42 protein-coding genes, 3 pseudogenes and 2 riboswitches (1 of these 47 cut by a window edge) are annotated in these 57,671 nt (G+C 58.4%); of the genes and pseudogenes, 20 read left to right on the top strand and 25 right to left on the bottom strand.

Annotated features, from left to right (window positions below):
* The 7 genes from AS156_RS12165 to AS156_RS12135 form a co-directional block, all read right to left on the bottom strand.
* Positions 1-327 carry the 5' portion of an ABC transporter ATP-binding protein gene (locus AS156_RS12165; protein WP_136626159.1) on the bottom strand. The gene continues 405 nt to the left of window position 1, outside the view, so 327 of the gene's 732 nt are visible here — the first part of the coding sequence; its start codon is at positions 325-327; its stop codon lies off the left edge, out of view.
* On the bottom strand, positions 324-1,124 hold the full coding sequence (locus AS156_RS12160) for an ABC transporter ATP-binding protein (protein WP_245312738.1): 801 nt from the start codon (positions 1,122-1,124) through the stop codon (positions 324-326). Before AS156_RS12160 ends, AS156_RS12165 begins: the two co-directional genes overlap by 4 nt.
* Positions 1,125-1,149: 25 nt before the next feature.
* A complete protein-coding gene (locus tag AS156_RS12155) occupies positions 1,150-2,385 on the bottom strand; it encodes an ABC transporter substrate-binding protein (protein WP_136626158.1) in 1,236 nt (411 codons plus the stop codon).
* A 48-nt stretch (positions 2,386-2,433) separates the two neighbouring features.
* Positions 2,434-3,750, bottom strand: a complete 1,317-nt coding sequence (locus tag AS156_RS12150; protein ID WP_066503955.1) for a M20 family metallopeptidase — start codon at positions 3,748-3,750, stop codon at positions 2,434-2,436.
* 124 nt (positions 3,751-3,874) lie between these two features.
* On the bottom strand, positions 3,875-5,110 hold the full coding sequence (locus AS156_RS12145) for an ABC transporter substrate-binding protein (RefSeq protein WP_066503954.1): 1,236 nt from the start codon (positions 5,108-5,110) through the stop codon (positions 3,875-3,877).
* 137 nt (positions 5,111-5,247) lie between these two features.
* Positions 5,248-5,910, bottom strand: coding sequence for a cysteine hydrolase family protein (locus tag AS156_RS12140; protein WP_066503952.1), 663 nt, complete (start codon positions 5,908-5,910; stop codon positions 5,248-5,250).
* Complete coding sequence (locus tag AS156_RS12135; protein WP_136626157.1) at positions 5,897-6,694, bottom strand: N-formylglutamate amidohydrolase; 798 nt, start codon at positions 6,692-6,694, stop codon at positions 5,897-5,899. Before AS156_RS12135 ends, AS156_RS12140 begins: the two co-directional genes overlap by 14 nt.
* Before the next feature lie 706 nt (positions 6,695-7,400).
* Between AS156_RS12135 and AS156_RS12130 the strand changes: the two genes are divergently transcribed.
* Positions 7,401-9,083 (top strand): AMP-binding protein, encoded by a 1,683-nt coding sequence (locus AS156_RS12130; RefSeq protein ID WP_066503950.1) that lies wholly within the window; start codon positions 7,401-7,403, stop codon positions 9,081-9,083.
* Positions 9,084-9,293: 210 nt separating this feature from the next.
* Here AS156_RS12130 and AS156_RS12125 read toward each other — a convergent pair whose 3' ends face one another.
* Positions 9,294-10,622, bottom strand: coding sequence for a CapA family protein (locus tag AS156_RS12125; RefSeq protein ID WP_082747461.1), 1,329 nt, complete (start codon positions 10,620-10,622; stop codon positions 9,294-9,296).
* A gap of 899 nt (positions 10,623-11,521) precedes the next feature.
* Between AS156_RS12125 and AS156_RS12120 the strand changes: the two genes are divergently transcribed.
* The 6 genes from AS156_RS12120 (at position 11,522) to AS156_RS12100 (ending at position 15,186) form a co-directional block, all read left to right on the top strand.
* A complete protein-coding gene (locus AS156_RS12120; protein ID WP_347336622.1) occupies positions 11,522-11,782 on the top strand; it encodes a hypothetical protein in 261 nt (86 codons plus the stop codon).
* A 205-nt stretch (positions 11,783-11,987) separates the two neighbouring features.
* Positions 11,988-12,179, top strand: a complete 192-nt coding sequence (locus AS156_RS12115; RefSeq protein WP_066503947.1) for a hypothetical protein — start codon at positions 11,988-11,990, stop codon at positions 12,177-12,179.
* On the top strand, positions 12,176-12,481 hold the full coding sequence (locus AS156_RS41960; protein ID WP_136626156.1) for a hypothetical protein: 306 nt from the start codon (positions 12,176-12,178) through the stop codon (positions 12,479-12,481). The genes AS156_RS12115 and AS156_RS41960 overlap by 4 nt, the downstream gene beginning before the upstream one ends.
* Positions 12,482-12,931, top strand: a complete 450-nt coding sequence (locus AS156_RS12110; protein ID WP_066503946.1) for a hypothetical protein — start codon at positions 12,482-12,484, stop codon at positions 12,929-12,931.
* A 344-nt stretch (positions 12,932-13,275) separates the two neighbouring features.
* The gene (locus AS156_RS12105; protein ID WP_066503945.1) at positions 13,276-14,229 is read left to right on the top strand and encodes a hypothetical protein; all 954 of its coding nucleotides are present in this window, start codon (positions 13,276-13,278) and stop codon (positions 14,227-14,229) included.
* A 60-nt stretch (positions 14,230-14,289) separates the two neighbouring features.
* Positions 14,290-15,186, top strand: a complete 897-nt coding sequence (locus tag AS156_RS12100) for a hypothetical protein (RefSeq protein WP_136626155.1) — start codon at positions 14,290-14,292, stop codon at positions 15,184-15,186.
* 171 nt (positions 15,187-15,357) lie between these two features.
* Here AS156_RS12100 and AS156_RS41955 read toward each other — a convergent pair whose 3' ends face one another.
* From AS156_RS41955 to AS156_RS12090, 3 genes are all read right to left on the bottom strand, one after another.
* Positions 15,358-16,188: a tellurite resistance TerB family protein gene (locus AS156_RS41955; protein WP_136626154.1), complete on the bottom strand. Its 831-nt coding sequence runs from the start codon at positions 16,186-16,188 to the stop codon at positions 15,358-15,360.
* Positions 16,189-16,495: 307 nt separating this feature from the next.
* A complete protein-coding gene (locus AS156_RS12095) occupies positions 16,496-16,906 on the bottom strand; it encodes a hypothetical protein (RefSeq protein WP_201456029.1) in 411 nt (136 codons plus the stop codon).
* 11 nt (positions 16,907-16,917) lie between these two features.
* On the bottom strand, positions 16,918-17,559 hold the full coding sequence (locus AS156_RS12090) for a hypothetical protein (protein ID WP_066503943.1): 642 nt from the start codon (positions 17,557-17,559) through the stop codon (positions 16,918-16,920).
* A gap of 998 nt (positions 17,560-18,557) precedes the next feature.
* On the opposite strand from AS156_RS12090, the gene AS156_RS12085 reads away from it, so the two are divergent.
* The 3 genes from AS156_RS12085 (at position 18,558) to AS156_RS12075 (ending at position 20,351) form a co-directional block, all read left to right on the top strand.
* The gene (locus AS156_RS12085; RefSeq protein ID WP_066503941.1) at positions 18,558-19,220 is read left to right on the top strand and encodes a hypothetical protein; all 663 of its coding nucleotides are present in this window, start codon (positions 18,558-18,560) and stop codon (positions 19,218-19,220) included.
* 16 nt (positions 19,221-19,236) lie between these two features.
* The gene (locus tag AS156_RS12080) at positions 19,237-19,707 is read left to right on the top strand and encodes a hypothetical protein (protein ID WP_136626153.1); all 471 of its coding nucleotides are present in this window, start codon (positions 19,237-19,239) and stop codon (positions 19,705-19,707) included.
* Between the two features lie 62 nt (positions 19,708-19,769).
* A complete protein-coding gene (locus tag AS156_RS12075) occupies positions 19,770-20,351 on the top strand; it encodes a hypothetical protein (RefSeq protein WP_136626152.1) in 582 nt (193 codons plus the stop codon).
* A 1,104-nt stretch (positions 20,352-21,455) separates the two neighbouring features.
* Here the strand turns inward: AS156_RS12075 and AS156_RS12070 are convergent.
* Positions 21,456-21,809 (bottom strand): hypothetical protein, encoded by a 354-nt coding sequence (locus tag AS156_RS12070; RefSeq protein WP_066503938.1) that lies wholly within the window; start codon positions 21,807-21,809, stop codon positions 21,456-21,458.
* Positions 21,810-22,472: 663 nt separating this feature from the next.
* A complete protein-coding gene (locus tag AS156_RS12060; RefSeq protein WP_066503934.1) occupies positions 22,473-23,813 on the bottom strand; it encodes a hypothetical protein in 1,341 nt (446 codons plus the stop codon).
* 731 nt (positions 23,814-24,544) lie between these two features.
* Here AS156_RS12060 and AS156_RS12055 point away from each other — a divergent pair.
* From AS156_RS12055 to AS156_RS12045, 3 genes and pseudogenes are all read left to right on the top strand, one after another.
* Positions 24,545-25,272: pseudogene (locus AS156_RS12055) on the top strand (P-loop NTPase family protein).
* A gap of 61 nt (positions 25,273-25,333) precedes the next feature.
* Positions 25,334-26,005 carry a hypothetical protein gene (locus AS156_RS12050; RefSeq protein WP_066503933.1) on the top strand — a complete coding sequence of 224 codons (672 nt, stop codon included), beginning with the start codon at positions 25,334-25,336 and terminating at the stop codon, positions 26,003-26,005.
* Positions 26,006-26,604: 599 nt separating this feature from the next.
* Positions 26,605-27,045 (top strand): VirK family protein, encoded by a 441-nt coding sequence (locus tag AS156_RS12045; RefSeq protein ID WP_066503929.1) that lies wholly within the window; start codon positions 26,605-26,607, stop codon positions 27,043-27,045.
* Between the two features lie 370 nt (positions 27,046-27,415).
* On the opposite strand, the gene dctA is transcribed toward AS156_RS12045, so the two are convergent.
* From dctA to AS156_RS41950, 4 genes are all read right to left on the bottom strand, one after another.
* Complete coding sequence (dctA, locus tag AS156_RS12040; RefSeq protein ID WP_066504141.1) at positions 27,416-28,729, bottom strand: C4-dicarboxylate transporter DctA; 1,314 nt, start codon at positions 28,727-28,729, stop codon at positions 27,416-27,418.
* 2,920 nt (positions 28,730-31,649) lie between these two features.
* Positions 31,650-32,054, bottom strand: coding sequence for a hypothetical protein (locus AS156_RS44285; protein ID WP_245312736.1), 405 nt, complete (start codon positions 32,052-32,054; stop codon positions 31,650-31,652).
* A complete protein-coding gene (locus tag AS156_RS12025) occupies positions 31,996-33,273 on the bottom strand; it encodes an outer membrane protein (protein WP_245312734.1) in 1,278 nt (425 codons plus the stop codon). Before AS156_RS12025 ends, AS156_RS44285 begins: the two co-directional genes overlap by 59 nt.
* Before the next feature lie 2,643 nt (positions 33,274-35,916).
* Positions 35,917-36,117 (bottom strand): hypothetical protein, encoded by a 201-nt coding sequence (locus AS156_RS41950; RefSeq protein ID WP_136626151.1) that lies wholly within the window; start codon positions 36,115-36,117, stop codon positions 35,917-35,919.
* Between the two features lie 123 nt (positions 36,118-36,240).
* Between AS156_RS41950 and modC the strand changes: the two are divergent.
* A pseudogene (gene modC / locus AS156_RS45970) lies at positions 36,241-37,436 on the top strand (molybdenum ABC transporter ATP-binding protein).
* A 788-nt stretch (positions 37,437-38,224) separates the two neighbouring features.
* On the opposite strand, the gene AS156_RS42815 reads toward modC, so the two are convergent.
* Together AS156_RS42815 and AS156_RS41945 are read right to left on the bottom strand one after the other, a co-directional pair.
* Positions 38,225-38,464, bottom strand: coding sequence for a hypothetical protein (locus tag AS156_RS42815; RefSeq protein WP_160331083.1), 240 nt, complete (start codon positions 38,462-38,464; stop codon positions 38,225-38,227).
* An 86-nt stretch (positions 38,465-38,550) separates the two neighbouring features.
* The gene (locus AS156_RS41945; RefSeq protein WP_136626150.1) at positions 38,551-38,760 is read right to left on the bottom strand and encodes a hypothetical protein; all 210 of its coding nucleotides are present in this window, start codon (positions 38,758-38,760) and stop codon (positions 38,551-38,553) included.
* A 573-nt stretch (positions 38,761-39,333) separates the two neighbouring features.
* On the opposite strand from AS156_RS41945, the gene AS156_RS12000 reads away from it, so the two are divergent.
* The gene (locus AS156_RS12000; protein ID WP_066504139.1) at positions 39,334-40,107 is read left to right on the top strand and encodes a host specificity protein; all 774 of its coding nucleotides are present in this window, start codon (positions 39,334-39,336) and stop codon (positions 40,105-40,107) included.
* 149 nt (positions 40,108-40,256) lie between these two features.
* Here AS156_RS12000 and AS156_RS42810 read toward each other — a convergent pair whose 3' ends face one another.
* From AS156_RS42810 to AS156_RS11990, 3 genes are all read right to left on the bottom strand, one after another.
* On the bottom strand, positions 40,257-40,397 hold the full coding sequence (locus AS156_RS42810; protein WP_160331082.1) for a hypothetical protein: 141 nt from the start codon (positions 40,395-40,397) through the stop codon (positions 40,257-40,259).
* An 882-nt stretch (positions 40,398-41,279) separates the two neighbouring features.
* Entirely contained in the window at positions 41,280-42,425 is a 1,146-nt protein-coding gene (locus AS156_RS11995; protein WP_082747456.1) for a ribonucleotide-diphosphate reductase subunit beta, read from the bottom strand.
* A gap of 22 nt (positions 42,426-42,447) precedes the next feature.
* Positions 42,448-45,324: a ribonucleoside-diphosphate reductase subunit alpha gene (locus AS156_RS11990; protein WP_066503912.1), complete on the bottom strand. Its 2,877-nt coding sequence runs from the start codon at positions 45,322-45,324 to the stop codon at positions 42,448-42,450.
* A 116-nt stretch (positions 45,325-45,440) separates the two neighbouring features.
* Positions 45,441-45,662: riboswitch (cobalamin riboswitch) on the bottom strand.
* Between the two features lie 132 nt (positions 45,663-45,794).
* A riboswitch (cobalamin riboswitch) is annotated at positions 45,795-45,994 on the top strand.
* A 112-nt stretch (positions 45,995-46,106) separates the two neighbouring features.
* On the opposite strand from AS156_RS11990, the gene metE reads away from it, so the two are divergent.
* Together metE and AS156_RS11980 are read left to right on the top strand one after the other, a co-directional pair.
* Positions 46,107-48,458: a 5-methyltetrahydropteroyltriglutamate--homocysteine S-methyltransferase gene (metE, locus tag AS156_RS11985; RefSeq protein WP_066503910.1), complete on the top strand. Its 2,352-nt coding sequence runs from the start codon at positions 46,107-46,109 to the stop codon at positions 48,456-48,458.
* An 18-nt stretch (positions 48,459-48,476) separates the two neighbouring features.
* Positions 48,477-48,680, top strand: a complete 204-nt coding sequence (locus AS156_RS11980) for a hypothetical protein (RefSeq protein ID WP_066503908.1) — start codon at positions 48,477-48,479, stop codon at positions 48,678-48,680.
* Positions 48,681-49,293: 613 nt separating this feature from the next.
* Here AS156_RS11980 and AS156_RS11975 read toward each other — a convergent pair.
* From AS156_RS11975 to AS156_RS11970, 3 genes are read right to left on the bottom strand one after another with little or no spacing between them, the layout of a single operon-like run.
* The gene (locus tag AS156_RS11975; protein WP_347336621.1) at positions 49,294-51,249 is read right to left on the bottom strand and encodes a S8 family peptidase; all 1,956 of its coding nucleotides are present in this window, start codon (positions 51,247-51,249) and stop codon (positions 49,294-49,296) included.
* Positions 51,250-51,276: 27 nt separating this feature from the next.
* On the bottom strand, positions 51,277-51,753 hold the full coding sequence (locus AS156_RS45760; RefSeq protein ID WP_347336620.1) for a hypothetical protein: 477 nt from the start codon (positions 51,751-51,753) through the stop codon (positions 51,277-51,279).
* A gap of 14 nt (positions 51,754-51,767) precedes the next feature.
* Entirely contained in the window at positions 51,768-52,751 is a 984-nt protein-coding gene (locus tag AS156_RS11970) for an AAA family ATPase (RefSeq protein ID WP_066503906.1), read from the bottom strand.
* Positions 52,752-53,296: 545 nt separating this feature from the next.
* Here AS156_RS11970 and AS156_RS11965 point away from each other — a divergent pair.
* The 3 genes and pseudogenes from AS156_RS11965 to AS156_RS45965 all read left to right on the top strand — a co-directional run.
* Positions 53,297-54,817 (top strand): TIGR02677 family protein, encoded by a 1,521-nt coding sequence (locus tag AS156_RS11965; RefSeq protein WP_066503903.1) that lies wholly within the window; start codon positions 53,297-53,299, stop codon positions 54,815-54,817.
* The gene (locus AS156_RS11960; protein WP_066503902.1) at positions 54,814-56,121 is read left to right on the top strand and encodes a TIGR02678 family protein; all 1,308 of its coding nucleotides are present in this window, start codon (positions 54,814-54,816) and stop codon (positions 56,119-56,121) included. The genes AS156_RS11965 and AS156_RS11960 overlap by 4 nt, the downstream gene beginning before the upstream one ends.
* Positions 56,118-57,671: pseudogene (locus tag AS156_RS45965) on the top strand (TIGR02680 family protein); the annotation flags it as partial. The gene AS156_RS11960 and the pseudogene AS156_RS45965, both read left to right, overlap by 4 nt.

Below are 57,671 nucleotides of genomic sequence, written 5' to 3'. Positions count from 1 at the left end.
CGTGAACGCCGCAAGCTCGAGCGTCTCCATGATCTGCATGTCAGGAAAGAGGCGGTTGGCCTGAGGCACGTGAATCAAGCCGCGCGCCACGATCTTCTGGGGCGCGAGCTGATCGATCGGCTCGCCCATGAAGCGGACATCCCCCGCTCGTGGGCGGATCACCCGCGAAATCGTGTTGAGAAGCGTCGTCTTGCCGTGCCCGTTGGGTCCAAAGAGGCCGACGCGCTCCGTCGGTCCGACGTGAAAGCTCATGCCGAGCAGCACATCGGAAGCATCGTAACCGGCACGCAAGCCGGCGATTTCAAGGGCGTTTGTATTGTTGCTCAAAGCCTGGCCTCACGTTTGCCGAGATAAGCTTCCACGACCTCCGGGTTACGCACCACCTCTGCCGGACTTCCTGAGGCGATGATGGCACCGTGATTGAGAATCATCAGACGTTCGGACACATTCAAGAGAAGCGGCAGGACGTGTTCGATAAGCACAACAGTGATGCCGCGTCGGTGCACGGTAAATATGAGATCGGAGAGCCCGGTTACTTCCGGCTTGGTGAGGCCGGCGGCCGGCTCATCGAGGAGAAGCACCTTGGGCCGGCCTGCGATTGCAGAAGCTATCATCAATTGCTTGCGCTCAAAGACGGAAAGGTCTGAGGCGGCTTTCGCCCGGCGTTCAGCCTTGAGTGACACGTCATCGAGCGCATGATCAGCGGCTTCTTTCGCCTCAGTCGATGTCATCCTCCCGCAATAGACGGCGCTTGCATAAACGTTCTCGCGCGCGCTCAGCGTCGCAAACTCCGCATCCTTTTGGAATGTTCGAAGGATACCCGCCCGGCTGATCTGATGCGGGGGCAGCCGATGGATTGGCTTGCCAGCAAGCAGTATTTCACCCTCGCTCGGCGGAAACGGAATCCCGGTGATGACATTGAAGAGCGTGCTCTTGCCGCTACCGTTCGGACCGGCAATGCCGAAGATCTCGCTCTTTCGAACCGAGAACGACACATTATCAAGCGCTAGCAGTGCACCGAAGCGCCGGGTTACCTGGCGCATCTCGAGCAGCGGCATATCGTCATTTGGTTCTACCATCGTCTCATCTTCCGGCTCGCAGTGGAAGAAGCGGCCACGTGCCATTGCCGCGTGGCCGCACGCCGAGGCACTATTGCTGCATCCACGGAGGCATGCGGAACTCTCCGTCCGCATACTGCTTCGGGTAAAACAGAACCCGCTTGCCGTCCCAGATCTGGAAGAACTGGATGGGAATTGAGTCATCACCTTGGTTGGCGAGATGCGTTTTCGCATCAAAGGAGAGCTTGCCACTTACGATCTGCTTGTGGGTGTCGCCAATAGCCTTGCCGATCGCGCTCCGCTTGGTCGGATCTCCTACCTTCGCCAGGGCATCGGCATAGACCATGACCTCCTCGTAGAGCGCTGGCCCGTACGTGCCTGGTTCGTGGCCGTATTTGTCCTGATATTTCTTGATCACCTCGGCAGCCCGCGGATTCGCAGGCGTGTTGAGCGTGCCGCCCAGCAGGTTATAGACGACGCCCGTGGCCTGCTTGCCCGTCAACTTCAAGAATTCGGGGACCGAAGGCGCATACTGGATGAAGACCAGGCTGTCGGTCGGCTGCTCGAGGAACTGGGTCAGGAATTTCCCGGCGTTGCCCGGCTGATAGTCGGTATTGATGATAACGGCTGGATTATCCTGGCGGACCTTGGCCAGGAATGTTCGCCAGTTGTCGATCTCGCCGAACGGCAGAAGATCTGCCGACGTCACGGTCCAGCCCGCACTCTCGAAGCTCTTCTTGAGCCCGTTCATGATGGTCTTCGAATAGGGATTGTCCGAAGAGATCAGGGCCACCTTCGTATTCCGCAGCCTGAGCTTGCCATCTGCAAGTAGGCCCTTAACAACCGGGACCATCGCCGTATTGTACTCATCCAGGGACGGGGCCATTGACCAGACAGTCGGGAACTTGTCCGGATGGGGCGCGATGATGTCCCGCGTCTGAGCCGAATTCGCCCAGATCAGGTACGGCATATCCTGCTCGGCCATGGTCTCGATTTCAAAATTGCTGCCGCTGGCGTAGCCGGTGAGGATGGCGTTCAGGTCATGGTCACCCGCCAAGCGTTCGATCGCGCTGGTCACCGCATCGGCGGACTGGTTCTGGGTGTCACCTACGACCACCTGCAGCTTGTAGCCAGCCACCCCGCCGGCTGCATTGATTTCATCAACGGCGAGCTTGGCGCCGTCGATCATTTCGTTTCCATCCGCAGCCGAGTTTCCGGTCAGCGGCGCGAGGATACCGATCTTGGCAATTCTATCAGCAGAATGGGCAGGCGCTGACGCGGCGAGCGCAACAACAACCAGACAGGTCAAAAGACTAGAAAGCTTCATTGTAGCAGTCCCCTCTTTCACTGCGCTTGTTTACTCATTTGCGAGCAATCATTTGATTCCGCACCAATCGATGATTCCGGCGGCCAAGGTTTTGGTTGTTTCCTCCAACGAGGCGATATCCACATACTCGTCGGCGCCGTGGAAACCATCGCCGGTTGCGCCGCAGATCACGGCATCAACTCCCGCGCCGGCGTAGTGCGCCGCGTCGACGACGGCAATCATTCCAGAGATCTTGGGCTTGCCGCCCAACTGGGTTCGACGCTGCAAAAGCGACTGCACAAGCGGATGATCTGGCGCGGTATCCATAGGCGGGAAATGCAGGCCACCGAGCTCCCATTGCACCTTGATCGGATTCTTCTGCAGCCAAAGATCCTGCTGGCAGAAGTGGTGGACGAACGCTTCGAACTCAGACCGGATCTCTTGCTTGGTCTGGTGGGGCAGGAATTTGTAGTCGAGGTCGATAACCGCCACGTCCGGAATGATAGCGGGATTGGTCATGATGAGCGGCAATCCGTCCGGCCCAAGCCCCGCGCCAGCGCGCATTGCCCCGACATTGATCGTATTCATACCGGGCGGCAGCAGCGGGTGTTGACGCATGCGGCACCTCGAATATTCGAAATTCCTGAGCGCTTCCAGAAAACGGGTTGCAATATCAATCGCATTCACGGCTGGCCGCAGCCGATCAGGTGCATCACGCTGCGGCCAAATCTCGTTGTAGCGCCACGCCGAATGGCCTTGCCGACCGGTGATGGTGATGCGTATCCATTCCAGACCGCCTTCGCAGACCTGGATATCACCCATCGTTAGTTCGGTGATGATCGCCGCCTTGGCGAGATAGCCGCGCTTGACGGCGTCTATCGCACCAAAGCCGCCAGCTTCTTCATCGACCACCGAATGGAGGGCAACACGTCCCTCAAGTTCGATACCTGCCGCCCTGATGCCCCGGATGGCAGCAATGGCGGCTGCGACGCCGCTCTTCATGTCGATGGCACCACGCCCGTAAAGCCTACCATCCTTGATCTCGCCCCCGAAAGGGTCGACCGTCCAGGTGCCGGCCTCGCCGACCGGCACCACATCGATATGGCCGCACAACAACAGGCTACGCTCTTCCAAGCCAGTGAGCTGACCGATGACGTTAGGCCGGTCCGGAAAGACGTCCCACCGGTCGATCGACATACCAAGCGACGTGAGTTCCGATTCAACCAGGTCTTGGACGGCGCTCTCGCGGTTCTGGCCTGGATCATTGACGAACTTCGGATTGACCGATGGTATTCGGACAAGCCTTTGGGTGAGCTCAGTCGTGTAACTCCGCTCGCGATCGATCGCGTTCCAGGCGGCCTTCACTGCAGCGTCTATATTTCCCATTTGGAACCCCTCCCTATGTCCAGCACAGATATCGCTTGGCCCATGGCGGCCAACGCGCGGCCGCCAGTCTCATGGATCAGCGTGTCTGGGCGTGCGACGCGATAACGCCGCACCGCCGCAATGCTTATTGCTTCATCCAGGGCGGCATGCGGAATTCGCCGTCCGCATGCTGCTGCGGAGAAAACAGGACCCGCTTGCCGTCCCAAACCTGGTAGAACTGGATCGGAAAGTCGTCGTCGCTTTGGACGGCAAGATGCGTCTTCGGATCGAACGAAAGCCTACCCTGCGCTGTCAGCTTGTTGATTTCACCGATGGCTTTTCCGATTGCGAGCCGCTTCTTCGGGTCGCCAACCTTCTTCAGTGCGTCGGCGTAGAGCATAACCTCCTCGTAGACCGCCGGTCCGCTTGAGCCCGGCTCGTAGCCGAATTTGGCGTGAAACTTGGTATTGATCTCAGCCGTGCGCGGGCTTTTCGGCAGCGTTCCGCCGATCAGATTGTAGATGACGCCCGTTGCCTTCTCGCCGGTTAATTTGAGGAATTCCGGAATGTGCGGTGCATACTGGATAAACACCAGGCTGTTGGTCGGCTGCTCGAGAAACTGGGTCAAAAACTTTGCTGCGTTGTCAGCCCTCGGGTCGGTATTTATGACGACTGCCGGGTTGTCCTGCCGGACCTTGACGAGGAACGTTCGCCAGTCGCTGATTTCTCCCGTCGGCAGAAGGTCAGCAGATGTGACCGTCCAACCGTCTTCTTCGAAGCTCTTTTTCAATCCATTCATGATTGACTTCGAGTAAGGATTGTCGGTGGAGATTAGAGCCACCTTCTTGTTTTGCAGCTTCAACTTGCCGCTCTTCTCCAGGCTGTGCAGCACCGGAATCATTGCCGTTTTGTAGGCATCATAAGAAGCGTTCAACGACCAGACAGTCGGGAACTTGTCCGGATGGGGTGCAATGATCGCGCGCGTCGAGTCGGTGCTCGCGTAGAGCAGGTACGGCATATCCTGCTCGGCCATCATCTCGATCTCAAAATTGCTATAGTCGGCATAGCCGGTGATGACGGCATTCAGGTCAGGGTCATTCGTCAGCCGCTGGACGGCGCTCGTGACCGACTCCACTGACATGCTCTGCGTGTCGCCAACGACGACCTGAAGCTTGTAGCCGGCCACGCCGCCCGTCGCATTGATTTCGTCAACGGCGAGCTTGGCGCCGTCGACCATTTCGCTGCCGTCGGCGGCGCTGCCTCCAGCGAGCGGCGCAATAACGCCGATCTTGCTGATCTTCCCTTCAGCATGGGCAGAGTTGGTCGCGATGAGGCCAGCAAACGCGAGACTCAGCCAAAGACTAGAAAATTTTACGGTCATCGTTATATTCCCCTCTCCTTGATGGCACGTGCTGAACATCTTTGAACGGGTGCAATCGACGAGTGCGGCCGTCGCGTTTTGGTTCAGGCGGCCGCACCTCAGTCGCGAAGAATTACGATTCACTCGCTCTCGGTCGTTTATCGCGAGTACCTTCCGATCTCGTCGAGCAGCGCATCTGTATCGACCTGGCGACAATACCCCTTGATCGCTCGCAGAGTGTTGTCGTGACGGTCCTGGCTATAGGTGGCGCAGGCATCTGGTACGAGCGTCACGAGGTAGCCGAGATCGCAGGCGTCACGCACCGCAGATTCCACGCACTGGTCGGTAACCAGCCCGGCCAACACCAGCTGCTTAACCCCAAGATTACGCAGCAGGTAATCGACGTGGGTGGACACAAAGACGCTTGAGGACGATTTCGGCAGCACGATTTCGTCGTCGCCGGGCGCGATCTCGTCGATAACCTTCCCGTCCCATGAGCCCTTTGGGACATTGAAGCCCGTGATCTTGTAATCGAGGCTGCGATCGCGACCATCCTTGGTGAGGCTCTCGATCGTCGTGTAGAGTACTTCTATGCCTGCGGCACGAAACGCCTCCTGCAACCGCTGCATGTTGGGGATGGCAAGATTCTTCAAACGATCGAAATAATAGCCGTATTTGCCGGCAATCTCTGCGTCCGACACATCCTTGAACTCGCCGCCATCGCGTCGCACGCAAAAGTTCTGCACGTCGATGAACAACAGCGCCGACTGCTTCGGATTGAGCGGCATCTCGCGTGTCGTGGGAAAATCAATCGTTGACATGCTTTTTCTCTCGCGCATCGATCAGCCCATCGGCGATCAAGCTCGCCCATCGGCGCTGCCCCTCGGGATCACCGATCAAATCGTTACGAATTTCAAGCAATAGGTGCAGCAAGCCGCGCGCCTCCCCGTGCACCGGAATCGTGTAGTCCCCCTGATCGTCGACGACATACGGCTCGTTATGTGCGCAGATCGTCGTTGGATTCCGCTCCTGAAAAGAGCCCAGGAAACGCTCGGCAAAGCTGCGGTCACGGTTGGAGAGCACACCGAGTTGCCAGGGTCGCTCGGGCCCTCCTGCCAGCCGCGGCGTAAAGCTGTGCACGGCGACTAGGACCGCCGGCGAACCCGCCGTCGCGCGACGGTCTAGGAAGAGCGCCACCTCCCGATGGAATGGCTCGTGGATCTCCGCATAGCGCTGACGGCGGTGATACTCCGCGAGCTGCAAATTGCCCGGCACGACTGTTCCGTCACTCACCTCCGGAACGCAATCGGGCGCGCTAAACGGACGATTGCAGTCGATGACAAGCCGGCTATAGCGCTGCAGGAAAAGCGGAGCATCGAGGCGATCCGCAAGGCAACGCGCTACACCTTCGGCGCCGATATCGTAGGCAATATGCCCAAGGATTTCGGCCGCGGGCAGACCAAGGTTCTTGAGCCGCCCTGGGACAGCGATCCCCGCGTGCTCGCAAACCAGCACGAAGTCAGCACGTCCGTTGGCATTGACCAGTTCAACCGGGCGCGGGTCCAACGGTGAGAGCACACTCGGCAAGGTTTCTGCGTACAGCAACACGTCACCCGAAGTTGGTGCATGGCACCCAGCGCCACACTGAATTACCCAAGAGAACGAAATTCATAGATCAAAGTCAAATATTTTCTTTCGTTTGACATATTATTTTCATAAGCCTATTGCCGGAACTCGGCTTTTTCCGACCCGGAATTTCTCAGGCTAGGTTGCGTGACACAGCAAGGGACCACAGAGCGCGCGACGCCAACGAGCTCAACAATCGCGCGCGCAGCTGGTCGAGCTTCCGTGTGGGCGCTTCCGAACTTTCGATCGAATGGAGAAGAATATAGCGAGCGCCTCAGCACAGATCGGCTACTTGGACGCTGCCGGCGTCAGGAAGGCTTCACTGACAGCCAGCCGCTCACAAGGGGCTCGCAAATGCTTATCCCTGCTCCCCCGAGCCCTGCATCAGCGCGCCCCACGAAGCAGCCGCGAGGCGCGGTCAGCGTTGGCACTTCGCTTTTGCGCCTATACCGCCGGTTTCCTGGAATCGGCGAAGCTCTCGCTTCAGATATGACCCGGACGCGCGAAAGGTGCAGCGGATACGCCCCAATGCACCGGTCGGGGAGGACTGCTGATCGTAACAGACGCCATGACATCGGAGCAGACGCTGGAAGCACGACGAGGAGCACAATAGCCGAAGGACGCTTATCGCCCGGAGCTCAGGTCAAGGACGACGCCCTCTCAAACGCAGGACAAAGGATCAGTGATGCTGAAAAAAGGAAAAACGTTCGATGAGGTTCGAAATGAGTTTCGCTGGAATATCCCTGATTACTACAATATCGGTGCGGATATATGCGACAGGTGGGCCGATAAGGAACCCGGTCGATTGGCGATCATCGACGTGGAGCCTGGAAAACCCACTCGCGAATACAGCTTCGGCGACTTGAAGGCAATCTCCAACCGGCTGGCTAACGCCTTGAGCGCGCGCGGCATTGGCCGACGTGCCGGAGAGATGGGCGATCGGGTTGGGGTTATGCTTCCTCAGCGCTTCGAGACAGCAGTGGTGCATGTTGCGCTCGCAAAACTCGCATGCATCTCGATCCCGCTATTTACACTGTTTGGACCCGATGCCCTTCTACATCGCCTGGCAAATTCTGGCGCAAGAGCAATCGTAACCGACGCCTCGGGCGTCGAGCGAATAAAACCTCTTCTTCCGCAACTCCCCGCATTGGAGTTGATCATCTGCGTCGATGGCGCGATTGGACCGGCCAAGAGCTTCGCTGCAGTTTGCGCGGCAGAATCAGAAGTCTTCGAACCTGTGTCGACACGCGCGGATGATCCAGCAATTCTAATTTACACGTCAGGTACCACAGGAAACCCTAAAGGTGCCCTACATGCCCACAGGGTTCTGCTGGGACATCTTCCGGGTGTTGAAATGAGCCACGAGTTTCTTCCTCACGACGGAGATCGTTTCTGGACTCCTGCTGACTGGGCATGGATTGGCGGTCTGCTCGATGTACTCATGCCGGCGCTTCATCATGGCATCCCGGTTGTCGCCTGTCGGTTTACGAAATTCACCGCAGAGGCAGCGTTCGACCTGATCAAGACCTGCCAAATACGCAACGCCTTTTTGCCTCCCACCGCTTTGAAGATGATGAAGCTCCTGCCTAAGACCCAGACGCCCAAGGTGCGCCTTCGCTCGGTGGCAAGCGGCGGCGAACCGCTTGGTGCAGAATTGATCGAATGGGGGCGTGCGACGCTTGGGGTCACGATCAACGAATTTTACGGCCAGACCGAGTGCAACATGGTGGTCTCTTCCTGTGCAGCGCTAGAGCCCCCCTTTCCGGGCAAAATGGGCCGGTCTGTGCCTGGTCACGTTGTTGATGTAATCGATGCTGCGACCGGCATTCGCCAACCCAACGAGACGGAAGGCGCCCTTGCGGTTTTATCTCCCGACCCCGTGATGTTCATCGGCTATTGGCAAAATCCCGAGGGGACCCGCGAGAAGTTCGTAGAAGGGCCGGATGGGAAATGGCTTCTGACGGGTGACCAGGGGGTGCGCGATGCTGAAGGCCGGCTTCACTTTGTGGGGCGCAATGACGATGTCATTGGCTCCGCCGGCTATCGGATTGGCCCTGCAGAAGTCGAGGATTGCCTGCTTGCGCACCAAGCTGTCCGTCTTGCCGGCGTCGTCGCGAAACCGGATCCGCTGCGGGGGGCGGTCGTTGCCGCATATGTCGTGCTCAAGGATGGACATGTTGGATCAGATGCATTGGCTGACGACATTGCAAATTTCGTCAAGTCACGCCTAGCGGCGCACGAATATCCGCGCGTCGTACGCTTCATTGATGAGATTCCCCTAACAACCACGGGCAAGATAATTCGTGGCGCTCTACGCAAGATGGCGCAGGATGAGGCCGCAGCAGAGCAGGTCGCAGCTCATGGATGATTTCGCAGAGGCATTCGTTGAAGTGGTCGGCGACTGTCGCAATTGAGGGAATTATTTTCGCAAACAAGCCCGGAATGAGCGGGTGGGCCTAATCGCGCCTCTCAACGATCCCGTGAGAACCGAAACGGCTGGCTGCTCGTCAGCGCCCTCGCCTTCGTCGAAGCGCCGGTCGTCAGAGTATCGGATGCGAACTGGATTGCAACGAAAAGTCTATCCGAGAGACTTCTTTGTCCAGCTTCCAAGAACCAGATCAACATACTCTTTCATTCGCCTAATACGCTCCGCTGGAGGAGACGATGTACATTCATCTAAGTGGTCTTCCAGCCTTTCAATGCGCATCAGTGTTTCTTTGCCCTGACAAGAAATACTACGAAATACCGGAATGGGCTTAACGCTTTCGATGTAAGTGCGGTGAGCGCCATTCCTGTTGCCCTTCGACAATCGAACGTTCAAGACCATACTTAAGACGAGGTGCGGCGCCGTATACCATCCCCACGTCAAGCTGCCCAAAGAATAGGCGATAACACCAATACGATCTGGATCCCTCTTTGTCCGGTAATATTCAAGCGGCTGAATAACGTGAGGGTGATGACCCAGAATCAGGTCCACTCCTTCCTCAATCAATGAATGAGCGGCCTCGATTTGTCTGTACCGTGGAAAAAACTCAAATTCGTAGCCCCAATGAATTGACGCAACAATGAAATCACAACTTTGCGTCTTGCAATCCTCGATTTGCTTTTTGAGCAATGCCAAATCCGTTGGGACGCACTTGGACAAGAGTCTAGCCGTGTGCACACGAAACGTTTCGTTCTCGGGCAACTGATGAGCATTCAGTCCAAATGTCGCCGATACGAACCCGATCTTAATTTGATTCTTCGCAAGAATGTTTGCTCGCCCGTATTCCTCGGGGCGACAGGGAGCACCAATATCAACGATCCCGGTTTGGGTCATCGCTGTCCGGGTCGCTTCAACCCCCTCTATTCCCAAGTCCAATATATGATTATTGGCGACGTTAAGAACTGTAAAATGCCTGCCCCGATGTTCGGTCAACGCAGCATATTGAGCGAATGAGCAACACATCATCGCCGTGCGTCCGTCACCGATGGCTCTTCTTACAACCTCCTCTTCTGCTACAGGCGATTCATAATTGGCGAATGAAATGTCAGCATCAAAGAGGGCAGAAGCAACATTTTCAAAAAGGACGTCCTTGGAGGCTTCGAGACCATCTGCCTGAATTAAATCACCAGATGCGCTCAGCGTCACCGAACTATCGCTCCTGAACTCATCCGGCAACTTCACAACCGAGTTGTCGTGTAGAAACAAGGCCCCAGATACCTTATTTTCTGATGTTAAGATCGGCCTGGCGCTTTTGTAGAACCAGTACGCCATATCGGCAAATTCCATCTCTGCTAAATCGGTCGCGACATTCTGCAGCGGACGATCCCAGAGACGTAACCATGTGGCGCATCGTACGACTGCGCGCAGTCGGGCAGAGGCACGGAAAACCTCGGCAGGACTTGCGGGAAGATGACGCGGCATAAACAGATGTCTCTCGACTGGGAAGTGGATGGGGCTTTGTGATGACTGGCGGACCAATAGCTGTCGTCGGTGCGCTCAACTATTCGCTTGCGAGGCCACCCTCGACGGAATCCAATCCGATGGTCGCCTCCGGGTCGGGATTTACCCGAATTGTTCTGACGCGCCCGTCAATCGGCGCGCAGGTTGCGGTCCGATAGCGTCGGACCGAGCGATGGATATGCCCCAAAACTGACCAGGACATCGATCGGAAGACGCCAGGTGAGGTTAGATCCGTTGCTTGTGGTTTTCTCTTTGGCTGGCAGCGGACGTTGGCACTCCTTCCTTCTCGGAAAGTATTTCCGCAGATCTAGACAGGATCTTAGTGCGCTCAGACTATATTGAGGGTCGCGCCTCGAAACTACCAACATCGATAGTTGATAGTTGAACGTCCGTGATCTGCTATCGAATCTTCAGGCTGCCGGGCGAGCCATTGCGGCTGCTCTTGGTCCCTCATGCGTGCTCCGCAGGAGGGAATGGCGCGCTTTGGACTTGATGTGTAGCTCGGCACAACGTCGTGCGAATTAGCGCTGACTTGTTGAAGATCCAACGAGAAAGCACGAAAGAGCTCAATTGGTACGCTGCGTACGCAACTTTTCCTTTCGGTGCGGTCTCGATTGAATTACTTGAAGCCAGCGATGCGTAGACGACTACGCATCATCTCCATTCGATGAGTAGGCGCGTCATTCTCTAGCCTAGTCGCAAAATGTATATTCGAGATCCGCCGAGAGATTGGCGGTGCCATGCGGTAGTCTCGCTACCGCTGCCCTAACGGGCGTTTCCTCCCTTGACTTGGCCGCCGGTCCCATAGGATCGGCGGCTCCCTTTCGGTGTTAGATCAACGTTCCCATGATTGAGAAATCATGGATCAATCTGCACTCGACCGACGCGGTGCCCCGGGCAGAGGCACCTTGTGTGATTGGGGGTTGGAACAATTCATGCAGCACAGAGGAGTGCAATTCCGCATGCGAGAAGCGTTGCCGGGCGAATGGCACTACCGCTTTGAGATCGATGACAAGAAGATCAGTGGCAAGACCCAAACGAAATTGCAGCTTCTTGCGGTCCGTCGGGTCAAGGATCGGATTAATCGTGAACTGAAGCGCAACGCGGAAAGTGAAAGTTGATATTTGGAGCGGACTCCTCCGAGCGAAACGCGAAGTCGCTCAACGAAGGATGCCGTGGTTCGAATCCCACCCCTTGCGCCAGTCAAGGCTAAAAAGTCAGTATCTTCAATATTAGGGGCTTTCGGCTCACCAAAAGCGACTAACCAGTATTCCCGGATGGCCAATTGCTATACTTCCAGCTCCGAGTTGATTCGAGAGCAAGGCAATGACACTGCGCGTTTTCAGAGAGGTCGGCGGCTCGCGCGTCTTGGTTACGCCGACCGAACGATTTCCGAAGGAACTCGATCCACGGCTGTGGCGGCTTGATGCCACCGGCTATCCCGACAATGCCGTAGCGGCTCGGGTTCGCCGCGATGGTCCTGTTTACGGTCGGCTCGTCAAGGACAACCGAAAATGACACGTGAACTAAACATCCGACTATTCAGACGTGGTAGATCATCCGACGGTATCGATGGATATTGGCAGGTTGGCTACGACTTTACGCTTTCGGATTTCGGCGGTGTTTTGCCGAATGTGGGTGACATGATTGCACCTTCAATAGAAGGCGCTCGCGAATTCGAGAGGCGCAAGGTCTACACAGTCGAAAGTCGCTTCTTTCGACCGGCCGGCTCTCCACATCAGTTCATCAACGTGGGTCTCGTGGTGAGCGAGCGGGATGCTAGCAGAGAGGAAGAACACCTCACCGTCGGCGGGGGCTAAATGGCTGAAAACGATAGGCTGAGATCAATTCTCGAAAAGCAGGACGCCGCGGACCGCGCGCAGGTGGCCGAATTAGCGCGGCAGGCGATGGCTGATCACCGCGCCAAAGAAAGGAAAGACCGAGTTGTCAACGAATGGCGGCGCTTATATCGCGCCCTGGCACAGACTGTCGCGACGACAAATGCTGCAATGACCGGAGGCAGAAAACTCTATCTCCAACCTTACAATCCGGACGCAGACCGCACCGTCGGCGATGTAATCATAATGTTTGAGGACAAGTATTCAGAGGATGTTCAACGAAAGTGCGTGGTGGGTGTCCAGCTGGACGGAACGGTTTCAGTATCAATCAAGCCACAGAGTAAGGAATATCATTTAGACATTTGGACAGCGTCGATAGATCAGCTTGAGGGTATCGTCTACGACTTCATGGAATTGAACATCGAGACGTAGTGAGACGATTCCACCGAATTGGCTAGCCGTTTGGTGAACGAAAATTTTTGGCAACAGTCACCGCAAGCTATTTCAATCGGTTACACAGCGAACGCGACGGATGATGTTTCCGCCTAACCGGAGTACCACGGGGGCGCCCTTCGGTTGCACGATGGCTATGAATCAATTCAAAATGGCCTGAGGTCGAGGATGCAACCTAGCAGCACCGTGCCTGGCTGCGATGGCGGAGATGCACCAGGCCGAAATGCACAAAATCGGTTGATCAGTCCAAATTCAACCGCGTAGATGGTGTACATTTATTTTTACTAAACATAGAGTTGCGCCCTTCACGGGGGTCGGGTGCGATGTCTGACAACATGCAAGGGGTGCGTAAACTTCCAACGCCGATCGTGGTTGCGGTATTGGGTCTCGCCGTGACTTTCATGTCGCTCGGAACAAGCGCCATTACGTCTTACTTCCAGAGCCAGATAATAACCGCAGCTGGAATTCTTGTACTGGTAACCGGCGCCTCAACTGCTCTCTTCTCTTATCTCCAAGATGCCAGGGTCACACTCCGCGGGCTCAGCGTGCCCGCGCCTGACGATTTGAATGCCGCTATTCGAGCCGAGATTAAGGCAAGTAGCGCCGAAACCTCTCTACTGACCGCTCAGGAGCGCGAAGAGCTTCTACTCGAAACAAGGAAAGCCTTGTCGGAGGAGACCGTTCAGCAGTTATCCGCGGTATGGCGCGAAGAGTTTCAGGCGGAAGACTCTAAAAGTGAGCATTTTTCTTATTTGCGCAATTTCGGCGCCCGCATCAGAAATCGGCTCCAAGAGGAAGTCGATGCGTTGGGGCGCAGGGCAAACATCAACCTAGCCATAGGCTCGGCAGTATCGGCCGTTGGCTTGGCCATACTGACCTGGTTTGTATGGACGGCAACAAGCGAGTTAAGTTCCGGCTCAAGTGCCACCGACGTTGGAGTCCGATTTCTTATTAGACTCACCCTGGCCGCATTTGTGCAATTGTTTGCTTATTTCTTTCTGCGCCTTTACCGCTACAGTCTTTTTGAGATTAAGTATTTTCAGAATGAGATGACAAACGCGCAGTTTCGTCTACTCGCTCTCTTCTCAGTGGCAAAAGACGGGGACACGAAGGCCGTCGAAAAGATCGCCTTTGAATTTGCGAAAACTGAAAGGAATTTCGTTCTAAAAAAGGGTGAAACAACGGTCGCTATACAACGCGAGTCGTTCGAAAAGGACTACGACGCCCATCTTATAAAAGTCGTTGAAGCAGCGGTCGGTAAGAAGGAAGCTAGCTAAACAAGGCGTGGTGGAGGGCGTGCGGCAGCTTGTTAGCCGGTACATGGGAGGTGAGACACAATGCGACTGCCCGGAACGCAGCCGTCGATGCCTCTGGCAGATCTCCAGCGCGCTCCTAGTCAAATCATAGAGACAGCACCCTTGCTACCGGAGACTGGACCAATTCCGCCCGCTTATATGAAATGGGCCGGAGATGCGAACGCGTTGATTGTAGCGACAGGTTACCTATCACTCGCACCCGAAGCTCAGATAGCGATCAACTGTCTCAGCTTTGCCAATCGAGTTACCAAGCGCGAACGGTTGATGATGATCCTGCATAAAGCTCGGTCGCAAGTTGAACTGGAGATGCGACAGGTCGGTGCGCAGAGCGCAGACGCTTCCGGCGATGTCAAATCAATCAATGATTTGATTTCCCTGTACTACATGGAAGACCCGCGGAGATCTTATGTGGACCGGAGGACGTCTTCCCTGGGCTTCCGCCCTAGTCCCGTCGATGAAAATGTGCGGCCACCGATTACGGAAGCCCGAGGGACCGAAGATGCGGGTCAAGAGTTAGTTAGGGAAACAAAGCTCGAAGAACTTGCGGTCAAGGTTGCCCTGCTAGAAGCCGCGATATCGGCTCCAAAGCCGCCGGGCATGATGGGGCACAACCGCGGTCCCAACCTGGAAACTGAACAAGATGACGAGGAGGAAATCAGGCGGCTGATATCGCTGCTCAAGGGTGAACGCGAAAGGATTCTTATTTCCGCTGTACTCAAAGATTTGGCTCAACAAGAAATTCAGCGAGCGGAACAGGGGATAAAGCTGCACAGCGAATTCGCAAAAGGCCTTGCGAAAGGTGCTGGATACGTTGCGGGTAAAGATATTGTCGAACGTCTGGCTGGCTCGGCTTGGTGGCTTTCCGTCTATGAGCGCTTGAGGGATGTGGCGCACGTGTTGCGTGATCTGATCTTTTGAAGAGCCGACCCGCCGGGTGCGCGTCTCAGATTCAAAGCCGTCGGAGAAATAGGTCGGAGGCCCACCGGCCAGACCGTCGGAACGTCCATCCGCCAGTACGTCCACCCTCCGGGCCTGCAATGCGTTCCTGGGTCGCCCCATTATCGAGGGACGACTACTCGAGGCCACCTGCTATGGATATTGCAAAGGCAGCCCCGTCATGGCCTGAGAGAACCCGTCCAGCATTTTTCTTTCCGCTGGATGAATGTGCCCGTCCGCCTCCATCACTCGCACGCATGCGGACAGCGTTTCCACGACCGTCGCCGGATCGCTTTGCGCCATGTGATCGACGGCACGATCGATTAATTCTGGGGTTGGCCGAAGCCGGCGAATGTAGAGACGCAATCGATCGTTTTCTCGCTCTCCGCAATCAAAGCTAACTCGCCTACAACACTTCCCAACGAAATCGAGAATAGCTCCTACTTCATCGGGCACCAACTCGCCATCGGCGAGGCCAACCGCAGTTAAGAGCGCCGCTCCATTCTCTCTGCAGATCGTTCTCAATCGAGACCAACGCATTTGAACTTCGGCCGCGGCGGCAAGTTCTGCTTTCGATGGCGGCCATCGCACCCCGAAGGTGTCCGCAAGAAACTTACTGGTGGGCTCGATCACGACTCCGTCGAAATCAGCGACGGCTTCGATGCGATCCACGCGGAAATAGCGTGTTGCCTTTCGAAGGTAGCATCTCGCGACTAATACCGGTATCCCAGCGTCGGTGTGACGGATCGCCCAAACGCTAACCGATCGAGTGCTTATATTTCCGTCAGCATCTTTGTAATGGAGAACGAACGATTGGCCCTCCGCATGTTCGATCGTGCCTGATGACGGTCGTAAGGCTCCAACTTCATCTTCGGTATCAACATCCGGAGCGGTCAGCACTACCGATGGCGCGACCGGCGGAGGAATGATAGCGCTTATCTTAGCGTGAAAGAATGAGCGAACTTCAGGCACAATAGTAGCCACACCGCACCTCCATTCTTAAAAGCTCTATCTTGCGTTGTGTCTCGCGCAACTGCAAGCGCCGTGCTGCCGTCCCGTCGCAGTCCGCTGGTCAAGCCGGGGCGCCCGCTCGTCCTACGTGAAAGTCCATCCTCGTCATGCTCAACCAGGGGACCAACCCGTAAAATCACGGACTGCGAGTGACGCCCGCCTCACTTTTGGGCCACGAAATTGATCGATCTGCCGATATGGATTGGTCGCACGCGGGCCCGCCCACATCTACAATCTCTATTAAGTCACGGGGAAGGCTTTTTCCTCCACCCCCACCACCCTATTCTCGACGGCTGCCATAGGTATGCGCGATTTGCCTCTCCGTCATTTTATAGTCTTGCGTCTTCGCCTCTGGAATGTTCACCAAGCGTGCGTCAGACGGAAGAATAAGACGAGAGCCGATGTTGAAATGGGGGTACGTGCCCCTGACATCGGGGTGCAACTCGGCTGCGACCTCGACATCAGACTGTGACACGTAGCGTCCGCCCCACTTCTCGATAATGTGCTTGATGGGCAAGGTCTGCCGCATCAGCCCCTTGATCTTGGTCTGCGCATCCAGCCACTCATAGGCAATACGGATACAATCGTCGTGCTCGTGCAACACCTCTCTGTTGCCATAGCGGATTCGCGTTTTGGCTTCCGAAATTTCCTGCGCCGTTAACACTTGTGTCCTCCTTCCATAGGCGCGCACGCCCTCGCATCCTAGATTGTTGGTATCGGCGGCGGCTGGCTTGCTGCTCGGCTCGGAGCGACGTAACCCACCACACTCGACCACCTGACATTCATCAAACCGAATTCAGTATCGACCATGATGAAGTCGTCGCCATGGTGAACATACGATCTCGAAGTCCGGCGCTCGACGTGGTCGTTCACGACATCCGCCTCGGTCTTGCCATGCAATTCGAGAAACTGGCGCTTCTCCTTTCGTCCCATTGCACCGACGAAGACATGCTCCGAGGCCGGCACGTTTCCAACCCAAGCACTTGGTGCTGGTCGGTCGATCCGGTCGATATCGAGAACGCGAAATAGGAGGCCTCGGCGGCTGGTCGCCGTCCACATCTCCTCAGCCTTGGCGAGCAAGCGAAGCCCTGCTTTCTTGTTCGTCTCCGCGACGGCCGACTCGATGAAGCCAAGTGCCGCGCTGGCACCGATAGCCCATGCCGGAGAGCCAATGAAGCCAATACCTGTCGACACGGTACCGAGATTTCGGGCCGCTTCCGCCCGGGTCGCCACGATGTGCCCCAATTCGTCGGCTGGATACAGTTCGATGCCCTGCACCTTCAGCGTTTGTCCCGACGGAAGCAACAAGATGGCCTGATCAGATGCGTTATCGTAAAGAGTCAAAAGTCGCCCCCCGTGGCCATACCCCGGCACCGAGAGTTCCGATGCCGGGGTATGAAGAGTGAATTATCTGTGGGTGCCGTACCGGTTGCCAGTGCTGAAATTCCGATACGAGCCGCCCCTATGAGACGATCCTGATCCGCCGAAGTAGGAACCGCCGTGACTAGAGGTGTGATGACCTCCACCGTAGGAAACCCGGCCGCCGCCGTGTCCGCCACCTCTGGCCTGTGCGAACGCCGTTGAGCAAAGCAGTGCGACTGCGACAATCACCATTTTCTTCAATGCAGTTCTCCTTGAATGCCCCAAAATCGAGACGGGCTCTAGATCCAAGAAGCGCAATTCAATCACAAGGTGAAACTCTTTCGTGCACACACAACTAACGTCTAGTGCGGCGACGTGCCACGCTCTATTGATCTCGCCTGCTGGTTGCGCTCTAGTTTTTAGATTATGCGAGGCGGGGTTGTTATTTTGCTCCTGGGCGTTACCGCCCTCGGAGCCTATTCAATTGGTCGTCACGGTGCGCCGACAGGTGTGCCAACGCCGCCTGTTGCGCAGCAATCCGCCGCCATAGCGAAGCCCCTTGCGTTCACAACTCCACCGGTCGTTGCCGCGCCGACAATCGCCGCGTCGCCGCCATCATCCATCCCAAGTTCCGCACTGGCCAAACGCAATCCACATGACACGGAGCCCGAGCCCAAGCGCAAGGTCGAGGCCACTCTGACCGCCGCCGCCATCGTCGCGATCCTGATCAAGGCGAGCCGGGATCAGTATCACGCGACTGGTAAGCCCTGCGCGTGTCCGGATGACATAATGCGCAACGGTCGATCTTGCGGTGCAAGGAGCGCCTACTCGCGGCCCGGCGGTGCTGCCCCACTCTGCTATCCGCATGACGTGACGAGCGCGATGATCGACGCCTATCGTCAGCGCGTGGCTTCGAGATGATTTGATACGACTTTGACGCTAACGGCACCAATCAAACCTCTTTCTGGACTCCACCGCAAGTGACCGACGAAAAAACAAACAACGATGCGAACGGTGACGCGATGTCCGCGAGCACTTTCCTGGAGAGTCTCTATGGAGACCCACTCAGCGAAGAAACCATGCGCACGGGGCGATATCTTATCGTGACATCGGCGATCTGCATGACGGCCGTGCTCTTCAACGTCCGTCTCCAACCCACGAGCCTCATTCCCTTGGACTTCGGAGGGCGCTCGGATGTGCTGTCGATGCTGCTTGTGCTTGGAGTCTTGCTGCTACTGGTGAACTTTCTCCTACGCGCATCGACCGATCTATTGCGTGATCGTGAGACCGGCGTGCTGGTGACCCGATACATTGAGGGAGAGCGCACAAAGGCCGCTCTCGCCTCGGCGAGGTCAGCCGACGATTATATGGTTCAGCAGGAACGCGAGATGCGCGAGGGCGACTATACTCCGGAACCCGAGCCTTGGTGGGATGCGTATGGCAAGGTAGAAGATGCCGCCAATGCTGCTGTCAGAAAGGCGGAGGGCCGCATCGGGATCAGGCGGCTTTCTCGCGTGCTCAGGCACGTGCGCAAGAGTCTGGAGGTTTGCGTGCCAGTTGGCATCGCGCTTATAACGCTCACTCTTGCACGAACATCCCTCGCGGGATTTGCAAAGGCATTGGTCGGCGCTTTTGCGCCGTAGTCTGGGAAATCCACCAATGGCTTGTTTGTTCAGTTGGCCTGCTCTGGGAGTTCCTCTTGCGGTCCGGCTGGCTGGCTTGATTGGCGGAGGCCTGCTCTATCAAGCCAAGCAAGACGATTGGTCGACACCCGAGCTATCAGCAATGCGAGCCTACCGTGTCTTGCTCATGTCAGACGAGCAAATTCGTCAGTTGCGAGCGGATGCAGTGACCGAAGAGGCCAACCTCAAACACTCCGACAAGGAAATGCGAGATAGAGCTTGGCAGGCAATGGGAGCGCGCCAACAGCGATGCAACGATCTTGTCTATCGAACGCAAAACGCGAATGAATGCAGTCGAGGTATTCCTCTCGGCTTGATGTATGACACTACGGGCCTCACACCATCGGTGGATCAGGTCTTCGAGGAGGCACTCCTCGGGGTGTGCCGCTTCGTAAAGACGAAACAGGACGCCCGAATCAACAAGTGTCTGCCTCCGGCGCCCAACTGAGGGCAACGCGGGACCCTCACGCTAAGGCCGTAACTCGTCGACTGGGACACTCGGAGTATCGAATGAACAGGTTTGCATTGCTGGTCGCGCTATTCTCATCGGGCATCGGCCTCGCTCATGCTGAGGACAAAGCGCCACCTAGCCGAATTGAGAGCATCACAAAGTCCGCTCGCGATTTGATGCCTTCGATGCCAGCGGTGTCGCTGCCATCAATGCCTGATCTATCGCTGCCCGATTTTTCGGAGGCGACGGGAAAGCTGACCGGTGAATTCAGTGCCTTTACGCAACAACTCGGTGAGGCCCTGCCGATTCTCGAACAGATGGGTTACGAGGTCACGACGTTTCGGGTGACGTGGGGTCTGCCGCCAAAAGCTCGGCTGCGCTTGAAGTCGAGCGGAAACGCGGATGTCCAGAAGGTGAATGCCATCGCGGCTAAAGCGACCGGCGGCGGTCTCTTGGTGTCCACTGTAATCAGCAGCGCCGCGATGGCACAGCGCATTCAAAGCACGATGAAGATGGGAACTGCCTACCTTGATATCGACTTCGCCGTGCCGCCCAAAATCAGCATGAAGTTCATTGGCGCAGCTGCCAGCCAAAACGAAGCACCTCGTGACCTAGATGACCTGGAGATCGCCTGCAAATGATCGGGGTTTAACGGTTCCGGGACGCGACGGTGCGCCCGATAGATAGCTTACCAAGCCACCAAGCGGCGGCGACGACCGAGTCGGAAGAAAACCACCATATTTGGAGGCTGCTGGGGCGGTTGATGACCACCCGGCGCACTACGAGCTTGTTGCAAGCGGGGAAGAGCTGTTCGCCTGGTGTAAGGATGGAGAAGAAAAGCCCCAGCACCTTCTGGGGGCCGTGGGGGCCAGGATGCTGGGGCCGTCGTGGCCGTATCCAAGGGTAGCAAATGGATAGGCAGCCTCATTGTGCATCGCCCATTCGATTCGTCAAACCGGCTCGGGATATTTATCTTCCGGCATGCTAATCACCCGAAAGCCGCTCTCGATCCCGTCGGAGGTTGCCCACCAGTTCGCGGCGGACATCCCGGCCTTTCACGCCGAGCATGATGACATCCGAACGGGCCGTCGGCACCAGGCACATGTTCCTGACGCAGCTTCTCGTCCGTGCAGTCGGTCTTCCCCGCAATCGATTCAAGGGAGGCTTGTTCGCCCAGGTGATCGAAAGCCATCTGGATCGCCCGCTAGTGGCTGCCACGTCCGAAATTGGCGGGTAACTGGCGTGCGGCGCCGCCTATCTGGGGGCCCAGAGCACATCCACTCCAAGATGGACAACAATTTGCTGCCTTCCCCAGGGACGAAGGTGGGGTCCGAGCGCAAAGCGCTTAATTCTCGCGCGCTGTCCGCGCCGGCGATCCTCAAGAACCCAACTACGCCGGTCTATGGAAGTGACTTGGCAGAGAGCCACCCCAAAAACGTCCCCAACAAACATGCCCGCGTCGTGGAAGGGCTGGTGGATTGTGGTGAGGGAACAGTACCTGGCGTAATATCGATTGGGAGACCTTCGGCTGCCGCGCACGTCCTATTTCCTGGAAGGAGATGCACGTCTTCGATCGAAGCGCTCTCAAATCCAACCATGTGCGGATCGTGACTAGACGTAGAACGCCCGTCAAAAAACATTCCTTCCCACGCGTTCGAATTGAGCAAGACCGATCTTGCGCAACTCGTCTTCAAAGTACGATCTTTCCGAAGCTGCAGCCCGTTTTAAGCCCGCCCAGAATACGCTCATAAAAATATCGCAGCGAGCGTGCCAAGCGCGCCGAGCGCCAGCCCGATCAGCGAACCGGCCGTTGGCGCGTCCCGAAACAGCAGAAGCGTGAGAAGCGGTTCCACCACTAAAATTGCTCCCACCGATATTGCGACAATTATCCACATATTCTTGAGATGCATGTAACCGAGTGCGTATCCGCATACGAGCAGGATGCCGCCGATCGTTACCAGCAGGAACATCGGCAGGAGCGTTGTCAGATACCCGCCGGCTTTTCCAAACTGCTTTGAGGCGACTAGCTCCGCGAGTATCGAAAGGGCTTCTCCCAGGAATATTGCCCCTACCGCTACAATCTTCGACGTTGAACTCATCGTCTAAGCGTACCGAAAAGGAAGGATGAAAGGCACCTCCCAATATTGGACGTGGTTCTGGGCTGTCTTGATAGGCGGAACGGTGTTGACCTAAACAGCGATCGCATTGTTTTCCCATGCACTTCAATCGGCGATTCGGGGATATTCTAAGTTGCAGTGTTCAATCGAGTGATCGATGCTTGCGAGCGCAATTGCGCGGAGGGGCCAGTGGATTGACCGGAGCATCGCCGCGCTCGAAAGGCTTAGCGAGGCCTTGGGCCATTCCCACACGGGAACCCGAGCCTTTAGGACTGCGACCGTGTCGTACCATTGGTAGCGAAGAAGCCGATCGTTCGACCACCGCATTAGCCACAGGTCGGGCATTCTGCTGATCGAGGATCTGTCTGAGCCTGTCAGGTCGACTCGGACGATTAGCTGGGGCAGAGGGCTGCAACGAGTTCTCCGTGTAAGTGTATCGGTAGGTGACGTGGAAATCTTGCGCGATCATTGGCTGAATATCTCGCAGCCCAAAGGAATCCCTCGCCCGACTGCTGACCCCACCTTTTGGCGCCCAATGGTGGACGTTCCTGGCTGCATGCAGGTTCTTGCAGGGTTCGCAGGCGCCTCCCAAGCCCTTACCTCGAACCAGCATAGCCTCACGACTTGCTTAAGTCCGCGCTATCGTCATTCGAATCCCTGGCTGTGTCGCCCTCTAGCGATGCGATCTATCGCGTGCCGGCATTCCGGCTCTTCCGGCCACGTGCTGAAACTGTCGACCAGGCTCGTCAGGTCCCGGTGATTGAAATCAGAGAGCCGCTCATCCTGGTCGGCGCGGCGAAGAACCTCACCAGCGAACGCCACTGCGGCTCGGCGGCAGGCAGGCTCTTGGGGCCATTTGCTTAATCCTTTGACCAGGTTCGCAAGTTCCTGCTGGGTATAGTCAGGAAGGCGGACGGCGCAGCGAACGACTTCACGCGCGATTACGACTGTGGCTTGGCGGCAGGCAGGGTCATCCGGCCACTTGCTGAAGCCGTTCACCAGCTTCGACAAGTCGTGCGCGCTAAAGCGAACAATTTGATCTCGACGGCTGAGAACCTCACGAGCGGTCGCGATCGCGGCTTTCTGACAAGGGAGTTCTTCCGGCCACTTGCTGACACCATTCAGCAGGCTCGCAAGTTCCATCGGCGCAAAACGAGAGAGTTTGCTGCCGCGGCTCAAGACTGCACCGGCGATGGCGACTATGGCGTGGTGACAGTCTTCCTGCTCCGGCGACTCGCTGAACCCGTTCACGAGGGCCACCAACCCCTGCGTAACAAACTCAGAGAGTCCGATCTCCGCGCAATCGGCGCGGCGACGGACCTCACCGGCGATAGCGACTATCGCCTTGCAAGCGCTCTCCTCGTCGAACCATTTGCTGAAACCGTTCACCAGCGTCGATAGTCCCTGTGGCGAACATTCAGAAAGTCTCGCGCGGCGGTCCCCGCGGCGAACGACTTCATCCGCGATTGCGACCGCGGCCTGACGAAAGGTCGGTTCTTCGGGCCACTTGCTGAAAGCGTTTACCAGCAATGACACATGTTGACTGTTCAGCCGCGGCACTATTGCACTCTTGTCTCGGCAAAATGCGGCGATCCTGATCGTTCCATTGCGACAATCGGCCATCGCTGAGTGCCGAGCGAACGATGATGCCAAGAGCGAAACGGTCTTGCATTGGATCTTTCCGATCAGTTCATCATCGAGACCCGATACCCGAGCCGCTATTGCCTTGCAGGCTTCGATGCCTGGTTGACCTGCGGCCTCCCGGCTCAACACGTTGCATGTCGTGGCGTACCCCCACGATTTTCCGGCGCGAATGTTATCCTCGAAGCCTGCCACAAATCGAAGTTGGAAATCCGCGGCAGCCTTTTGCAGGAACATTGCGCGATCTGCCGCCGTACGCAACTTCTTGTCGTGCCTGACCACTGCGATCGAGAAGTCGCGGATGCGGCTCGCGCACTCAATCTCGACCAGGGCGGCATTAAGCAACGCACAATCCTTTCCAAGGTCCGCCGCCGACGCGTCTCGCGGTCCCGCAGGGCCCTCATCCCTGTCGGCACTAGGCCAACATTGGCGGCCACCACAGCGCGAGAGCAATGGTTGGCCGCTCTTGCCGTTTGCTAACCCCTAATTGCCTGACTCCAGCGCCAGTCCGACACGAGCAAATTCGACTGCAACTCCACTCACCACGCGCCGCGCCATTCTACATCATCACACGTTACATCAAGCAAACGCGCGTAGCCTTGCACCGGCATGATCCTCATCTGTTCGAGATGACTGCGCCCAATTCACTCACTCACAGGATCTCGCTTGATCATCCCGTTAGCTTCGATGCCAGCGCGCCACATCATACGTCGCCACGTTTCCAATTCTACAACCTGACGCTACGTGCGATTCAAGCCATTTTATTATGTTGCAAATTCGAACGACGAGACAGTTATCCGAGCGCAAACATCTCCGCGGTCGAGCCCATGCTAAATTCCTCGATCAGGTGTTGGAAGTTCGTTGGAGCCAACATCAGCGCTACCGCTCTCTTCGCTCTATCGTCGTCATTGCATTCCACTTCCTGGCGGCCGGGCAATGAAAGCTGTCGACCAAACACTCTGATGACGCATCAAAAACTCAACTGTCCCTCGTTCTGCCATTTTCCCACCCAAAGCAGACGCCTGCCGCTGGCGCATGTCGCGCCGGCGCGAAAGCGAGTGCCTCAGGGGAATTCCATGGTGAAGCCAGTTGTGATTGTGGTCGGCGCGGACAAGGGTGGCGTTGGAAAGACGACAGTATCGCGAACGCTCCTCGACTACTTCAGCAACAATGCCGTGCAGACACGCGCTTTTGACACGGAATCACCGCGGGGAACGTTGAAGCGTTTTCACCCTGACATCACCGAGATCGTCGATATGACGACGACCGCGGATCAGATGAAGATTTTTGATACCTTAAACTCCGGACTATCCGTCACCGTGATTGATGCGCGCGCTGGCCTATTGTCTGCAGCGTTGGGTTCTTTGCGCGACATCGGCTTTTTGGATGCCGCGCGGTCCGGTCAAATCACATTTGCCGTGTTCCATATACTTGGCCCTTCCATCGCCTCGCTGGACGAGATCGCCGAAACCGCCGATTTCATGAGCGGCGCGAAATACTTCCTGGTGAAGAACTTCATCAACGACACCCAGTTCTTCCAGTGGGACCAGTCGACCTACAACTCCTATTTCCATCGCATCAAGTATGCGACCGAGCTGACCATACCCAAGCTCGACGCGATGGCCTATGAGCAAGTCGAAGTCGCTTCCGTGCCCTTCGTCGACTTCGTCGCGAACAAGGGGCGGCGCGATGAGCCGGCAAACTACTCCTTCGTGTGCTCGCAAATGTCTGGGGCGAGTATGACCGCATCAACTTGACCGAATTGACCGGCGCGAAGTCGATGACCCGCAGCGGCGAGAAGTAGCCGCGTATGCGGCGAGTGACGGGCTGAGCCAACGTACGAAACTCGATTGATTCTGCCGGCTATGTTAGCGACGCCCATCTACATCATCTGCTCTCCTAGCCCGCAGGTCGGTAAAACCCTGATCGCTCGCCTTGTAAGCGAATTCCTGGTACTGAAGAACGGCACGGCTTTCTCTTTCGATGTCAATCTGAGGGAGCCGTCATTGCTCGATTACCTCCCTCACATCACGGAGACCGCAGATGTGACCGATACGTTCGGCAAGGTCCAACTGATCGACCCGCTTATCGTCCACGATCGGGTGGCCAAGGTGATTGACCTTGGCTGTCATGCGTTCGACGAATTTTTCAAGACGTGCGAAGAGATTCGCTTCATGAATGAGACGGTGCGCCGCTATGTCCTCCCGATCATCCTGTTCGTCGCAGGCACTGATCGTATGTCATGGCGCAGCTATGAGATGCTGCGGCGACAGACGCCGGCCGGGGCGCTGGTCACCGTCCACAATGAATTCTCGCTACGCGGCGCATTGCCTGACATCATGGATGACGGGCGTGTGCTCCGCATCCCCGCGCTGCCAACATTTCTAAAGGCCTACATAAACCGACTGAGTTTCTCCTTCACTGGATATCTGCGGAACGAGAAGGATTGGTCGACCGAGCTGCATCAATGGATTCGAGGAAATTATACCCTGCTTCGGGACTTAGAAATGGGCGCTCAGGTACGGAGACCATACTAGACCCGAGAGCTCAATGTCGTGACACCATTGCCAGCTGAATCTTAATCGGATTGACTGCACCAAATGTCCGGTTATGAGCGCGGTCGTCGGCCATTGGCCAGGATAACCTCCCCGATGCAAGGCCACTGCGTCGGTGATAGGCGATCGCGTGGGTGGTGTGATGACTGCTGAACCTGCCAGGCCTGGAGCATGGGCAGAATGAGCTGATCTCGCTTCGACCGACTAATCCAGTCCATGCATCCTCCCATCAAACGTCAGACTGCTTGGTCTTACTGCGCCGGCGCACAGATCTCGATTTGATTGCGCAGTACGGGGATCAGCGTGGCTGCCTGGCCAATACGCTCGCGAAATGCCGCCTGGTTGCGACCGAGTCGATCGTGTGGGCTAGGTTCTGAGCGAGGGATGCGGAATCGTCGGGTCATTTCGAAGCTCACATACGAGTTTGTGACGTTCGATTAGCCTTCGCAAAGACTAGCTTGCGGTTGCAACGCGTGGTGTTGTCGGAAGGCAAACGCGCCAGATGTCCGGATTCCGCCAAGCACGAGGCTGGGTAAGCTGGCGCTTGCGCTGACTTTGATTCCCATCGAGGAGAATACAATATGCAGTTCCGTGGCAGATGCCTGTCAATCCTGTTGTCCCTGCTGTCGGCTGCAGGCGCGAGCGCGATCGCTAGGGCCGATGAGCCCTCGCCGAAATATGCCGAGGTGCTCAGTGCCCTGCAGGACGGCAAGAATGTGAAAGTCATACTGGACCTGAGCCGGTGCACCACCGCCGACGGCGGCAAACCCGGACCGGCCGTGCAGGGCGGGCTGGCTATCCGTGCCTTCAGGGTGTCCGCCCAGAACGGCATCAGCTTCGCCGATCCGCATCAAACCCTGGACAGCTCGGGACATCCTGTGACCGAATACATTCGCCACAGCCTAGGCCGCGACGGCAGGCTCACCGTGCGGGCTTCCAAGCTGGCTGCCGGATCGGCGGAAGCCGTGAGCCAGGGCGAATTCGTCTGCGAATTGCCCGACGGCGCGAAGTTCGTCTGGTAGTCGCAGAAAGCGCGGCCGTCGGCCGGTGTGCAGCTTCGTGCATCCTGCTGATGGCTGGCGCGCTTCCTGCTCTGGTCCACGGTGACCTTTGCCGGGCAATAACCGATGTATCGTCCGCCACGAGATTGGGCGATGAGCTCCGCCGATGCCATGGAGGCAATATCACGCTATAGGTCGGGGTGCGCTCTCCCCGAGTTCCCCGCACCCGATGCGCGTCTGCCACCACCGCCAGACGAAACGTGAGATTCACGCCGAAATGCCAATCCATCAGCCGGTGGCGATGTCGCCGATGGCGATCGAAGGATCACGACCGGCGCCATGTTCCTTCGCCAACACGGCGCGCAATTGAAACACTGCCACCTACCCCGTCCTATTCGGATGTCCCGACATCGCCGGGTCGGTCTTCCCGGTTGAGTCGCTTGCATAGGCTCGCTTGGTCGAGTTCGCCCTCCCACCAGGACACAAACATAGCGGCAACACCGTTCCCCGTGACATTTGTGAGCGCACGCACCTCACTCATAAATTTATCGATAGAGAAGATAATCGCGATGCCTGGAACCAGCGCGGGACTGACAACCGTCAGGGTCGCTGCGAGCGTGATGAAGCCGGCGCCGGTGACACCGCTTGCGCCTTTCGACGTAAGCATCGCTACAATTATGATTGTGAACTGCTGGCCTAAGGTCAGGTTAATGTCGAGCGCCTGCGCGATGAACAACGTCGCCAACGTCATGTAGATGTTGGTACCGTCGAGATTGAATGAGTATCCGGTCGGCACCACGAGGCCCACCAGCGGCTTCGAACAACCCAGCCGTTCCAGTTTTTTCATCAGCTGCGGGAGCGCGCTTTCCGAAGACGAGGTACCCAGCACGATCAATAGCTCATCCTTGATATACGCAATGAACTTGAAGATGGAAAAGCCGATCATGCGCCCAATCAGGCCGAGCACAAGCACGACGAAGAGCGCGGCCGTGGCATAGAACAGGAGGATCAATCCGACCAGATTGCTGAGCGCAGCTGGTCCGAATTTTCCGATTGTATAGGCCATGGCGCCAAAGGCGCCGATTGGCGCCGCCTTCATCACGATGGCAATGACGCCGAATACTGCGTGTGCGGCATCGTCAATGATCCCACGCAACCGCGCACCCTTCTCGCCCAGGGCCATCAGCGAAAAGCCGAGCAGAATGGCAAACAGCAGCACTTGCAGGATGTCGCCCCGCGCGAGTGCCCCGACCACACTGTCCGGAATGATGTTGAGGACGAAATCGACCCCCTTCTGCGCTTCTGATTTGTTCACCAGGCCGGCCACAGCCACGGCATCGGGCTTGACCGCGAGCCCATGGCCGATCGGGAACAGATTGCCTATGACCAGACCAAGCAACAGGGCGAAAGTGGAAACAACCTCGAAATAGACCAGCGCCTTGATGCCGACCCGGCCGACCTTTCCGGCATCTTGAATGTGCGAAATGCCGGATACGACGGTGCAAAAGATGATCGGCGCGACAAGCATTTTGATCAGCTTGATGAATCCATCGCCGAGCGCCTTGATCCAGTCATTTGTCGCAACAGAAGGCCACAAGTAGCCGACCATGACGCCGATCAGGATTGCGATAAGTACCTGGACGTAGGGGATTTTATACCAGGAACGCGAGGGCGCCGCCGGCGGAGCGGCTGCGATGATTACCATGATGGTCCCTTCCCAAGCGAACAAGGACACGCGCCGCAGCCCCACACACTAGATCTTCTCCTCTCGGCGGGATTACGTGAAGATTGCCTTTTCAGGCTAGCCAATGCTGTTTGTGGCCGTGTGAGACCGAGCGAGCCAAACGTGCCGGGTCGTGTCTTACCCGGCCAACATGCGATTGGCGCCCCGAGCAATGCTTCTACAAAGGCAAGCGAGGCTCGAATGCGGTGCCGGAGGCGCCGGCATAGAGCCAGAACGTAGCTATGGCGGACAGGATTTCGGCGCGCGGCCAGCAGCAGGCTATGGATCAGGACGGGGATGAGATCCGCGTAGTCGCACTTGAACGCTGCTATATCGTCTCCGTCGAAAGTCGCGACCGCGCGAACTGCGGCAGATTCGACACGAAGCGGGCCGGACTTTGCGGCTGTTGATCGACAATGCGCACTGCTCCGGGTCTGTCCGCTGACGGCGATCGGAGAGTGGATGACATTTCGGTCGCGGTCTGGATTGTGGTTATTCGCCGATGCCACGACATGCGAGTAGCGATGACGGAATCCCGAGCACGGCCGCCGAATGCCGGCACGGCTTCGCAGGACAAGAATCCGTCGTATCTTCGTTATCAGCCCACCTTCGACGAATCTCTTCGTCACGTTCAACCTCCCTGACTGGCGACTGCAAGGCTTGCAGTGGTCGCCGCTTATCTTGTTCTTCCCATCCAGCAAATGGCATGCCGCAAAAGAAGCCTGCGAGCTTTGCTTAGACGGGCAAAAGCCGCGCGCTTTGCGACGTTCGCGCGGAACGCTTGCACCTTAGTCGGACTCGCGACATTGATGCCTTCAACTCGACATTGCGGAAACACGACAAAACGTTGACAGGCCGGCGTGCTTTTTGTGCCCGACTCGCCTTCTGGACCACGTCCTCCTATGGACGTCTCACTCGGGGGGCTTGCCTAGCGGCTTGCGCTCGAGCCCGGTCCGAGATTTTCAGTTCAGCGCCCTTCGAATCTGACGCAGCCAGCGACAAAGCATCACCGGCGTCGGCGCGGCCGAATCGAACGGTTTCCAAAGTCTGACGACGAGTTTTCGGCGCCGGGCAGGCCGCTGTCTCAGCTCATCTTTGTTGATCGATCACGTGTGAATGATAGTTCTCGGCCGATCGCAGCCGCCGAGCTCCTCCGAACCGGGAGGGGTACCCGTCAGGACGTCGATCCTAGATCTTGCAGTCAGCTCAAACGTCACGCACCTGAAGGTGCAACGCTCTCGAACGTCCGCGAGCCGCGCCACGTCGTCGGCCGTCAATATCAAGCTCGCATGACGGAACCTCCAAACTCACGGCGCGACGATGTCCCGTCGCTTCGCGAAACTCACGCCTGGAACATGCCGGATAGGTAATCTGGTGTAAGCTGATTCATCAAAACGAGCAGATCTCGCCCAAGTGTCGGTTGTCGAGCAATAACCGCGAATGCCTCGTGCACGACAATTTTCCGTTTTGTGTCGCAATCGATAGAGACCGCATCACGCGTCCATTCAGAGCGATGCTGCTCGCGCCCCCGGACCTGTTCGAGCCTGCATACGGTGATATTCCGCCACTCACAGAACATGACGTCTTCAATCGAACACTCACAAAGTTCGCAAAGCACCGAAGCGTCAAAATAACGGAGCCTTTATCGCTGCACGGGTGTATTGCCTTAGCCCCCAAAAGACTTGCGTTCCGCTACGACCCAGCCTCGGTTTAACGGCCTTTGCCGCTCTGTGGTGTGGACCCGACCTCCTCGTGACGTGCAGGAATTCCCCACCGGGCGCGCCGACAATGCGGATAAAATTCGAGATCTACCGCAAATGACCATCAAACTGGCGGTGGCAGAGTGATATCGATCGAACGCCTTGCGTATACCGCACTATTCGCAATGTCCCGGAGCAAATTGGCCCGCGCCTTGCAAAAGCTTGGAAGCGAAACCAGTTGGCATACCCCGGCGTGATGGAGCGGTGGCTTAGCTGCGTAGCGGCGCGATTGGTCCCTTCAAGGGTTTAGTTGGAAGTTAGTCGGCGTGCGCGATGAGCTCGGTTGATGATAAGCTCAGTGAGATTAGATCGGTACGCAACCACATTTGGCGTTGTCGTAAGTTGCTTCAGACAGAATTACCTGATGCGGATCGGAGGCTCATTGAGAATCGCCTTCTTGAACATCATTCTGCCTTTGAGAAGCTGTTAGCGAAAACATTTCCTTTGACTTTCCGGCTCTGAAATAGGTTCACGGCCGATGCCGCCAACCGTGTGATGAATAAATGCTTTCTGGGCAATCGCATATCGCTACTGGGAGCTGCCTAAGCGCACTTCTTCGCCATTACAGTGCAGTTTCATTAGAGAATACCATGATGGGCTTAGTTGCCGGTTCCAGAAAGATCGCTGGAAGCTGACGTAGACGGCCTTTCTTGCTCGATCCGATGACCGATCCTCGATGTCAGGGGCGAACCGACCCCGTCAACAATCCCGCAACAAAGGTACCGTCCTCCGCATCTTCGCGGGCATCATGTTGCAAACAGGACCCGTTGTGACCGGACTTACGGTGTAGCTGAGCTTTTATATGCGTAGGCAACTGCTCCGACACCAACGCTCGAAACGCGGACTCGCCAAGAGATCCCGGCGGTCGGGAAGACGGTCAGCGAAGTGCTATCGTCCGGCACGCATCAGTCGCGGGAACAAACGAGCCGCTCCGATCTGGCAGATCTCCTTGTACGGAACTGTACCGTCCGCGACGCTTGGCTTTCACGTGCGTTGATATCGATGCAGCTATTGGTCTTTCGCAACGGATAGCGTCGTCGGCAGCTTCACTTCGGGCCTCCCCCGAATCGACCAAATGACTCTCTCCTTTTCGCAGCCGTCTGATCGACCGGTACTTAGGACTTGCCAGCTATCGGGTCTGTTCAGTCGAGCTTATAAGCGACTTGGAAGAATACGCCCCAACGCTCCATACTGTACTTCGCAAATTCAGGCCCAGCGATCGTGCCCGGGCCGCCGCAGCCGCTGCACATGAAATCGCTGTCTTTTTTGGTCCACATAGCCCAATAACGGCCGCCGATTCCCACGCTGAAATTGTTGGTGATGAAGTACGACAACACCCCTTGAGCCTGCACTCCCCCGCCACCATTCCCGCGTTGATCAAAGAAGGTGGTCGTCGGGCGCAAGAGATGGTTGTCACGACCGCTGAAATCGGTCCAGGGCAGATAGGCAATGTCGGCGCTGACGCGCCAGCGCTCGGCGAACATGGTCTCACCGCTCACGCCGATGCGCGGAGCATTCCAATGAGTACTCTGTTTGCCGATGATCATGTTGTCGCTTGGGCTCAAGGCACGGAAAGAAGAAGTTGGCGAGCTGCACGCAGCCTGGCGTGTCCGACTTCTGGCCGTAATATGTCCAGCCGATGAATCCACCGACTTTGTAGTCGGTGCCGCGCAGGAGATCATAGCCAGCGTCGGCCGTGTAGTATGTGAACTTTCCGTTCGACTGACCAGATATCGTGTCGGTGTAGGATATACCGCCGTAGATACCCCAGTCTTCGTCGTTCATGTTTCCGCGGTTGAAGCGCCCGGCTCCAACGTAGCCCTTCAGGAATATCCCCCAGGGGCTGTCGAGCCGGCCAAACAATTCCCCGGAAAGTCCGTCCAGCCGGTGATAAGTAAGCCTCGATTCAAGGATGCTGGGATCTCCGGAGATTGATGGCACAGCGCTGTTGTCCCATTGGAATCGTCCCCGGCTGAGCCACAGCCGCGAGCCGCCCTCGAACGACCACCCCGCTGCGAAGGCAATTGGCCGTATGAGGTCGGTTGTCTTCGCGTACAGCTGCGGATCGAACCATTGCGCCGCTCGCGGGTCGGCGCCAAAATGGTAGTTGAGAGCGACCTTTCCGATCTGATAGCTGCTGGACAGGCTGGTTGTGTTCTGGGGAAGAATTGCAAACGGTGGAAACTGCACGGTCGGAGAGGTCACCACGCTCGGCCCGCCAAATTGCAAAGAGTCATACTCGAATTTGACCGACCATGCCGGCGTCAACGCCTGCTCGATGCCGAACCCGATGATGCCCCCGACACGACCATAATCGAAGTGGGTTGTCTCCTGTGACATGAAGCCAAAATATTCATTGTTGTTGACGACGTCCCCGCGATTATTTTGCCAGGCTACGCCTCCCTTGATGTAAGCCAGCGTGTGCCCCTGCGGGCCAAAAGCGTAACCGAGACGACCGGTACCGGCGACAAAGGCGGTTGGGCTTGCCTTGCAGTTTGCGCTCACAATATTGCCGGCGGCTGCGAGGCAGCTATTTGTGCCATCGGAAACAGCCCGGCTGGCGTCCAGTTCGACGCCCAAAACCCAACTATCGTTCTGCCAATTGTAGCCAAATTGGCCACCTGCCAGGAAGGCAGGGGTATCGACGACATCCCCATAGATTGAGGGACCGTAGGGATTACTGAAGGACGTGCGGCCGTAACCACCGCCGACGTGCACGCCAACATATCCTCCGGACCAACTCCACACCGCCGATGACAGCTTCACCGTTGGCTCTAGGTCTGCTGAGTTGGCCGCACCGCCCCCAATGAGCGCAACCGTGGCGGCCGCCCAAACACTTACTCCAGATCGCATCGTAGCCCCACTGTCGCCATGTGCGCCATCGATCGATGGCCGGATGACAATTGGCTACGCTCGTAGTCACGTATCCGTCGCTGGACCAGCTACCAATCTTGGTGGGGCAAAGCTTCTTTCTTCCCTACTGATTGTTTCGATTCCCTCGGCGCAATGACAAATCCGAGCGCCGCATCAGTAGGACGGCTTCCTCTGGTACGTTGTGGCCTTGCAACTCGGATGCTTTCTTCCGGGCGGAGACGCTCGGAGATAGCAGCTTGTTGATGCCGCCTCGTCTGACGTGCCCCCTTATCTCCGTCGCACCTGGAACCACGCGGCGACATTTGGCACGCAAGGCCTTAAAGTTCTCTCTGAGACAAAACATAGCGGCATCTGGGTCATCTCGCCCAGTAAAATGGCCACAGAAGCGGACCAAGTCCGGTCTGCACGACGCTAATGTCTCTGCCGGCCTCAGATCTCGCGCTCGAGCGTGTCTTGTATACGCAGTTGTTGTAGTCGCCAGAACAGCGATGGCCGCTGCAAAGCGATATGCCATGCAGATCCAATAAGTGCGTCGCTTTTGATTCACCATATCTCTCTTAAGCTACGTGTGCTTCGCTATTGTCTCGCGCAATGTGCAACATGGCCTGTCAGGCAGAAGACAAACCGAAGGTCTTGGAAACAAGGATGGCAGTGGCGCGCTCTCGTCCCTCTCCCGATCAAAGCAACGCCCTCGACTCGTTGGCACACGGAACTACTCGCAGCCGAGAACAACTTCATTTGCGGCCGAAACAGCGGGAGAGTGCTGGCCTGGGCGCGCGATCGCTATCAGAGCGCCGCTGGCACCCGCTTACAATCTGACCATCAAGCGATGACCGAGTCGGCTTCCAAACGATCCTTGCCGCGAAGTGGGTGGACGAACGACATCCCTACAAGACGATCGGATCCCGGCCGAATGCCGGGTGGTTCCGAGTTGGGTCAAACCAAGTGTGTCGGTGACACAATAGCTGGTTGATGAGAGTAAGCAGTTCATTCCCAGTCAGCACTTGACGTCTATGACACCTACGGTCCTGTAAACTCGACCATCCGCGAAGGGCGGTGCGGAACATTGAACATCGTACCTCGCCCGGGTCTGCCCTCCAGTCCAACAGCACGAACGCTAAGACGGTCCGTTCAGACCTCGAACTGCTCGTCCGGCTTCGGTGCAGTTCGGCCCCAACCTATGCCGTGCATAGCCACTTTTCGTACTGAGCTCTCCGCAAGGATACACAAAGGACCTTCGCGGAGTGAACTTTACAACGTTGAGACATTCGAGTTCTTTACTGCCCGAGGCGAAGTTTCGAGAAGCGACAGCCGCCTGCGTCGATCGTACAACCTGACGCTACGTACGCTTCAAGTCCTTATTTTGGGCGCGGGGTGGGACGCTAATCTCACGCCTACGTCTCGAAACATCTGGCCGGCCACGAGCGGCGGTGAAAACCCTGGCCCTGTAACTCTGGATGCCTTGTGAAGGGCGGTCCAACCCGTCGTCATGCTCCTGACAACGAAAGGGCGGCTGATCCGTGAGCACGCCTCGCGCAGACCGCTCTGTGTCGCCGTTCGACTTGCACAATTCAGATTCTCTCGCGCGTCATATGGCCGGCCCCCTCCCTGTTTTCCGCTCAAGTTGGCTGAGGTTTTTGTCTGGAACTGGGTCCCGATCTGACAGGCAGGGGCTGGCATGGGAACCATGTCTCGGACGAACGTTTGCGTATTCCGCTTCGCGTGCGGGGCCGATGTATTCGGTGTTACCCATTCCAACGGGCTAAAGAGGAGAACGCCGAGATCGTCGAATGTCTTTCCGCATGAAAAGAGAGAATGGCTTGCACGGCACGCGTTCAAACCGAACGTGCAAAGAGATTCAAGCCGTGGCCGTCCCCTCCTTCGCTCCAAACGGTCTGCTACTCAGTTATCCGGCAGCTCTGTTTTCCGATATCATCCGTCCCGGATCTCGATCACGATCGAGGCGGCCAGGCGGTCGCTTCAAGCGACCAGCGAGGAGGCGCGTGACCTCTGCTGGTTGACGCTTCGTTGACGATCGCGGCAGCCCGGCGCGAGACGGCTGCCGACGATCGAACCGGCCTCCGCCTCGATGCATGCGGCCCAAAGCCGGCGCCGTTGGGTGCGGCTCTCGTCTGGTATCTATGTCCCTTTGAAGACATCAACGTCGGAAACTGGACGCATACCGCGCGGCCGGGACGCTGCGCTGGCGGCTCGCATTTCACCCCATCAAGCCGCGCGCGCACAATTCCGGGGGCGGCACGCAGCTTGCTGTGAGAGGACCGAGAGCCGCCGCAAGGAAGTGGCGCAGCAGCTCACGCTCGGAGTCCCGATGAAGCTGAGACTGGTCCAGTTGATTCTGATCGTTGCGGCTCTGATGCTGCTCACGCTCGGAAGCGCTGGAGCAGTGAACACTAATTTGGCGGTTGGAGCGCACCCTCGTGCTGCGCGCCAGGGAGATTGCAGGCCCGTTCAAGCTGAAGACCGCACACAAGGCACTGGAGAGCTATGATACGAGCCGACCGTTCTACAGCTAGATCATGCAAGCCGGTCCATTTCAGCTGTCTCCACCTGCCGGCGACTCCGCTCGAGCAGAGTGATCGGCCATGGCACCGCAGTTCCGCTAAGCGACTTCCCCCGTGCAATCGATGGGCGCGCGCCGCGCAATTCCACTGCGGCGCTGATGAATGACACGGAGGCGCTCAAAATGCCGCGCATCATAAAGCCGATGGTCTGCAATCTTGCCTCCGCTCCTTACGGGATAGCCGCGAGCAGACGTCGCCAAGCGAAACAAGCTGGCTTTTCGTACACCATCGTGACGTTGTGGCTTGTGGTGGCCCCGATTGTAGCCTGGATCGAACGATGCGGCCCGGGCACGTGAGGACTGCAAAACCGGGCCATATAAAAGTCGCCTTCAGCGGCTCGCTCGCGAGCATTCCGCTCGACGCGCAATTCAGCGTGCCGGCAAGTGGCATGACGGCTATTTTCGGCCCACCAGGCTGCGGCAAGACCACGGTGGCGCTTTGCATCGCAGGCCTCCAGCATCTGCCGACTGGTTTCTGTAAGATCGATGGCGAGGTGTGGCAGGATGAGAGCACATTTCGCCCGACGCATTTGCGTCCCGTCAGCTATGTGGTCCGGTATCCGACCATTTTTCCTCATTCGTCGGTCAGATGCCATCTGCTTGATGCCGCGCCCAAATTGGAACCAACGCTGGCCGGTTTTGAGGAAGTGGTCGAACTGCTGGGCTTGGCATCGCTCCTTGACCGTTCTTCCTCACATCTCTCCGTCGGCGAGCGGCAGCGCGTCGCCATAGCCCGCGCGCTACTGTCCCAGCCCCGATTACTTGTGATGGATGAGCCGCTTGCCTTGCTCGATCGCTCCGCCAAGCAGGAGGTTCTGCCGTTCCTCGAGCGGATGCATGAAACGCTCACGCTGCCGATGATCTATGTCAGCCACGATTTGGCTGACGTCGAACGCTTTGCTGATCATCTTGTCATGATGGAAGACGGAAGGGTGACTGCGGCTGGGCCGTTGCATGTCTTGCAGACCGATCCAGCGCAGCGGCTTGCGGGGCGCGACGAAGCCGCTGTGAGCCTTGACGCCGTGGTCGGCGGCTACGACGGACGTTATGGGCTCATCATCCTCCGCCTCAAAGGCGCCCGCCTGTTGGTGCCGGGACCCCCCTCAAACCCGGCGCGCGTCAAAGGCTGCGCATCGCAGCCAGCGACGTCGGCATCGCTCGCGAGGCACCGCGCGCAAGCTCCATCCTCAATGTCTTGCCAGCGCGCATCAAGGCCTCTTTGCCGTTCAGCGCGGCAGAGGTCACATTGGTGCTCGCGCTCGAGACTGGAGTTTCGGCCGCACAGATCCTGTCGCGCATCACGCGCCGCGCCTTTCATGAACTGGGCCTCAGGGATGGAATGGACATATTTGCCGAAATCGGACGCATTTTCCTGGTCTCGGCGTCTGAACCACCATTGCACGCCATTTCGACTTCGAGCGAATCGACAAATGCTGGAGCTGCAAGGACCGCGGAGGTGACGCTCCGACAATAGGATGAAGCCCGCGACTGGCGGCCTCGCTCAAAGACTCTGCCGCAGCGCCTCGAGCCAGCATATCCTTTGACGGGAGGAGGTCAGGAATAGGAGTTAAGCGGACGCAATGACGACACGGCAGGTACGATCACGCACCTTTCAAGGCTCGTCAGCGCCCTGCCGACTGACCACGGAATGTAAACGCATCCCGGATCGTCGGGTGGACAGTCACAATCGCCGATCGTCTTAGACAGATTTAAGAGTTGCGGCCTAACAAATCGCCCAATGTGACCTAGCTACGTTTGTCTGCTTGCACAACTAGGAAGCGCACGGATTGGTCCGTTCCGTACGAACCGAAGGAAACCGTAAGGCTGAAGGAACACGTCACGCGTAACTTATGAGCGACATTGCATTCTTACCATTGCCGCGCGCATAGCGACGCTTGTGGCAAGCTGCTATTTCCCAGCAAGGATTATCGGCAAGTCGAATCGGCCGTTACCGCAGCCGCATGCCGTGCAGGTGAACATCTCAAGCCCCCAACCGGACGCACGACTACAACCGCCGGCGCGGAGCCTACTTGCTCTGGAACATGCTTCCTCTGGGAACAGCGCCTTACCTTAAGGATTAGGACAAGTCCGGAGCGTGGACAGGCAGTTCGAGAATCGAGCTGCCCTCAGAGGCTTGGCAGACGTACGCTGGGTGACGCCCACCGCACTCTTTGCAGGACGAAGCCGCAACTGATCCCGGCTCGCTTAACCACACGCCATTCAACGGCTAGCCATGTTGACCGATCCGCAGTACAAACTGAATTATTTGGTGATCCCATGCTGGATGATGAATTTAACAGGCAGCGGGCTCGTCTGGTTCGCGACCTTGCCGATCGGGCCGACCCGTTTATCAAGCGGCGGCTCCTGGATCTCGCGTCCCGGTACGAGCAGCCCCGCAAAACCAAGCCGCTGGTGCTCCCCCCCATAAACGTCAAGGAGCACCTCGACCGCGGGAGCGATGGCTAGGCTCGGCGTGGTGCGATCCGATACAGCGTTCAACACGGTCAAACCTCGCGCTGACTATGTCCGTCGCCGCCGAAGTCGCGTGTCGCGTTGCGCACGACATCGTAAAGGCGAGGCCAGACCTCTCAGGCTCTATGAAATGGCCTTGATGGTTTCCTAACGCGCCAATCCTCACGGTTGTATCTTTCCACCGGCAACTGCAACCTTTTGGCTCGTTCGTCGCGGTCTTCTTTTTGAAACTCGCGCTCGCGGCGCTCGAACTTGGTTAGCTCGTCATTCGCCGCTCGCTTGAAATCAGCGTGCAAGCGACCGGCGCCTTCGGTGCGGGCAGCCATGCTCGTCTCCTGACAACCTAGTCAAAACCTATGCCGAAAAACGCCGGCGCGCGACCACTTTAGCTCAGACTATCTTTAGATTGCCCAAAATCGCAATGAATCGGGGCGCCCGCTGAGCGAAACGTAGCGGGAACATAACCGGAGCACGATAAATCAACGACTTAGCAGCTCCTGCGGCGCTGCTGGTTGGGGACCTTCGCGTTGAAGCGTCAGCACCATCTGGTGAACCGATGGTGAGCTAACGCGGATGTATACGCGCATGTCGGCTTCAGCTGGAGGGCAGCCGTGCAACCCCGTGCAAACTCGGAACAAAACCAATGGGCCCCGACATGGTCGGTCAGCTTGACGCGCGCGAGTACGTCAGGGCCGGCAGCCGTGCGCTTTTCTTTACATCAGCTTGTGGTCAGCTCGCTCGCTCAAGTTACTGACCGGTCTTGAGTAGACCGACGTCAACCAGGACCCAATGCTGTCGATAGGAGAACTACTCGCATGTATGGCAGAATCACTGGACCGTCCATCCCATCTACAAGCGCGGGCCAAGCCGATGAATCCGGGCAGGTAGCGGATGACCGGATGTTTAGGCAGACGCTTGCAGACGCCGCGTCTGGTTCATCGTCGGCGACGCGTACGTATTCCCTCACCTCCGAGCCTCCTATTTACGAGATGAACAGCAATACATTCAGGCAAGAACTGAGGAACTTTTACGGTGACGATGTGAAGCACATAGCCGACAATCCGCAAGAGTACTCGGACTTCGTGTCGTCCAAGGCAGAGAGCACCGCGATGGTCGCTAGAGCCGGCGCGACCGTAAATCACAAGACTGGTTCGCGGTACTTCAGCTACCAGCTGGGCGATAAGAGTGTCGGACTCCTAAGGACGGATCCAGGCGTCCGCATCAAAGGCGAGGCGTGGCAGGAGGAACACTTTCCGGGCCGTAAAAACATCTCATCTGTCGTAGCTCTCCGAGTTACTCATCCGCTCGTTGAGAACGCCGGCGATGTCCTGCTCGAACATCAACTTCGGCTTGACGGCAAGCGGCCTTTGATCATGTCGCGTCCTGCTAACGATGAAGCGAAGCCCCGTCTGGAGCAGATGGGCTTTGTTGACGTGGGTGGGAACGAGTTCGTGCTCGACCCTAGACAACATGCTGATAAGTGGACGAAGAACGACCAGGATGAATGGCAGCGTACAGACAAGCCTCGACTGTATCTCCAAGCGGAGAGCGAGGATCCTGTTGAAGGAAGTCAGGACGATAACTCGAACGAAGACTATATCGAGACAGATTCGTCTGGGGACGATCCGTCTTGGTACTTCGATCGCCTCAATTTGGGCCTGCCGACGAGCTAGTGTTTCGGCACAGCGGTTTGGACTGGTCGAAAATTGACCTAATTTGGCAGCGGGCCGCTTCGGTTGCGCCACTCGACGCCAGCGCATTTTGGCAGTGCGGCGTTTCTTCCAGTCGGCCGTCTCGGCGACGAGGCGGCCGAAACTGTCGATTATTTCTTTTTAGGCTTCGTCGAAGACCCAGCTTCGGCTTCGACGTGTTCAAGCACGGCTTTTCGTTTGTCTTCGTCATCGATCTTCGAGAATGCACCCAATAGCCTGAGCGCCTGGAATTCCCCTAGCGTCGCCTTCATCCTGTTCCTCCACGGGTCTTATATCCGAGGGCCCTTCCATTTCGGCTTGACCTGACACTCTCAGTAGTTTCACGGTTTCGCCGCTGACGACGATCGGCATGGATGTCATCGTTTCTCGTTGTCGGGGACCCGGACTCCAGTCGCACTTCTTGTTCTGGAACTCCGCAACGCGGAGCGGAAAAGTGTCAATGTGCGCCGTGGCCCGGTCATCGAAGTGGACCTTGTACTCTTGTCATTGCGGCGCATCCATTGCACCGAACCCCAGAAGAAGTCCTGCGGCCGCTCGATGCAGTTACCGCCGGCGTGCAGGAAATTCCGTCGTCGAGCATCCGCAGACAAAGCAACGCCGGCTGCATGTGGTCGTATCTTGGTGCCGGCCTGCAGCGCGAGCTGGATTGATGCTCTCGCCGTGGGTTTTGCCGGCTTCGCCAGATGCCTCCGTTCAAGAGCATGCGGCCAAGGTAAGTCCGTCTCCAAGGCTCGTTGAAGCAATCCAACGACCGTCGGGTTTTGTCCGCCACCCGCGTTTGTTACCATCCCCGGCCCCATTTTGCTCAATCGCAAAACACAGGGCTAAGAATGTACAACATGACGCCGCGTAAGCTTCAAGCCCCTTCGAAGGCGATCCTCGCGTTGACATGCTCGCAGTAGCCGCAGCCTCGATTCGCACTCTGCTTGCTTAGTTTAAAGGCAGCATCACCCGGTCGCGCGATGAACGAAGCGACAACGATCAGAATCAATCGAGCAATCCGGACCACTTCGCTCGCAAGATGATCAAAGTGGTCCGGCGGCGCAGCATGGCGCGTCAGAGGCAATGTCCGACACTACGACCGTCCGGCTCGCATCATCCGTATGCGCAGGCAATGGTCATCGCAAATCAGTTCATCCCCAATCGAGCGCACCGCCGTTCTGATACTCTATGACGCGGGTCTCGAAGAAGTTCTTTTCCTTCTTCAGGTCCATCGCCTCCGACATCCACGGGAACGGGTTCTCCGCCTCCGCGAACACCGGCGTGAGGCCAATCTGCGCGCAGCGGCGGTTGGCAATGAAGTACATGTACTGCTCGCACAATGCGGCGTTCAGCCCAAGGAAGCCTCGCGGCATCGTATCGCGGCCATAGGCGGCCTCGAGTTCGGCCGCCTCGCGGATCATGCCGCGTACCTCCTCCTGGAACGCGGACGTCCACAGATGCGGGTTCTCGATCTTGATCTGATTGATCACGTCGATGCCAAAGTTCAAATGGATGCTCTCGTCGCGCAGGATGTACTGATACTGCTCGGCGATGCCGACCATCTTGTTGCGGCGGCCGAACGAGAGGATCTGCGCAAATCCAGTGTAGAACCACATGCCCTCGAAGATCACATAGAAGGCAACGAGGTCGCGGAGGAACGCCTGACCGGCCTGCGGCGTCCCGATCGTGAAATCGGGATCGTCGAGATGCTGGGTGTGCTTGATCGCCCACGCCGCCTTGTCGGTGATCGAGGGCACCTCACGGTACATATTGAACAGCTGGCCCTCGTCGAGGCCGAGGCTCTCGACGATGTACTGGAAGGTGTGGGTATGCACCGCCTCCTCGAAGGCCTGGCGCAGGAGATACTGCCGGCATTCGGGGTTGGTGAGATGGCGATAGATCGCCAGCACGATGTTGTTGGCAACCAGGCTTTCAGAGGCCGCAAAGAAGCCAAGATTGCGTTTGATGGCGCGGCGTTCGTCCTCCGAGAGGCCGTCGCGCGACTTCCACAGCGCGATGTCGGCCTGCATCGAGACCTCGGTCGGCATCCAGTGATTGTTGCAGGCGGCGAGATATTTCTCCCATGCCCATTTGTATTTCAGCGGCAGCAACTGGTTGACGTCGGCGCGGCAGTTGATCATCCGCTTCTCGTCGACCGAGACGCGGCCGCCATGGCGGTCGATCGTGCCGAGGCCGGTTGCCTCGTCCGCTTCGGCGGGCGCCGTCGCGAAGCACGGCGGCATGAAAGGCGCGCACTCTTGGCGGGCTGTGGTCGCAGTTTCTGAAAAGTCGAGCATAATGTCGGTTCCTTTGTTTTGATTACTGGCAGGCTTCGCAGTCGGGATTATCGATCGAGCAGGCAATGGCGCCCGGTAGATCGGGGACCGGCGAGGTCAGCGCCACTGGCGAGACAGCGTTGAGCTTGCCGTCGGTACCCTTTAGCGTTGACTTCTCGACATGGGTCGCACTGCGCGAGCGCAGGTAATAGGTCGTCTTCAGGCCCAGCGACCAGGCCTGACGGTAGAGCACGTCGAGCTTCTTGCCGGAGGGATTGGCGATATAGAGGTTGAGAGACTGCGCCTGGTCGATCCATTTCTGCCGCCGCGCGGCGGCCTCGACCAGCCAACGCGAATCGATCTCGAAGGCTGTCGCGTAGAGTGCCTTGAGGTCGCCTGGGATACGGTCGATCGCACCGACGCTGCCGTCAAAATATTTGAGGTCGTTGACCATGACATCGTCCCACAGCCCGCGCGCCTTGAGGTCGCGCACCAGATGGTCGTTCACCACCGTGAAGTCGCCGGACATGTTGGATTTGACATAGAGGTTCTGGTAGGCGGGTTCGATAGACTGCACGACGCCGCAGATATTGGAGATCGTCGCCGTCGGCGCGATCGCCATCACGTTCGAGTTGCGCATGCCGACCGAGGTGACGCGGCCGCGCAGGGCCGTCCAGTCAAGCGTGCTGGTGCGGTCCATTGCAACCGCGCCGCGGGCATCGGCAACGAAGTCGATCGAATCGATCGGCAGGATGCCCTGGCTCCACAGGGAGCCCTCGAACGACGGATAGCGTCCTCGCTCGGCGGCGAGATCGCTGGAGGCCGAGATCGCGTGATATGAGATCGCCTCCATGCTGGTGTCGGCGAAGGCCACGGCGGCATCGGACGCTATCGGAATGCGCAGCATATGTAGCGCGTCCTGGAATCCCATCAGACCGAGACCGATCGGGCGATGCCGCAGGTTGGAGCAGCGCGCTTCCGGGATGGTGTAGAAGTTGATGTCGATGACGTTGTCGAGCATCCGCATCGCCGTCGTCACCGTCTTCTTCAGCCTGACATCGTCGAGCCGGCCGTCCTGGATGTGGCTGGCGAGGTTGATCGAGCCGAGATTGCACACGGCGGTCTCGTCGTCAGATGTGTTTAGCGTGATCTCGGTGCAGAGGTTCGATGAGTGGATCACGCCAGCATGGCGCTGCGGCGAGCGCAGGTTGCACGGGTCCTTGAACGTGATCCAGGGATGCCCGGTCTCAAACAGCATGGTCAGCATCTTGCGCCAGAGGTCGACGGCGCGGATCTGCTTGAACACGCGCATTTCGCCGCGCGCAGCTTTGGCCTCGTAATAGGCGTAACGCTCGGCGAACGGCTTGCCATAGAGATGGTGCAGATCCGGCGTTTCGTCCGGCGAGAACAGCGTCCATTCACCATCGGCCTCGACGCGCTGCATGAACAGGTCAGGCACCCAGTTTGCGGTGTTCATGTCATGGGTACGGCGGCGGTCATCGCCGGTGTTCTTGCGCAGGTCGAGGAATTCCTCGATGTCGACATGCCAGGTCTCGAGATAGGCGCAGACCGCGCCTTTGCGTTTGCCGCCCTGGTTGACGGCAATCGCCGTGTCGTTGGCCACCTTCAGGAATGGAACCACGCCCTGGCTTTCGCCATTGGTGCCCTTGATATGGGCGCCGAGCCCGCGGACGCGGGTCCAGTCATTGCCGAGCCCGCCGGAATATTTGGCGAGCAGCGCGTTGTCCTTGATCGACTTGAAGATGCCGTCAAGGTCATCGGCCACGGTGGTCAGGAAACACGACGAGAGCTGCGGCCGCAGCGTGCCGGAATTGAACAGGGTCGGCGTCGAGGCCATGAAGTCAAACGACGACAGCAGATTGTAAAACTCGATCGCGCTCTCCTCGCGGTCAATCTCGCGCAGGGCGAGCCCCATGGCGACCCGCATGAAGAACGCCTGCGGCAGCTCGATACGGTTGCCGCAGACATGCAGGAAGTAACGATCGTACAGCGTCTGCAGGCCGAGGAACTGGAACGACAGATCACGCTCCGGCTTAAGCGCTGCGGCGAGCCGCGCCAGATCGAAGCGAGCGAGCTCCGGATCGAGCAGCTCGGCCTTGATGCCGGCCTTGATGTAAGCCGGGAAATACTCGGCATAGCGCGAGGCCATGTCGGCCTGCGACGCGCTGGTCGGGACATCCAGCACATAGGACAGCACCTCGGTGCGCAGCTTGTCGAGCAAGAGGCGCGCGCTGACATAGGTGTAGTTCGGCTCCTGCTCCACCAAGGTGCGCGCCGCCATCACCGAGGCGAGCGCCAGCTCGTCCTGGCCGATGCCGTCATAGATGTTGCGCTCGGTCTCGGCGATAACGGGCGCAGCGTCAACGCCATCAAGGCCGGCACAGGCCTCGTTGATGATCAGCGTCAGCCGCGCATGGTCGAGCGGCACCTTGGTGCCGCCACGCAGCGTGACCTGGACCGCTGGTCCGGCCACGGGCTTTGCCGCCTTCGCCGCGTCCTGCTCGATGCGCTGCCTTGTCCGCTCTTCACGGTACAGTACATAGGCGCGCGCCACCTTGTGGTGCTCGCCGCGCATCAGCGCCAGTTCGACCTGATCCTGCACGTCTTCGATGTGGAAGCTGCGGCCCTCGCTCATCCGCCGCGACAGCGCGCTGACGACCTCCGCGGTGAGTTGCTCGACGATCTCATGCACCCGGCGCGAGGCGGCCGCGGTATGTCCCTCGACCGCGAGGAACGCCTTGGTCATAGCTACCGAAATCTTGCTGGCATCGAATTTCGACACCGTGCCGTTGCGACGGATCACCTGCATCGGAGATGCAGCTTCCGGCGCGGCGAGCGATTCTGGACGCAACAGGATGAGTGGCGCTGGCTTTACTTCGCGATCGAGAGAAAGAGACATCGTGCAGACCCCGTGATGCTTGTTGGGGCTGGATGTCGAGAGGACGCTGCGTCATTCCGGCGGACAAGCGTCACCGGCATGGCTGTGCAAGCGACCGCCGGGACACCCCGCCCGTGGACGTGTTTGGTGTCGCGGCAGGTCTCCTGGCTCGCAGGTCGCCGTTGCTCCCTCGTCTTCCCAATGCCTCGCGGCATCAGTGACTTAACAGGGCGAGAGCAACTCACTGCTTACAGTTGCGGGGGCAGCGCCGGATTTTTACGGATCGATCCGCAGTTCACCGGCTTCCCTCTTAGCCACCAAATCTTGCGATATGGCGGACCGTGACGTCTATATCTGGTGCGATTTGAGGCGGGATGTCAACGGCCGCGAGACGGTCTTTCCAATTTTTTTGCAGCGTCATCCAAGGCTCATGAGCATCTTTGGACGGAGCCCCATCAACTCGCGTGAGTTGACGCGCCCGCGAACTTGTCTGTAAGTGACCTCGTCGTGGTTCTTCGAGAGACACTTTCGCTCGAAGCTAAGAGGGAAGCCGGTGCGATGCCGGCGCTGCCCCCGCAACTGTAAGCGGCGAGCCATCGTCTATTTCAGCCACTGAAGCGCAAGTTTCGGGAAGGCCGGACGACAGCTAAGACCCGCGAGCCAGGAGACCTGCCTCGACAAACTGAACGTCCTCGGGCGGGGTGTCCCGGTGGTACGGTTGCGACCCGCTCGCGCCTCAAAGCGCCTTGCGGAGTCCAGACGTGTCACTACGGCCTTTGCCCCCAACTTTTGGGGTTAAGCCAATGTCCTCTACATCTATCTCCTCACTTGCGGTCGCAACTCTTGGTACGCCGCGGATCGGTCCACGCCGCGAGCTCAAGCTTGCGCTCGAAAGCTTCTGGTCCGGCGCGTCGGACGAAAAGGCATTGATCGAAGCCGGGATAGGATTGCGTACCGCCAACTGGGCGCGGCAGAAGAAGCTCGGCGTCTCGGTGATCCCATCGAACGATTTCTCGTTCTACGACCAGGTGCTCGACACCTCGGTGATGGTGGGCGCGATTCCCGCGATCTATGGCCGGACCAGCGGCCCGATGCCGCTTGCGACCTATTTTGCGATGGCGCGTGGCAGCCAGGGTGATGTCCAAGGCAACCCCCACGATGCGCCCCGCGGCCATGCCCATCTTGGCCAAAGCGTGCCCGCGCAAGAAATGACCAAGTGGTTCGACACCAACTATCACTACATGGTTCCAGAACTCGCGAAAGATCAGCAGTTCCGCCTCGTCTCGCGCAAGCCGATCGAGGAATATGAGGAAGCCAAGGCGCTGGGCTACCAGACCCGACCCGTGCTGGTCGGTCCCGTCACCTTCCTCAAGCTTGCCAAGAGCAAGGATGCCGGCTTCGAGCCGCTATCGCTGCTGGACCGGCTGCTGCCGGTCTATGTCGAGGTGCTGCGGGAACTTGCCAGCAGCGGCGCGGAATGGGTGCAGATCGACGAGCCCTGCCTGGTGCTTGATCTCGACGAGGCGGCGCAGAACGCGCTGCGCCGTGCCTACGCCGAAATTGCCAAGGCAGTGCCGCAGATCAAGATCATGCTGGCGAGCTATTTTGGTAGCCTTGGCGAGAATCAAGACACGGCATTCGCGCTTCGCGTGGCAGGTCTGCATCTCGACCTGGTGCGCGCGCCCGAGCAGCTCGACGACCTCGCCCGCCTGCCCGCAGACCGCGTCGTCTCACTCGGCGTCCTCGACGGCCGCAACGTCTGGCGCGCCGATCTGAGCAGAATCCTCGACCGGCTTGAGCCAGTCGTCGCAAAGCTCGGCAAGGATCGCGTGCAGATCGGCCCCTCGTGCTCGCTGCTTCATGTGCCGATCGATCTTGCTCTGGAAAGCAAGCTCGACGCCGAGGTGAAGAGCTGGCTGGCCTTCTCCGTGCAGAAGATCGAGGAGCTGGCCGCGCTCGGCACGGCACTTGCCAGCGGGCGCAAATCGATCACAAAGGCTTTGAAGGCATCTGACGCCGCAGCAGCCGCGCGCAAGACCTCGCCGCGCATTCACGACGCGGAGGTGGCAAGCCGCATCGCCGCCATCGACGAGGCGATGCGCCGGCGCGCCAGTCGGTTCGAGGAGCGAGCCGAGGTTCAGCATGCGCGCTTCAACCTGCCAGCTTTCCCCACAACGACGATCGGCTCTTTCCCGCAGACCCACGAAATCAGGAAAGCACGCGCCGCGCATGGCAAGGGAGACCTGAGTGATACCGCCTACAAGACCTTCCTGCAGAACCAGACAGCACGTACCGTGCGCTGGCAGGAAAGCATCGGTCTCGACGTGCTCGTCCATGGCGAGTTCGAGCGCAACGACATGGTGCAGTACTTCGGTGAGCAGCTCTTAGGATTCGTCTTCACCGAGAACGCCTGGGTGCAGTCCTACGGCTCGCGCTATGTCAGGCCGCCGGTCCTGTTCGGCGACGTGTCACGGCCCAAGCCGATGACGGTCGAATGGTGGCAGTATGCGCAGTCGCTGACCACAAAGCCGATGAAGGCGATGCTGACCGGCCCGGTCACCATCCTGAATTGGTCCTTCGTCCGCGACGACATTCCGCGCAGCCAAGCCTGCCGCCAGATCGCGCTTGCGATCCGCGACGAGGTCATCGACCTGGAAGGCGCCGGCGCCGGCATGATCCAGATCGACGAGGCTGCGTTGCGCGAAGGTCTGCCGCTGCGGCGCTCGGAGTGGACAACCTATCTCGACTGGGCTGTAGAATGCTTCCGTATCTGCTCGTCCGGCGTCCGGGACGAGACCCAGATCCACACCCATATGTGCTACTCCGAATTCAACGACATCATCGACGCGATCGGCACGATGGATGCCGACGTGATCTCGATCGAGACATCGCGATCGAAGATGGAGTTGCTGGACGCGTTCCGGAACTACCGCTATCCGAACGAGATCGGACCCGGCGTCTACGACATCCACTCGCCGCGGGTGCCTGAGGTGACCGAGATGACCGAGCTACTCAAGCTGGCGCGGCAGCGCCTGTCCGACGACCAGCTCTGGGTCAATCCGGATTGCGGCCTGAAAACCCGCAAATGGGACGAGGTCCGGCCGGCGCTCGTCAATATGGTTGCGGCCGCACGCGAGCTGCGGGCGGCAGGCTGATTGTCACCGAGGCTGCTGATGCAATTGTGGATCAAATGCACCCGCTATGGCAAAGCGGAGCCCTACTATGTCAACATCTCGCTCGTTAGCGGCATGTCGCGCGAGGACGACAAGACGATCCTGGAATTCGTCGGCAGCAACGCTCAAGCCATCGAGGTGGACGAAACGCCAAAAGAGGTTCTGGCGCTTCACCTCGGTGCGTCCGCCGGACATGGCGTCTAACTCGCAAGACCCTCCGGTTCACGTGACCACTCCGCCACATTTTGGTGCCACGCGGCCGCTGGGGCCACTTGCTTGTCTTGCCTCTAAAGCCTGTTATTCAGGTTTGTCGCCGGTCGTGCCGAATGGTCAATCAAGAAAATAGTGCGTCTTCTCGGACAATGCCGGAGCTGGCTCTCGCGACTGTAAGCGGCAAACTGACGTTTTTAAACCACTGGGTCCGTTCGGTTCGTTTGCAAAAATGGTCGGAGGCGTCAGCCCGCAAGCCACGAAAACTCGCTATCCGTCGGGGTTGCGTACTGGCGCGTTGGGCGAGGCGCTCCAAGGAGTTGCAAGCCAAGCGAGAGCTGCCCGACCTCGGGATCAAGGACAGACGCCCGCCGATGAGGGTGCGTGACGGCTTGAACTTTTTGGTGTTGGTCGCACTATCTTAATTTCAACTATCGATATCTCTCCCGCGACCGGTGTGAATTTCGGCACCTTTCTTGATCTCAGCCAAACACGCTGATGGTCCGGTTCGGCAGTCACCCCTTCCGCCAGTCAAGGCAAAAAATCAAAAATTTCAACGTTTGGTGATTTCTACTCACCAAACGCGACTATCCCGCGCCGCAACCGCTCATGAAGCAGGTACTGGAATTTCCAGCATGTTGGCGATCGGCGTGTAGATGTCGATGTTTGCTCCTGGAGCTTTCACGGAGACGACCAGCGCATAACGTGCCGAGCGATCCCAACGCTGAAGGGCAGGCTTTTCCTTCCACCAGCCGCTGACGGGAAACACCCCGATCGCATCGCGCTCGGCTAGTTCCGCCGCACTTCCGCGCCAAATATCCGAGTGGATCGATCCCTTATCGCGGATCGTACCGAGCACCCAATTGTCGCCACCCGCCGCGGCTCCAGCCTGCCCCTCCTCTTCCGCCTCCGCAGCCTTGTTGATACGTTGGCGAAACTGCTGGAGACTCTCCAATGACCGCTTCACTGCAAAACGCAGCGAGTGAGATGAATAGCGGTGTCGTCTCGTCCATCCTCGCTCTCCGGGGTTGGGCTCGACGAAATAGGACAAGGTGATCCGCAGCTCGACATCTTGCTCTCCCAACTCCAGCAGCTCGTCTCGGGGCCACGGCAAGCGGTGGAGGTTCATGCTGCGAGTCTTGATGGTCGAACCATCCTTTCGGAACGGGAGAAGAGCATCTTCGACCATCAAGGTCGCATCGTCAGTCGCACTCATCACTGCGCGACCGATATCAGGCACACCCCATCCGTATCGGCGAAGCATGGCCGCCTTCTGTGCCTGAGCAGCCCCCTCGATCCGTGCGCGCATGGCGGGCGTCCACTCGGCCGAGTGCACCGCGAGAGCTCGCACCGTTTCTGGCCAAAGCTGGGGCCGGGCAACCAAAACTCCGGCGCAAAGATGCGAGCCTAATGCTGCGGCCGCACTGGTATCGCCAAACGTCTCGAAGAGACGCATTTGCGGACGATAGTGCGTTGTTATAAGCTGGAGGTCGTCGATTGCTGACGCCGGATTGACACCGTCATGGGCAAAGTTGCCGCCTTCGAACACGACATCCGGTCGGATCGGCCACTGACGATCCCAAACACCAGACGTTCGGCTCGCCGGAGACAATTCGCCGGCGGGCGCCACTGGCTGCCAGCCATTGAAGTCGGGATGAAAGATGCCGATCTTGTCGGTGTACGCTCCGACAACTAGCGGATTCCACGCCTGAGCGGGGCTCTCGACCTCTTCAAGGTCGTTCCGGTCCGGGTAGTCCGGAGCCGCAATGTCACCTCGCAGATTCCCAGCGGCGAGCACCATGAGGCGTCGACGGTCGCCACCTCCATAGCAAAGCTGGTCGATGGCCGCCGACCACGAAGTAGGGCGACCGCGACCAAGACCGACTTCGCTCGTCACCGCCATGCAGAAGACCCGCCGACGACGCGGAGCCTGTGCCTCAGCCTTGTTGATACCGACTTCCGTGATTGCTCCATAAAGTTCGGGATCGTTCTGGCCAGCTGGCGGCAGGATTTTGACCGTCTCCAATCGATGGCGCAGGTCAACTTGACCACCATGGCTAAGCGCCGCTTCAAGATCGCCATAGAGTGCGACGCCTGACATCGACGTGCCATGACCATTCCAGTAAGAGCTATCGCCTACGCCCCAGCCCTTGTCATAGGCGTGCTGGTCGACGGCATCTAAGCCCGGCTCGATCAACGGATGCGTCCGGGTCGCCCCGCTGTCGAGAAGACAGATGGCCGGCGCCACCGCATCAGGTGCGTTAACACGATCGACGAGATTGCCCGCCCAGTCTGCTTGTTCGACTGGGCGCATCTCGAGAAAGAGCGTCGGCGTATCCTTGGCAATGCGCAGTTCGGCTACGGCGTCGCTATTGTCGACGAGCCTCGCCATCGATTCCTCGTTGGCAAGCGCCAGAATCACATCGCGCTCGGGGAAGCTGATGGCATGTTCCTTCAGGGTCACATTGAGGCGTTGTGCGACATGCCGAAGGGTCTCCAAACGACCGTCGCGAACCCACACCTCCCACCACGCCTGACGCCCAACCATCGGAAAAAGCGCCATGTCATCGGTGAAGAGCGAACGAACGGCTCAAAGGCGGACATCCTCGATTCGCGCGACCAAGGCTTCGTTCCTGGGCTTTCCCGACTTCGTGTTCTCGTCGCGATACGTCTCGACCTTTTTGGCAAAGAATTCGGCCGAGCGCTCAGGTACGAACACCGTGGCCGAAACCATTTCCTGATTATCGGCGGTAGACCTAACGGCAACGAGCTCAATTTTGGCAGGCTTATTCTCAAGACCTTCCACAGCGTCCTGTTCCGCCGCCGGGATCTCGAATTCGAGATAGAACCCCTTCTCGCCTTCAGCGATCGCTTGGTCGCGGGTTCCAAGTTTTTGCCGGGCCTGCTGGACGGCTGCACCGATCGCGTGGCCGAGCTTCTCTGCGTGCTGCGCTCTTACCCGGGCGGGAGGCAGTCCTGTGATGACAATGCGAGGTGATGTGTACGGCTCTGCTTCACCGCCACCCTCAACATGAAAATGCGGCCGATTGCGCGGCGGTCGTGCCATCTATCGTCTGCACCTCAACTCGTGGCGGCTCTGCGTTCCGCCAATGTCGAGAGCAGCGTTGGCGTCCTGATCTCGCTCCTGTCCTCGAGTACGGCGATCTTCGCCGCCTCGTCGGCAGCCCGTGATACTTCCGCCTGGCTCAAACCCGCAGTGGCTTCCAAAATCGACGACCAATTGACGTCCGAGACGTCAAATCCCGTCAGATGCGATTCCAATATGCCGCGAGCGATCTCCGGGTCCGGCAATCCATAAATAATGACGTCGTCGAAACGCCGGAAAACGGCTTTGTCTAGCAGCTCTGGGTGGTTGGTCGCAGCAACGATCAGGCTCGGGCCGTCATCGTTCTCCAAAAACTGGAGGAATGAATTGAGCACGCGCCGGATCTCGCCGACATCGTTCGCGTGCGATCGTTGTGAACCGATCGCATCGAACTCGTCAAAGAAGTATACGCCGCGCTGAACTGCAACAGCATCAAACACCAAGCGAAGACGCGTCGCCGTTTCGCCCATGAGCTTGCCGATCAAGCCCTCATAGAGAATTGTGAATAGCGGTAGCTTTAACTCGCCGGCAAGAGCGGACGCCGTCATCGTCTTGCCCGAACCCGGAGGTCCAATTAACAGCAACTTCCGTCGAGGCGTCAGACCGCGGGCGCGCAGGCGCTCCTGTTGGCGCTGTTCGGTCAAAACTCGCGTCAAGCGCTCCTTTAGATTTGGCCCCAATACCATGCTGTTGAGGCGAATATCCGAATATCGCGCCGACAACAGGCTACTCAGTTCGCCTTTTGGCTGCGCCAGAGGAACGGGACCCGCACCGCGCCGGCCGACATGCGCAGTCTTGCCCTTTGCCGCGTCGATCAGCTCGCGCAGTTCCTGGGCGAGTTTGCCGTGTCCTTGCCTCGCCTCGTGCGCGGCAAGCTGCGTCGCCACGGAGAGGAAGCGGTCGTCGTCTCCGTCGATATGGCAGCGCAGCAACGCGACGATGTGGCGAGCGGTCGACATTCTTCCCTACTTCTGTTTCCAGCCCGGAGTTCCTCCAAGACCGACACTAACGATCAAGCCTGGGGCTGTATCGGACAAAAGCGCTTACATCTATTCGAGCCGGCCCTGATTTCACAGGACTCAGCGACCCCGGCAGGGCTTTAAGGCTAATCACTAGTCTTAGTCTACCGATGAGTGGTTAAGTATTTCCGGTCATATCCCTGGACGGAGCGTGGCTACCCTGCCGCGGGCAGAAACATGCACTGTCGATAGTGACAGAACATAACGAGAACATTATACTCATTGGTCGTCTTTGGTCAAGAACCAGCAGCCGCGGTCGCGCTGGCCAATGCCACTGCGGGTGCGGCCTAAATGACTCCTGGGAGATCGGCGCAAACAACCATGGGTCGCTGTCGCCACAGAACGACCGTGCCAGACCATGGCATCACCGAACGGGCAAACGTTCGGCCTCCTGTGTTTGGCGGTCGTCTACAGCCGATTTGCTTTGACGGACGCCGCTCATCGGGTCACCATTGCGAGGTATTTCAAGTGGTTATGGGGCATACATGAGCGGTCAATTCGAGATCGCCACGCATCAGGACCTTTTCCGTCACGTCACCGCTGATAATGCGGCGCTGTACCGGTGCGTCCTGGATGTGTGCGCGGCAGCAGAGCGTCAACTGCTGCTTTACGTCCGGCCTTCCGAGATTCTCGCGCAAGCAAAGTGGCTGGGCGAACCGCCGACCACTTCCGAACTGGACGCCATCCTCGACAAGCTGACCGAGTGGGGCAATCTCGACTGCCAGGCCGACAATTCGCGCGTAACCTCGTTGAGCGGGTTCTATCGCCGCCGCATGCTCTACCGGCTTTCGAAGGGCGGCGTCTCCGTCGAGATGGCGCTCAGCGCCTTCGCGAAGGAAATGCAGCGCCGCGGCGAACTGCAGACGGTCGCGCTTGAAGACATCGGCAAGAGCCTCCTCACGCTGATCCACCTCGGCCGAAGCAACGATCCTGACGTCGCCAAGATCTACGAGACCCTCAACGGTCTGATGACCGTGTTCAACAACATGGCCGAGACCGCGCGAGCCTTCATGGCCGGCGTCCTCCGCGGTGTCGATTTGCAGGACGGCGACGTGGACGCTGTGCTGAACTACAAGCAGCGTCTCATCGAGTACATCCGCCAATTCGTTGGCGACTTGGTCAGCCGAAGCGGTGCGATTTCGGAAGACATCAATGCCCTTCAGTTGCGTATCGACGCGATGCTCCAGTCGGTGGCCCGCCGTCAGGCACGCAACGCCCCTCCGGGCGAAGAGCTGGCGGCCTACGAAGCGGAACTGAAGATGTGGGACGAGCGGTGGCAGGGCTTGCGTATGTGGTTCGTCGGCGGGTCGAACGGCGAGCGGTCCCAGAGCGAACAGCTCAGAAGTCGCGCCCGCGCCGCGATTCCGCAACTGCTTGCAGCAATCATCGCGATCAACGAACGCCGAAGCGGCCGCAGCGACCGCTCGGCGGACTTCAAGAGCCTCGCTCACTGGTTCCTCGACTGCGACGGTGACGAAGACGCCCACCGACTTGCGCGAGCCGCGTTTGCGCTCAACCCAGCGCGTCACTACGCCGAAAACACCGCCGCTGCTGACGTTACCGGTGTCATTCCGTGGCATAAGGCGCCGTCCATCGTCGTTCCGCTGCGGCTCCGCGAGACCGGCTACAGCATGCCCCGCGGACGGCTCCCGCACGTTCATGATCGAAGCGCCGGACGCAAGAAGCTCGAAGCGCAGGTCGGTGAAGAGCATGCGCAGATCGAAGCAGCCAGACAAAAATTTGCAACAGGGTGCCCCCTGCTCCTCTCGGAGCTCTGGCGTCTAAACTCGCACGAGTTCCGATTTTTCCTCGATCTATTGGGCGAAGCCATCGCGACCAAGGCCGCCGGCGACGATGGCGTCACCGAGATCCAGTCCAACGACGGTCTCTATCTCATCCGGCTTGAACCGCTCGACGCGGACACGGAAGCCGAAATCGTCACCGAAGACGGCGTGTTTTGTGGCCGTGACCACCGCATCACCATCACACCGACGGATGCCGCATGAGCGCCGCCTCGTCCACGCGGCGTGAAGCACCCGTTCAGACCGGCCGCCCTGGTGGACGCGAGATCCTGCGCCAGCAGGAGACGCAGGAACACGCCGAGCGCAGGGAGGCCGTTCGCGCGCTCCTGATGCGCCCGTTACTGACGCCCACAACCGCCGAAGCAAGAGAGGCTCTCCGTCTGGTGCGACGTCACTCCGCGTATCTCAGGGAGTGGTTCGCCCGCGAGGCCGGATGGCCGCTGCGCGTAGAGCGCGACTACGCCAGACTGTGGAAACGCCCGAGCGATACAAGCGATCCAACGCGAGGATGGGCAAATTTCAACCGCAGGCGCTACGCGATCTTCTGTCTGGTGTGCGCGGTGCTCGCGCGGAGCGAACCACAGATCACCCTTTCTGCCCTGGGTGATCAAATCCTGTCCCTTGCAAAGGATACCGATCTCCTCAACCGCGGTTTCATTCTCGACATGGCAGACATCCACGACCGACGCAATCTTGCATCGGCCTGCGTCGCGCTCGGCGAACTCGGCGTACTCAATGCCATCGATGGAGACGCCGAGTCGTTCGTCAAGTCCGGGCAGTCGGAAGATCGGTCCCGCGACGTCCTCTACGATGTTAATCGCGGGCCGCTTGCGAGCATTCTTGCATGCGTTCGTGGGCCATCCACGTGGCCTGAGAACGATGAACCGAGGACAACCGTCGATCGGATCTCCGCCATCACGGCAGAAATTCAGCCGGAGACCGACGAGGGCCGCCGCGATGTCAGCCGGCACCGCATCTCAAGGCGCCTTCTCGACGATCCCGTTGTGTACGACGGCACAGTTGACGAGGCCGACATGCAGTACTTCATCAATCAGCGCGGCGCGATGGCCAACCGCCTCGCGCTTGGCACCGGCCTTGTCGTCGAACTCCGTTCCGAGGGCATTGCACTTTGCGATCCGGACGGCAATTGCAGCGACGTCGCGATGCCGGCGGACGGCACCGATGCTCACGTCACGCTCCTTGTGGCAGACCACCTGGCACATGCCGGCGGCGGCGTTCCCGATCGCCTGCGAATCGAAAGGTTCGTGGCCGAATCGGCCGAGCGATACGGCCGATATTGGCGGCGCAGCGCCCAGGGCGAAGCCGGCGCGCGGGAGCTGACGGCGATTGCCATCTACCGTCTCAGCCAACTCAAGCTCATCACCATCGAAGGCGACCGCATCGGGGTTCTGCCGGCGCTTTCTCGCTACAAACTGGGCGACCCGGACATCAAGAATCGCGATGACAACGATCGGCTGCCCGACGTTTCCGAGGAGGCCGACGAATGAACTCCGTTCTTGCTTTCAACCCACAAAGCACCGGCCCCGTCCTGCCGCTTCCCGGAAAAAAGCGCTGGCAGCCTTTGCGGACCGGCGTCGTGGAGATATTTTTCTATGACGTGGAGGAATTCTGGTTCATCGACGGACACATCGTGTATCGGGGCAATAACGGCGCCGGCAAGTCCAAACTCTTGGCACTCACGCTACCATTCCTCTTCGACGCCAATCTGAGCCCGTTCCGCGTCGAGCCGGATGGCGATCGAACCAAGAAGATGGCGTGGAATCTCCTCATGGGGAGGCACAAGCGCCGCGTCGGATATGTATGGGTCGAGTTCGGGCGCGTCGACGAGGAAGGCAACAACCAGTTCGTCACGCTTGCGTGCGGACTGGAAGCGGTCGAAGACCGCGCGAACGTGGAAAGCTGGTTCTTCATCATCGACGGAAGTCGTGTCGGTCAGGATTGCTCGTTCATCACGCCCGAAAGAGCCGTGCTTCGCCGAACGCAGCTGAAGGATGGGCTCTCCGACAAAGGCGGACACTTCTTCGACCGCGCCGACGACTACCGCCGTGCCGTGGATCAAAGACTTTTCCAACTCGGAGAGGAACGTTACCGCATCCTGGTCGACACCCTCATTCAGCTTCGCCATCCGCAGCTTACAAAGACCCCCGACGAGACGCGTCTTTCCAACGCCCTGACTGCCGCCCTACCTCCGGTCGCGGCCGAAATGATCGACACCATCGCGGAAGCCATGAGCCGCCTTGAAGAGGATCGCAGCCAGCTCAAATCCTATGAATTGGCCCACGCCGCCATTGGAAAATTCGAGCAAACCTACCGCCGCTACGCAGGCGCGCGGATTCGCACATTTGCGCGCGAGGTCCGTATCGCAAGAACCAAGTTTGAAGAAGCAAGCGCGGAGGTAAACAATGCCGACGCGCAATTGGCCTCTGCGCTTCATGAATCGACAGCGGCTGAAACTGCTAACATCGCCGCGAAACGCCAGGCCGAGGCGGCGGATGCGGCATACAAAGGCATCCTTCAACATCCCGACGGCCTCAAGGCGGCAGATCTTGCGACCAAACGGAACCTGGCGGAAGAGGCCGAGGGGCGGCTGACTGCATCCGAGAAACGCTCCGCAACGGCGGCTGCAGATCTGAAGACGGAGTCCGAACGCCAGCAAACGGCAAGGGCCGACCTAGACCGCGCGATGGAAACGCTTGCCGTCAATCGAAGCAAGGCGCTCGATCTCGCCAGATCCGTCGGCATGATCGCACAATTTGAGCATGCCAAGTCCTACTCCGCGTGGCCGAACGAACTTGGGCGCGATGGGCAGACCTCTCTCCAATCCGAGCGTGGCAGTCTACTGACCGCGATCAGGGGCCGCAGAAGCAGCATCGATGCGGTTGTCGAGCTGCTTCGCGAAGTCGACAACAAGATTTCGGCGCTGGCGAACGCGGAGCGCGACGAGAATACTGCCCGTGGTCTGCTTGACGAAGCCGGCAAGACTCTTGTTGCCGCCGAGAATGCGCTGAACGGTGAGATCGACGCTCTCGGTACGGCG

This window comes from Bradyrhizobium macuxiense (genome assembly GCF_001542415.1).
Taxonomy (GTDB): Bacteria; Pseudomonadota; Alphaproteobacteria; order Rhizobiales; family Xanthobacteraceae; genus Bradyrhizobium; species Bradyrhizobium macuxiense.
Note: the sequence above shows the minus strand (reverse complement) of the source record. Positions and strands in the feature narration are given on the sequence as shown.

Coding starts and splice junctions, on each gene's coding strand:
- AS156_RS11990 (WP_066503912.1), bottom strand. CDS start 45,324: ATGTCTCTTTCTCTCGATCGCGAAGTAAAGCCAGCGCCACTCATCCTG.
- AS156_RS12160 (WP_245312738.1), bottom strand. CDS start 1,124: ATGGCACGTGGCCGCTTCTTCCACTGCGAGCCGGAAGATGAGACGATG.
- AS156_RS41960 (WP_136626156.1), top strand. CDS start 12,176: ATGACACGTGAACTAAACATCCGACTATTCAGACGTGGTAGATCATCC.
- AS156_RS11965 (WP_066503903.1), top strand. CDS start 53,297: ATGAGCGGTCAATTCGAGATCGCCACGCATCAGGACCTTTTCCGTCAC.
- AS156_RS12070 (WP_066503938.1), bottom strand. CDS start 21,809: ATGAGTTCAACGTCGAAGATTGTAGCGGTAGGGGCAATATTCCTGGGA.
- AS156_RS11995 (WP_082747456.1), bottom strand. CDS start 42,425: ATGCTCGACTTTTCAGAAACTGCGACCACAGCCCGCCAAGAGTGCGCG.
- AS156_RS12155 (WP_136626158.1), bottom strand. CDS start 2,385: ATGAAGCTTTCTAGTCTTTTGACCTGTCTGGTTGTTGTTGCGCTCGCC.
- AS156_RS12115 (WP_066503947.1), top strand. CDS start 11,988: ATGACACTGCGCGTTTTCAGAGAGGTCGGCGGCTCGCGCGTCTTGGTT.
- AS156_RS44285 (WP_245312736.1), bottom strand. CDS start 32,054: ATGATCATCGGCAAACAGAGTACTCATTGGAATGCTCCGCGCATCGGC.
- AS156_RS12105 (WP_066503945.1), top strand. CDS start 13,276: ATGTCTGACAACATGCAAGGGGTGCGTAAACTTCCAACGCCGATCGTG.
- AS156_RS12125 (WP_082747461.1), bottom strand. CDS start 10,622: ATGCCGCGTCATCTTCCCGCAAGTCCTGCCGAGGTTTTCCGTGCCTCT.
- AS156_RS11975 (WP_347336621.1), bottom strand. CDS start 51,249: ATGGCGCTTTTTCCGATGGTTGGGCGTCAGGCGTGGTGGGAGGTGTGG.
- metE (WP_066503910.1), top strand. CDS start 46,107: ATGTCCTCTACATCTATCTCCTCACTTGCGGTCGCAACTCTTGGTACG.
- AS156_RS12045 (WP_066503929.1), top strand. CDS start 26,605: ATGCAGTTCCGTGGCAGATGCCTGTCAATCCTGTTGTCCCTGCTGTCG.
- AS156_RS12075 (WP_136626152.1), top strand. CDS start 19,770: ATGAACAGGTTTGCATTGCTGGTCGCGCTATTCTCATCGGGCATCGGC.
- AS156_RS12000 (WP_066504139.1), top strand. CDS start 39,334: ATGTTTAGGCAGACGCTTGCAGACGCCGCGTCTGGTTCATCGTCGGCG.
- AS156_RS45760 (WP_347336620.1), bottom strand. CDS start 51,753: ATGGCACGACCGCCGCGCAATCGGCCGCATTTTCATGTTGAGGGTGGC.
- AS156_RS42810 (WP_160331082.1), bottom strand. CDS start 40,397: ATGAAGGCGACGCTAGGGGAATTCCAGGCGCTCAGGCTATTGGGTGCA.
- AS156_RS11960 (WP_066503902.1), top strand. CDS start 54,814: ATGAGCGCCGCCTCGTCCACGCGGCGTGAAGCACCCGTTCAGACCGGC.
- AS156_RS12050 (WP_066503933.1), top strand. CDS start 25,334: ATGTTAGCGACGCCCATCTACATCATCTGCTCTCCTAGCCCGCAGGTC.
- AS156_RS41945 (WP_136626150.1), bottom strand. CDS start 38,760: ATGGCTGCCCGCACCGAAGGCGCCGGTCGCTTGCACGCTGATTTCAAG.
- AS156_RS12150 (WP_066503955.1), bottom strand. CDS start 3,750: ATGGGAAATATAGACGCTGCAGTGAAGGCCGCCTGGAACGCGATCGAT.
- AS156_RS12140 (WP_066503952.1), bottom strand. CDS start 5,910: ATGTCAACGATTGATTTTCCCACGACACGCGAGATGCCGCTCAATCCG.
- AS156_RS12130 (WP_066503950.1), top strand. CDS start 7,401: ATGCTGAAAAAAGGAAAAACGTTCGATGAGGTTCGAAATGAGTTTCGC.
- AS156_RS12145 (WP_066503954.1), bottom strand. CDS start 5,110: ATGACCGTAAAATTTTCTAGTCTTTGGCTGAGTCTCGCGTTTGCTGGC.
- dctA (WP_066504141.1), bottom strand. CDS start 28,729: ATGGTAATCATCGCAGCCGCTCCGCCGGCGGCGCCCTCGCGTTCCTGG.
- AS156_RS12080 (WP_136626153.1), top strand. CDS start 19,237: ATGGCTTGTTTGTTCAGTTGGCCTGCTCTGGGAGTTCCTCTTGCGGTC.
- AS156_RS11970 (WP_066503906.1), bottom strand. CDS start 52,751: ATGTCGACCGCTCGCCACATCGTCGCGTTGCTGCGCTGCCATATCGAC.
- AS156_RS12120 (WP_347336622.1), top strand. CDS start 11,522: ATGGATCAATCTGCACTCGACCGACGCGGTGCCCCGGGCAGAGGCACC.
- AS156_RS12110 (WP_066503946.1), top strand. CDS start 12,482: ATGGCTGAAAACGATAGGCTGAGATCAATTCTCGAAAAGCAGGACGCC.
- AS156_RS11980 (WP_066503908.1), top strand. CDS start 48,477: ATGCAATTGTGGATCAAATGCACCCGCTATGGCAAAGCGGAGCCCTAC.
- AS156_RS12100 (WP_136626155.1), top strand. CDS start 14,290: ATGCGACTGCCCGGAACGCAGCCGTCGATGCCTCTGGCAGATCTCCAG.